Here is a 56,088-nt window from a genome sequence, read left to right as displayed (position 1 = left end):
CGCGCAGCACGTTGATGCCGGGCGTGTCACCGGGTACGACGAACATCGAGTAACGCTGATACGGCGGCGCGTCGGGGTCGGTCATCGCCATCACGATGATGAACGACGCCATCGACGCGAACGACGAGTACCACTTCTCGCCGTTGATCACCCAGTGGTCGCCGTCGCGGGTGGCGGTGGTGGTGAACACCTTCGGATCGGCGCCGCCGTGGGGTTCGGTCATCGAGAAGCACGACACGATCCGGTTGTCCAGCAGCGGTTCCAGATACCGCTGTTTGAGTTCGGGTGTGCCGTAGTGGGCGAGGATCTCGCTGTTACCGGAATCCGGTGCCTGCGAACCGAACACGATCGGTGCACATTCGGACCGGCCGAGGATCTCGTTGAGCAGTGCCAGCTTGACCTGGCCGTAGCCAGGGCCGCCGAGGTGCGCGCCCAGATGGGTGGCCCACAGCCCGCGTTCCTTGACGATCTGCTGCAGCGGCGGAATCAGCGCCTGTCGCACCGGATCGTTGAGATCGTGCGACTCCTTGACGATCAGATCGATGGGTTCGCATTCGCTGCGGACGAACTGCTCCACCCACGCCAGCTGTTCGGCCCACTCGGGGTCGGTCGAGAAATCCCAGGCCACTGTTCGTCCTTCCGTCCGCTTTTCAGCTATCCGACCACTTCCGCCGGCGTTGCGCGGCTTCCTCGGTGGCGTGGCTGAGCACCTGATTGCGGTTCTCCAGCTCCATCGCGGCCTCGAGACCGGAAGCGTCGGTGTTGGTCTGCAACGCCCGCTTCGTCAGTTGCACACCCAGCGGGGAGAGGTCGGCGATGGACGCCGCGATCTCCCGGGCGCGCTCGGTCAACCGCTCCGGTGCGACGACCTCGCTGACCAGCCCGCGGCGGTCGGCCTCCTCGGCGCTGACCGTGCGGCCGGTCAACATCCAGTCCGCTGCGACGCTGGTGCCCACGATCCTGGGCAGGTGATAGCTCATGCCCATCTCGGCGCCCGAGAGGCCCAGCAGGATTGCGGCGTTACCGAAAGTCGCTGCCGTCGAACAGATCCGGATGTCAGAAGCCAGGCACAGCGCGAGCCCGGCGCCGACGCACGGTCCGTTCACGGCGGCGACGACCGGCTGCGGCAGCGCCCGGATCGCCTGCGGCAGCGCCGCCATCGCCTCCTGGAACCGCATCCGTTCGATCGCCGGGGCCGACGCCTTCATGGGCGACCCGAAGTTGCGCACGTCGATCCCGGCGCAGAACCCACGCCCGGCACCGGTCAGCACGACGACGTTGACCGAGGTGTCGGCGCCGATCTCGGCGAAGGTGTGCGACAGTTCGTCGCGCATGACCTCGTTGATCGCGTTGAGCTGCTTGGGCCGGTTCAGTTGCAGGACAACGACGCCCGCGCGGTCCCGGTCGACGACCAACGTCTCGGTCATGTCAGACCCGCTCGATGATGGTGGCGGTGCCCATTCCTCCACCGGTACACATCGTGACCAGGCCGGTGGCCAGGTCGCGGCGTTCGAGCTCGTCGAGCACCGTGCCGATGAGCATGGCACCCGTCGCCCCGATCGGGTGGCCGAGCGCGATCGCCCCGCCGTTGACGTTGACCCGGTCCGGATCGAGCCCGAGGTCGCGGATGGTCTTCAAGGGCACGGCCGCGAACGCCTCGTTGATCTCCCACAGATCGATGTCGGCCACGGCCATCCCGGCCTTGTCCAGGCACCGCTGCGCGGCGGGTCCCGGCGCGGTGAGCATGATGACCGGCTCGCTGCCGATCGCCGCGGTGCACCGGATCTTCGCCCGCGCGGCAACGCCGTTGACGTCGAGCCATCGCCGCGACGCGACAACGGCCGCGGCGGCGCCGTCGACGACGCCCGACGAGTTGCCCGCATGGTGGACGTGGTCGACGGCGGTCAACTGCGGATACCGGGCGAGGCAGATCTCGTCGAATGTGGCGGATTCACCCTCGACGCGCGCCGAGCCCATCTTCTCGAACGCCGGCGGCAACTTGGCCAGCTTCTCGGAAGTCGTGCCGGGCCGGGGGTGTTCGTCATGATCGAGGGCGCCGTCACCGGCGCCATCGGTCACCGCGATGACCGAACGATCGAAGCGGCCCTCGGCGATCGCGTCGGCGGCGCGCCGTTGGCTCTCCACGGCGTACGCGTCGACGTCCTCGCGACCGAACTTCTCCAGCGAGGCGATCAGGTCCGCCGAAATACCCTGCGGCACCGTGGGATGCAGTTGACGGAACGCGGGGTTGTCGCCGTCTATCGTCGGCACCCCGACGCTGGCCTTCCACCGCGACATCGACTCGACACCGCCGGCGACCACCAGATCCTGCGCCCCGGCCGCCACGCCGGTCGCCGCGACCGTGATCGCCTGCTGCCCCGAACCGCAGAACCGGTTGAGCGTCATGCCCGGCACGGTCTCGGGCCAGCCGGCGAGCAGGACGGAAAGACGCGCGATGTCGTCGCCGTGCTCGCCGGCGAGGATCCCGTTGCCTGCGACCACGTCGTCGACATCGACTGGATCGAAACCCGTTCTGGCACATGATGCTTGCAGGCACTGGGCGAACAGCGCCTGCGGGTGGATCCCGTGCAGGGCGCCGTCTGCCCGGCCACGACCCCTCGGTGTGCGTACCGCGTCGACGATCCAGGCGTCCATGTCAGCGCCGCGGCAGCCCGAGGACCTGCGTGGCGATGATGTTGCGTTGGATCTCCGACGTGCCACCGGCGATGGTGCCGCCGAAGCTGCGCGCATAACGCTCGAACCAGCTCGCGAAGTAGTGATCGAGATTCATGTGCTCGTACGGTCCCGAGGTCGACGGGTGGATCAACCCGTCGGCGCCGGCGGCGGCCAACGCGTTCTCCATGGCCTGACGTTCGGCTTCGGATCCGAACAGTTTGAGCACCGACACCGAGGCGGTGTCCATCTCTCCGCGCGCGGCCCGCGCCAACGCCGCCGAGCCCATCGCCCGCAACGCCTGATAATCCATGATCGTCGTTGCGTATTGGTCACGTTCGAGTTCGGTACGGGGCCGGAAGTCGGCGATCATGTTGTCGATGCGGTCGGCGAAGCCCAGCCACATCATCGTGCGCTCATGGCCGAGCGAGCCGTTCGCGACGCCCCAGCCGCCGTTGAGCGGGCCGACGAGGTTCTCGGCGGGTACGCGCGCGTCGGTGAAGAACACCTCGTTGAAGTCGAGGTTGTCCTCACCGGTCATGTCGGCGAACGGACGACACACGACACCGGGTGTGTCGGTCGGAATGATCAGCGCGCTGATGCCCTTGTGCTTGGGCGCGTCGGGATCGGTGCGAACGAACGTCAACAGGAAGTCGGCGTCGTGCGCCCCCGACGTCCAGACCTTCTGACCGTTGACGACGAAATGGTCGCCGTCGGCGACCGCTCGGGTGCGCAGCGACGCCAAATCCGAACCAGCGCTGGGCTCACTCATGCCCAGCGACGCGGTCATCTCGGCCTTCAGCACCGGCACCGCCCAGCGGTGCTTCTGCTCATCGGAGCCGAACGTGATCAGCGATGCGGCAACGATGTTGACGCCCTGGGGATTGAAGCTGTGGTAGATCCGCCGCCGGCAGAGCTCGTCGAGGTGGACGAACTGCTGCACCACGGTCGCATTGCGGCCACCGAACTCGGGCGGTTGCGCAGGAAGAAGCCAGCCGTTGTCGAACAGCAGGCGCTGCCAGTCGCGGGCCCACTGCGGCATGTGCGACACCGACTTCGGCCGCTCCAGGGTCTGCGACTCGGGCGGCAGATGCTCGTCGAGAAACGCCGCGAACTCCGCGCGGAACTGCTCGACCTCGGAATCGAAAGTCAGCTGCATCAGTTGGTCCTGTACTCCGCCGCGATCACCGCGCGATGCTCGGCGGCGCCACCGAGCAGAAGCTCGCCGGCTTTCGCCCGCTTCAGCGCGAATTGAAGGTCGTTCTCCCACGTGAATCCCATGGCGCCGAACAGCTGCAGCCCGTGCCGGAACACCACCGCCTGCGCCTCCCCCGCCGACGCCTTGGCCATGGCGGCGGCCAGACGTCGTCGCGAATCGTCTTCGGCGATGGTCAGCGCGGCGAAATAGGCCAGGGCCCTGGCGCGTTCGATGGCAACGTGCATGTCGACGGCCTTGTGCTGCACCGCCTGGAAGGAACCGATCGCGACGCCGAACTGCTGGCGCTGTTTGACGTGCTCCAGCACCAGGTCCAGGATGCGTTGGCAGGCACCGACCGTGGTGATCGCCATACCGGTCAGCGCGACGTGGCGGGCCCGTTCGGCGTCCGCGGGCACCCGCGCCGTGTCCGGCACGCGTACGTCGGCGAACGACACCTCGGCGACATGCAGCACCGGGTCGAAGACGGGACTGCGCCTCGACGTGACCTGATCCGCGTCGACGACGAAGACACCTGCGTCGGTCACGACGGCGAAGCGTTCGGCGCGGTCACCGTCGAGCACGTGGTGAGCGGTGCCGTCGAGCACCCACCCCTCGGCCACCCGGTAGGCGGCCACACCGTCGTACACGGCCGTGCCGGCCCGCTGGGCGTCGAAACGGTCGCCGACCAACGGCGCGAATTGCGTCAGCGTCGCCAGAAACGGCGTGGGATCGGTGGCGCGACCCAACTCCTCGAGCACGATGGCGAGTTCCACCGCGTTCTCGGCGTCGGCCAGCTCGGTCCAGCCGGCGTCGACGTAGGTCTTCCACAGCGGCGACGGGTCAACCCCGTTCTCGGCGATACCGCGGATCAGCGAGGCCGGGCACTGCTTGGTCACCGCGTCGCGCACGGTCTCCTGCCAGAGCCGCTGATCGGCGTCGAACTCCAGTAGCACCAAGCCTCCCGAGGCCTCGAAGATGGGCAACGCGTCGCTGCGAGAATAACATTCTCCAATCGAGGCGTAACCGTTCTCCCGATGTGACTACCACGTTTCACATGCCGCGTGTCATGCAGTTGACCAGCAGACACCCTGACCTGCGCAAAAGTAAGCGTTTTGTAGAGAACTGGATTCTTGCGATTGAAGAACAACGCTTTACACTGGGAGGTGTTCGGCGCTCGCGCAGCGCTCTTCCGCGCCTGCCGACGGGCCGGATGACATCGGAGGAACAGCCTTGGTGATGCAGAACCCGGACGGGACGCGAACTCCCGTCATCGATGCCAGCGTGCACATCTTCAGCAAGTCGAACAAGGACTTCCGCGGCTTCCTTCGCGAGCCCTTCAAGAGCCGCGGGTTCCCCGACTACGAGATGGACTGGTACGGCGCGCCCGGCGGCGAATACGCGCCCGGCACCGAGGGCGAGCGCCGCTACCCGGGCTCAGACCCCGACTTCGTCGGCGCCCAGCTGTTCGACGAGCGCGGCGTCGACGTCGCGATCCTGCACCCGATGACCCGCGGCATCATGCCCGACCGGCATCTGGGCACCGCGATCGCGGCAGGGCACAACGAAATGCTGGTCAGCCGCTGGCTCGAGGACAACCCGTACGCCGAGAGGTTCCGCGGCACCATCCGGATCAACCCCGACGACGTCACCGGTTCACTGCGCGAGATCGCCAAATACGCCGACCATCCCCGCGTCGTGCAGATCGGCGTGCCCCTGCAGTCCCGCGAGCTGTACGGCAAGCCGCAGTACTGGCCGCTGTGGGAGGCCGCCAACGAGGCGAACCTGCCCGTCGCGGTGCACATCGAAGTGGGAGCGGGCGTCCAGTACGCGCCGACGCCGTCCGGTGTGCCCAGGACCTACGAGAACTACGTCAGCTTCATGGCGCTGAACTACCTGTACCACCTGATGAATCTCATCGTCGAAGGGGTATTCGAAAGGATGCCCACGCTGAAATTCGTCTGGGCCGATGGGGCGGCGGACCTCTTGACGCCGTTCATCTGGCGGATGGACTGTTTCGGGCGCCCGCATCTGGAGCAGACCCCGTGGGCGCCGCGGATGCCCAGCGATTACCTGCCCGGCCACACCTACTTCGTGCAGGGCGCGATGGACGGGCCCGGCGATGTGGAGTACGCCGGCGAATGGTTGAGCTTCACCGGCAAGGACGACATGGTGATGTACGGGTCGAGCTATCCGCACTGGCAGCTCAACGACCTGACGGTGCCCTCGGCGTACTCCGACGAGCAGCGCGACAAACTGTGCTGGCGCAATGCCGCCGAGCTCTACGGCATAGACGTCGGAGCCGCAGTGGGCGCACAGTGATAGGGCGTGGGACGCAGTTGAAAGGCAGGGAGCCACGATGACGGTGACAGTGACAGAGCGCAAGCCCGCCGCGGAGCGCGTCGCGGTGCGCTGCGTCGACTCCGACGTTCATCCAACCCCGAGAGCGGGTGAGCTGACGCCGTACATCCCGGAGCCGTGGCGCAGCAAGTACTTCCTGACGCGGCGGATCGGCGACCAGATCTACTACGACGCACCCGACTACGCCCACGCGTACGCGATGCGGGTCGACACCTTCCCGTCGGACGGCAACTTCGCGGGCAGTGACCCCGAGCTGGCGTTCAAGCAGCTGATCATGGAGGCGGGCGCCGACATCGCGATCCTGGAGCCCGCCGCCTATCCGGCGCGGTTCCCCGAGGTCAACCATGCGATGAGCGTCGCGCTCAACGACTGGCAGGCCAATCACTGGCTCGACAGCAAGAACAACTGGCACGAGCGGTGGCGCGGATCGATCTGCGTGGCGATCGAGGCGCCCGAGGATTCGGCTCGCGAGATCGAGCGCTGGGCCGGCCACCCCTACATGGGCCAGATCCTGATCAAGGCCGAACCCCGCCCGGCGTGGGGTGATCCGAAGTACAACCCGATCTGGGAGGCCGCGACCCGCAACGACATCACGGTGAGCTGCCACCTGTCGCGCAGCCATCACGAGGAGTTGCCGATCCCGCCGGTCGGATTCCCCAGCTACAACCACGATTTCATGGTCACCTATTCGCTGTTGGCCGCGAACCAGGTGATGAGCATGGTTTTCGACGGGCTCTTCGATCGGTTCCCGACGCTGCGAATCGTGTTGGTGGAACACGCTTTCACGTGGATTCTGCCGCTGATGTGGCGAATGGACGCCATCTACGAGGCCCGCAAGTCGTGGTTGGACATCAAGCGCAAACCGTCCGAATACGTCAAGGATCACATCAAGTTCACCACCCAGCCGTTGGACTACCCCGAGGACAAGACGGAGCTCTCGCGAGCGTTCGAGTGGATGGAGTGCGAGAAGATCCTGCTCTACTCGTCGGACTACCCGCACTGGACGTTCGACGATCCGCGCTGGCTGGTCAAGCACCTGCCCGAGCACGCCCGCGAAGCGGTGATGTTCCGCAACGGCATCGCGACGTATCACCTTCCCGACACGGTTCCGGCCCTCGAGGGCCAGGTGCGGGTGTTCTGAGTTGAGCGAACAGGAGAAGACGCCCCGGCTGGCCCAGGGGCGTGAGCACGTCGTCGCCACGGTCGACGAGATCCCGCCCGGCAAGCACAAATTGGTGCCGATCGGACGCCACGGCGTCGGTGTGTACAACGTCAACGGCACGTTCTACGCGATCGCGAACTACTGCCCGCATGAGGGCGGACCGCTGTGCTCCGGGCGCGCCCGCGGCCGCACGATCGTCGACGAGAGCGTCCCCGGTGACTCGGTGATGGTCCGCGATATGGAGTACATCTATTGCCCGTGGCACCAGTGGGGTTTCGAACTGGCCACCGGCACCACGGCGGTCAAGCCCGAGTGGAGTATCCGGACCTACCCCGTGCGGGTGGTCGGCAACGAGGTTTTGGTACAGGCATGATCACGAGTCCCTTCATTTCCGCGTGGGCCCCCGCGTCAGCTGGGGATGTGCGTGTCTGCACCCGACTCGCCGCGGAAAATCAGCACTTTGCGCACGTTCGCGGAGGCTCGCGATGACCACGACGGAGTCCGCCGGCCCCGATCTCAAGCCCGGCGAGAAGACGATGAAGATCAACGGCGGCGACGTCGTCTACGAGATCCTCGGCAAGGAAGGCGATTTCATCGCGCTGACGCCCGGCGGCCGGTTCAGCAAGGACATTCCCGGTCTACGGCCACTGGCGGAGGCGCTGGCCTCGGGCGGTTACCGCGTGCTGCTGTGGGATCGGCCGAACTGCGGCAAATCCGACGTGCAGTTCTACGGTAAGAGCGAATCTCACATGCGCGCCGAAACTCTGCACGCGCTGATCACCGGACTCGGCATCGAGCAGTGCATCATCGCCGGCGGATCGGGGGGCGCGCGCGACTCGATGCTGACCACCATGCTGTATCCGGAGATCGTGCGAAAGCTGGTGGTGTGGAACATCGTCGGTGGCGTCTACGGGTCCTTCGTGCTGGGCGGACACTACGTGGTGCCGAGCATCCTGGCCGCTCGCGGTGCGGGTATCGACGGCGTGCTGCACGTCGCCGAGTGGAAGGAGCGCATCGCCGAGAATCCTCGTAACGAGGCGCGGTTCAGAGCCCTCGACGTCGACGAGTTCCTGAAGGTGATGTTGCGCTGGCTCAACGCCTTCGTACCCAAGCCCGGTCAGACGATTCCCGGTGTCGAAGACGAGATGTTCGACAACATCACGGTGCCGACCTTGATCATCCGCGGCGGCGAGAACGACTGGGACCATCCAAAGCGCACGTCGCTGGAGGTCAGCTGCCTGATCAAGGGCTCGACGCTGATCGACCCGCCCTGGCCCGAGGATGCCTGGGAGCGGGCCGGTGAGAAGTTCGCGGCCAGTGGCGGAAAGGACTTCTGCCTGTTCGACACGTGGGTGCAGGCGGCACCCGCGATCCTGAAATTCCTGGACAGTTGATGGCCGAGTCCACCACAACCGCGTGGGCCCCCACATCGGTAGGGGACGCACATCCTTGTACGCCCGCTTCGGCGTGTCGCGTACACCAGCGCGCGCTCGTGGCGTCGGCTCACGTGGTGCGGATGTGGACCTCGCAGTTGAGCGAGGCCTCCAGCGCGGTGTGCACCCGGCTCTCGGGCACCCGGTCGAGGTCGGCTCTGCGCAACGTCACGTACACGACGTCCCATCCGTCGTCGCCGGGTACCCGTTCGATCTCCCCGGAGAGCCCGAGCCCAGCCAGCACACCGTGCGCATCGTCGTCGGTGCCGCGGCTGATGAACGTCACCACGCCGGGCACCGGAGTGGTGCCGAATGCGTTGCCGCACAGTTCGAGCGCGACCCGACGGAGCTGCTCGGGATCCTCGCCGATGATCAGCAACTCGACTTCACGGCGTTTCGGCGGCAACCCGGCCAGATTGTTGGCCACCACCTCGATGCCGTGCGCAGCCGCCGAATCCCTCAGGCGAACAAGGCCGTCGTCGAGTTGGGCCGGGCCGAGTTCGCCCGCCGAGTCGACACCGACGCGCACGACCGCAGTCCTCATGTCCGTCAGCCTATCCGCGGGCCGGAAGGACCAGCCATGACCTCTACTGCCACCGAACTCGCCGTTGCCGCCTGGCCGGATTGCGCGCCGCGCCTGTTGCGCCCCTCGGAGGCGGGAACGGAGAACTACGCCGAATACACCCGGGCGGGCGGATATCGGCCGCTGATCGACGCCGATGCGCTGCTGACGCAGGTCGATCTGTCGGGCCTGCTGGGCCGCGGCGGCGCCGCGTTCCCCATCGGCACCAAACTGCGCACCGTGCACAATGCCCACCAGCGCGGCTCGGAGACCGTCGTCGTGGCCAACGGCGAAGAAGGCGAACCCGCGTCGGTCAAAGACCGCTGGCTTCTGCGCAACCGTCCTCATCTCGTGCTCGACGGTCTGCGCTTGGCGACGGCCGTCGCAGGCGCCCGTCGGGCATACGTCTACGTCTCCGACGGGCCCGCCGCGGACGCGGTCACGGCCGCGCTGGGCGAAGTGCCGTCGGAGACATTCGGCGCGACCGAGATCAGCGTCGTCACAGTCGAACCCGGATATGTGGCCGGTGAAGAGACTGCCGCGGTCCGGCGTATCAACGGCGGACCCGCCAAGCCGACCGACAAGCCGCCGCGGCCCTTCGAGGAAGGTGTTGACGGGGTTCCGACCATGGTCAGCAACGTCGAGACGCTGGCCAACCTGCCCTACATCCACGAGCACGGCGCCGAGAAGTTCCGGTCGGTGGGCACACCGATGTCACCGGGAACCTTCCTCGCGACCATCACCGGCGGCGGTCGACCGGCCGCGCTGTACGAAATCCCCCACGGCGCACCGTTCGCCGATCTGCTGGCTCTGCACGGTCTGACCAACGATGCGGTCACCGGCGTCTTGATGGGCGGTTACTTCGCCGGCCTGGTCAACACCGACATCCTCGATGCGACGCTCGACCACGAATCGGTTCGCCGACTCGGCAGCGGTCTGGGATGCGGGGCGGTCTCGATCCTCACCGACGACTGTCCCGTCGCCGTCGCGGCCGCGGTGATGTCGTACTTCGACCGGGAGAACGCGGGCCAGTGCGGATCCTGCTTCAACGGCACCGCCGCCATGGCTGCGGTCACGTCGGCGCTACGCGACGGCGTAGCCACCCAGGAGGACGTCACCCGCTTGGAACGTTGGTCGGTCGTGCTTCGCGGCCGTGGCGCGTGCGGCACCCTCGACGGCGCCACCAACGTCGCGGCGAGCCTGCTGCGACAGTTCCCCCAGGTGGTGGCCCGCCACCTCGCCAACGACTGCACGGCCTGTCGGACCGACGCGTTCGCCGCCCTGCGGCCTTACGAAGTGGAGGCGGTGGCCCAATCATGAGCGACGGCTTGCGAATCCGGCTCGATCGGACGCTGTGCGACGGCTTCGGGATCTGCGCGAAGCACGCCCCGGGGTATTTCTCCCTGGACGACTGGGGTTACGCCTCCCTCATCGGTGACGGGACGGTACCGGAGAAGGACAGGGACGCGGTGATGCGCGCACTGTTGGACTGCCCCGTGCACGCGATCATCTACATGGGTGAACACCGGCCCTCCGACGACACCGCGGTGCATCAGGAGGCACACGAGGTGCCCGAGCCGGAGCCCAGAACCGATGGCAACGAGGCGATCTCGGGATTCGTGCGGTGACCAGACCACTACCCGAGCTGACGGTACTCAACGAGTTCTTCTGGACCGCCGGCGCCGACGGTGTCCTGCGCATCCAGGAGTGCCGTGACTGCACGGCGCTGATCCATCCGCCCCAACCGGTGTGCCGGTATTGCCGGAGCCGCAACATGGGCGTTCGCGACGTCTCGGGCAAGGCCACGCTGTCGGCGTTCACCGTCAACCACCGGTTCGGCTTCCCGGACCTGCCGCCGCCGTATGTCGTGGCCCAGGTGGCGATCGTCGAGGATCCCCGAGTTCGACTGACCACCAACATCGTTGACTGCGACCCCGACGACCTGAAACTCGGTCAACTCGTCGAGGTGCAGTTCCAACAGCTCGCCGATGTGTGGCTGCCCGTCTTCAAACCCGGCAGCGACGGACAGAGCGGCCCGGCCGCCGAGGACGAGATCGCGCCACAGGACTTCTCCCGTCACGTCAGGCAGCCGCTGAGTCGCCAACGGTTCGAAGAACATTCGGCGATCACCGGAATCGGCGCGTCGCGGCTGGGTCGGCGACTGATGGTCCCGCCGCTGTCGCTGACCATCGAAGCGTGCGAGGCCGCCGTCGCCGATGCGGGTCTGACGTTCGACGACATCGACGGTCTGTCGACGTATCCCGGGTTGGACATCGCGGGCATGGGCGAAGGTGGCGTCGCCGCGCTCGAGGGCGCTCTCGGTCTCCGCCCGGTGTGGATCAACGGCGGCATGGACACATTCGGGCCCGGCGGCTCGGTCATCGCGGCGATGATGGCGGTGGCCACGGGTATGGCGCGCCATGTGCTGTGCTTTCGCACATTGTGGGAGGCGACGTTCCAGCAGCTGATGAAGGAGGGCAAGGCGTCACCGCCGGGCGGCGCGCGAACCTCGAGCTGGCAGATGCCCTTCGGTGCGATGTCGGCCGCCCACACGCTGGCGCTCAACGCCCAGCGCCACTTCGAGCGCTACGGCACCACGCGCGAGACACTCGGCTGGATCGCGCTCAACCAGCGGGCGAACGCGACGCTGAACCCGACCGCCATCTACCGCGACCCCATGACGATGGACGACTATCTCAACGCGCGGATGATCACGACACCGTTCGGGCTGTACGACTGCGACGTCCCCTGCGACGGCGCCGTCGCGGTCATCGTGTCCGCCGTGGAAGCCGCCGAAGACATGCCGCACAAGCCGGTGCTGTTCGAGGCGGTCGGCACGCAGATCGTCGAACGCACCGACTGGGACCAGAGCACGCTGACACACGAGCCTCAGGTGCTCGGCCAGGCCGCCCATTTGTGGACCCGGACGTCGTTGCGGCCCAAGGATGTCGATGTGGCCGAGCTGTATGACGGCTTCTCGTTCAACTGCCTGTCGTGGCTGGAGGCGCTCGGCTTCTGCGGTATCGGCGAGGCCAAGGACTTCCTCGACGGCGGCAAGGCCATCGCCCGCGACGGGGTGATTCCGTTGAACACCCACGGCGGCCAGCTGTCGCACGGCCGTACCCACGGGATGGGTCTGATCCACGAAGCGGTCACCCAGCTTCGCGGCGACGCGGGCGAGCGGCAAGTGAAGGACGCCAAGGTCGCGGTGGTCAGCAGCGGCGGGCTCACACCCAGCGGGGCGATCCTGATGCGGACCGACGGGTGAGCGGGGCGGCTCCCGGCCCCAATGTCGCCGCCGGGGCGGCTCCCGGCCCCAATGTCGCCGCCGGGGCGGCTCCCCGCCCCCGCGTCGTCCTCGTCGACGGCGTACCCATGTCCGGCCTGGTCGCCGAGGCCGACAATCCGGCGGCCGTCGTCGTTGCCTTCCACGGGGGCGCAAGCACCGCAGCGTATTTCGACTGCCCCGGTCATCCCGAGCTGTCGCTGTTACGCGCCGGCCCGGCCCGCGGTATCACGGTCGTGGCGCTGGACCGTCCCGGCTACGGCAGTTCGGCACCTTATCCCGACGCTATGCACCAACCCGAGCAGCGGGTGGCACTCGCCTATGGCGCCGTCGACAAGGTCCTGGGCCAGAACCCGCGCGGCGCAGGGCTGTTCCTGCTCGGCCACTCGGCGGGCTGTGAACTGGCCGTGCGCATGGCCGCCGACGCCCGTGCCGCACAGGCGCGGGTGCTCGGACTCGGCCTGGCCGGCACCGGGTTACGGTACGCGGACGCCGCGGCCGAGATCTTGAAGACGACGACGCTCACCCGGCGACCGGTCGGACTGCGCGAACTTTTGTGGGAACCCGCGGATGCATATCCACCCGAGGTGCTCTCCGGCATCACGAACTCGTCAACGGGCGCGCCGTACGAGTCGGACGTGACGAAAAACTGGCCGCGGCAGGACTTTCCGGCACTGGCCGCCCGGGTCGAGGTGCCGGTGCAGTTCACCGTCGCCGAACACGAACGGGTGTGGCGTACCGACCCCGAGTCGCTGGCCGACATCGCCGCGGCGTTCGCCGCCGCGCCCCGCTTCGTACTCAACGAACAGGCCGGCGCCGGTCACAACCTGTCGCTGTCGTTCGCAGCCGCGGACTACCACGACAGGGTCTTGTCATTCGTCGAGCAATGCGTCGCGGCTCGACGCGGCGCCGAAGAGAAGGCTGAGCAGAAAGTGGAGGCGGATTGATGCGCGTCGGATTCATCGGACTGGGCAGCCAGGGCGGCCCCATGGCCCGCAGGATCGTCGAGGGCGGATTCGAGACCACGCTGTGGGCACGGCGGGCGGCCAGCCTCGAACCGTACGCGGGCACGGCTGCGAAAATCGCGAGTACGCCTGCGGAGTTGGCCGCGGCCAGTGATCTGGTGTGCCTGTGCGTGGTCGGCGACGATGACGTGCGAGAAGTCCTCAACGGTGAGACCGGTGTGCTCGCCGGCCTTGCTTCCGGAGCGGTCATCGCCATTCACAGCACCGTGCATCCCGACACCTGTAAGGAGATCGCCGAAGTCGCGGCCAAACAAGGGGTTTCGGTCATCGACGCACCGGTGAGCGGCGGTGGGCCCGCCGTTGAGGAGGGCAAGCTGCTGGTGATGGTCGGCGGCGAGGAGGACGTCGTCGAACGCTGCCGCCCCGTGTTCGCGACCTACGCCGACCCAATCGTGCATCTCGGCCCCCTGGGCAGCGGACAGGTCACGAAAATCCTGAACAACCTGCTGTTCACCGCCAATCTCGGCAGCGCGCTGAGCACACTCGATCTCGGTGAGTCCCTGGGCATTCCGCGTGTGCGCCTGGCCGAGGTGCTCAACGGCGGTTCGGCCACCAGCAAGGCATTGGGCAGCATTGCGATATTCGGCGGCACGGTCGAAGGGCTGGCCCCGATCGCGGGTGCATTGCTGCAGAAGGATGTTCGGCATGCGGCCAGCATCGCGGCCACCGCGTCGGTACCGGAGGGGTCCGTATTCACGGTGGCCGATACGGCGTTGCGCAACATGGACCATCCGCGGTGACGCGTGTCGGCTTCGTCGGTGCGGGCCGGATGGGCACGCCGATGGTGCGCCGTCTCGTCGATGCCGGTCACGAGGTGCGCGCGCTCGGCAGGACCGACGAGAAATGCGACGAGCTACGCGATATCGGCGCGCAGCCGGTAACCCGTGCGGCGGATGTCGCCGACGGGGCCGACGTCGTGGTCGTCTGCGTGTTCACCGACGAGCAGGTCCAGCAGGTGTGCATGGACGACGGCCTGGCGGCGCGCATGCGGCCGGGCAGTGTGCTGATCATCCACACGACAGGAAGCCCGGCCACTGCCCGAAAGCTGGCGGCCGAGTTCGCCGACATCGACGTCGTCGACGCTCCGGTCAGCGGCGGCCCGCACAACATCGCGGCCGGCGAGGTGACGCTGTTCCTCGGCGGCACCCACGCCGCGGTCGACAAGGCCCGACCGGTGTTGGCCGGCTACGGCGACCCGATCCTGCACGTCGGTGAACTCGGGGCGGGCCAGGCCGTCAAGCTCGTCAACAACAGCCTGTTCGCCTCCCAGATCGGCCTGCTGCGCGCCGCTGTCGACCTCGGCGCCCGGCTCGGCGTCGGCGAGGCAGAACTGCTCACGTCGCTCACCCACGGCAGCGGTGCCAGCCGGGTCGGCGAGTTCGTCGCCGCGCGGGGCTCGGTTCAGGGCTTCGTCGCCGACGTCGGAGAGTTCATCGGTAAAGACGTCGCGGTGGTTCGCCAGATTGCGGGCGAACTGGGCAGCGACCTGGGCCTGCTCGACGGGGTCATCGATGCCGGGATCCGGCCATAAACAGCGGCGATTCCCCTTACCAGGACGCATCCGGTGAGGCATACTAGATGCGTTACATTATTGCGCCCTCGCGTAACGGAAGCGGTCGACAGCCCGCCGCGAAAGAGGAGACCATGACCAAGCCCAAACTCGTGTTCGACCCGGTGTCGCAGGAGTTCTTCGACAACCCGTACGAGATCTACCGACGGATGCGGGACGAAGCGCCGATTTACTACGACGAGGACGGCGACTTCTATGCGCTGACGCGGCACGCCGACGTGGCCGCGGCGCTCAAGGACCACGAGGCGTTCTCCTCGTCGCGCGGCTGCGACCTGGCGATGGTGCGCTCCGAGGAGGGTCCGCACAAGTCGATCATCTTCATGGACCCGCCCGAGCACCGGCACATGCGCAGCCTGCTCAACAAGGCGTTCACACCGCGGGCCATCCAGTCGCAGCGCGAGACCATCATCGAGCTCGTCGAGCAGTACCTATCGAAGGTCGATCCCGACAACTTCGATGTCGTGCAGGACTTCTCGGGGCCGTTCCCGGTCGAGGTGATCACCCGGATGGCCGGGGTGCCCGAGGAGTTCCGCCAGCAGGTCCGGCGCTGGATCGACATCAGCCTCCAGCGCAAGCCGGGCCAGCTCGAGTTGTCCGAAGAGAACATGCAGGCCAACATCGACTCGGGCATGTACTACTACGGTCTCGTTCAGGAACGGCGGGGCAATCCGCAGGACGACATGATCGGTCGCCTCATCCGCGCCGAGATTCCCGGTGAGAACGGCGAGATGCGCCAACTCGATGACCTGGAGATCACCGGATTCCTCGCGCTGCTCGGCGGGGCAGGCGCCGAGACCGTCACCAAGCTCGTGGGCAGCGCGGTGGTGGAGTTCGCGCGCCACCCCGAACAGTGGCAGCTGCTGCTCGACGACCGCAGCCTCGTCCCCGCCGCCGTCGAAGAGTTGTTGCGCTACGTCGGCCCGGTGCAGTACAACGTGCGCTACACGCTGAAAGAGGCCGAGGTGCCCAGCGGCACCATCCCGGCGCACAAGCCTGTGTTCCTGATGAAGGCGGCGGCCAACCGCGATCCCCGCGCCTACGACAACGCCGAGACGTTCGACATCACCCGCGACCGCACCCAGGCGCCGCACCTCGGTCTCGGGTACGGCATCCACAGTTGCCTGGGCGCCGCGTTGGCGCGGCTGGAAAGCACTATCGCGCTGGAGCATCTACTCGATTTCATGCCGCGTTACGAGGTGAACTTCGACGGTCTCGAACGTGTGCACATGCAGAATGTGGCCGGCTACCACCACGTCCCGGTGAAGGTGTTGAAGTGACCCAGCGAGAAGCGGAGCGGGATCGCGCATGACTCAGAAGATCATTGTCGACTTTGGGCTCTGTGAGAGCAACGGGGTGTGCATGGGCATCATCCCCGAGGTGTTCGATCTGGATGAGCAGGACTACCTGCACGTCCTTCAGGAAGAAGTGACGCCGGAGAACGAGCAGCAGGTCCGAGAAGCCGTGCGGCAGTGCCCGCGCCAGGCGATCTCGATCGAAGACGCATGACGACGTCGAAAGTCGTCTTCGACCCGTTCTCGCAGGAGTACTTCGACGGACCGTGGGAGATCTACGCGCGGCTACGCGAGGAAGCACCGGTCTACTACAACGAGGAACTCGACTTCTACGCGTTGTCGCGGCACGAGGACGTATCCGCGGCCTACAAGGATTTCGCGACCTACTCCTCGGCGTACGGGCTGGATCTGGCGACCATCCGCTCCGACGAACCAATGCCGGCGAAGATGATCATCCTCATGGATCCGCCCGAACATCGCCATATGCGCAGCCTGGTGAACAAGGTGTTCACCCCGCGCGCGATCGAGGCGATGCGGCCGATGGTGACCGAGACCATCGACAGGTACATCGCCAAGGCCGACCCCGCCCACTTCGACGTCGTCAGCGACTTCTCCGCGTTCTTCCCGGTCGAAGTCATCACCCAGATGCTCGGTGTGCCAGAGGAACACCGGCAGCAGGTCCGAGAATGGGTGGACAAATCGCTGCATCGTGAGCCCGGCCAGGTCGACATGTCCGAAGAGGGTATGCAGGCCATCGGCGAAGCCATGGGTCTGTACTTCCAGCTGATCGGAGAGCGGCGCGCCAACCCGCAGGACGACATGTTCAGCCGCCTGGTCGCCGCCGAGATCACCCGCGAGGACGGTGAGAAGGAGTCGCTCGACGACTTCGAGATCGCAGGATTCGCAACGCTTCTCGGTGGTGCCGGCGCGGAGACAGTCACCAAGTTGGTCGGCAACGCCGCCGTGACGTTCGCCCGCCACCCCGACCAGTGGCAGAAGCTCCTCGACGACCGCGACAAGATCCCGGCCGCGGTCGAGGAACTGCTGCGCTACGAGCCGCCGGTGCACTACAACGTGCGACGCTCGATGCGTGACGTCGAGCTGCACGGCGTGACGATCCCCGAGGGCAAACCGGTGTTCCTCCTACAGGCCTCGGCGCACCGCGATCCCGAGGCCTTCACCGACGCCGACACCTTCGACATCGACCGCAACCGCACCGAGGCGCAGAACCTGGGATTCGGCTACGGCATCCACAGTTGCCTGGGCGCGGCGTTGGCGCGGATGGAGACGGCGATCGCGCTGGAGCGGCTGCTCGATCTGATCCCCCGTTACGAAGTGCTGTGGGACGACTGCCGGCGCGTGGCGATGCAGAATGTCGCGGGTTGGTCGCATGTTCCGGTGCGCGCCCTGAGTTGATGCGGTTCGTCTTCGTGCACGGCGGCTTTCACGCCGCCTGGTGCTGGGAGCGGGTGATCGACGAGCTGACGGCGATGGGCCATGACGCGGTCGCGGTGGATCTGCCGGGACACGGCGCACGGGTCGATGAGGATTCGACGCTGGCCAACCGCCGCGACGCGATCGTGGCGGCGCTGCGGGCAGCCGGTTCGGTCAAGAGCGTGCTGGTCGGCCATTCCGGCGGCGGCTTCGACGCGACGCTGGCGGCCGACGCCGCACCGCATCTGGTCAGTCACATCACCTACCTCGCGGCGGCGCTGCCCCGTGAGGGTCGCACCTATCCCGAAGCGATGGCGATGCGCGACGATGGCGACGAACTAGGCGAAGACTTCGACGCCGACGTCGGAGAGATGTTGGGCTACTTGAAGTTCGACGATGACGGCGCGATGTGGTTCGCAGACTTCGACGGCGCGTGGCGTTACTTCTACCATGATTGCGACGAGGCCACCGCGCGCTGGGCCTTCGAGCGCCTGGGCCCCGAGCGCTTCGGCGATACGACGGTGACGCCGGTGTCCGTGCCGCGGTTCTGGGAGGCGGATCTCCCCCGCAGTTTCATTCGTTGTCTCCAGGATCAGTCGATGCCGCGCTGGCTGGCCGACACGGTCACGCGTCGCCTCGGCGTCGAACAGTTGACCATCGACACGTCGCACTCGCCGTTTCTGTCGCGGCCGCGCGAACTCGCCGAACTGCTGGTGCACGCCACGACGACAAAGCCCACCGGCCCGCTGGTGTCCGCCTGAAAGCTTCGCCGAGACCGACGTTTTGGCGGCTTTTTCCGCTGTTTTCCCGCCAAAACGTCGGTCTGGGCGCGCGACTATCCCAGCCCGTGCAGGATGACGCCGTTGCAGTCAGCAGCGCTCTGACGCAGCTTCGCCGCGGCCTGGTACTCATCGGAGTAGTACCACGCCTTGGCCGCTTCCTCGGACTCGAACTCGAGCAGCACGGTCTGCGTACCGTGCCAGGTGCCCTCGATCACCTCGGCCTTCTGGTCGAACGCCAGCAGGTTCGCGCTCGCCATCGTCTGGCTGGCTACCTTGCCGTACTCCGCCATACCGTCCGGATCCTTCACGTCCTCGGTGATGAGGATGTACGCCTTCGCCATTCGAGCTCCTTCGTGTTGATCGCCGGCACCCGCCGGCGTGCTTGTCAGTCGATCTCGCGGATCGCGCGTTCGGGGCAATTGGCGATCGCGTCGCGCGCCGCGGACTCCAGCTCGGCAGGAACCTCCTCCGGGTTCGCCACCGCCCAACCGTCGTCGTTGAGCTCGAACACCTCGGGGCACAGCGTCAGGCACATGCCGTGGCCCGCGCAGCGATCCTCGTCGACGGTGACCTTCATCCGGCATCACCCGAGACCACGTCGAACTCCAGATGCAATTCGGTCAGCCCGCGCAGGATGTAGGTCGGGATGTAGTTGTAGCGACGCTCTCCCGCGGGGCCGTGATGCGCTTCGCTGATCCGAATGTCGGTGGTGCGGTCCAGCAGTCGCTCCAGCCCGACCCGGGTCTCGGCCCGGGCCAGCGGCGCGCCTGGGCAGCTGTGGATGCCGCGGCCGAACGCCAGGTGCTGACGGGCGTTCTTGCGCTCGGGATCGAAGTTGTCCGGATCCTCGAAGCGGCGCGGATCGCGGTTGGCGGCACCGTTGATCACCATCACGGTGCATCCGGCGCCGAGGGCCTGCTCGCCCACCGTCGTCGGCACCCGCGACAACCGGAAGTCGCCCTTGACGGGACTCTCGATGCGCAGGCACTCCTCGATGAAGTTCGGCAGCAGGCTGCGGTCGTCGCGCAGCTTGCGCTGAATATCGGGTCGGTCGCCGAGCACCTTCAGCGCGGTCGAGAGCAGCCGCACCGTCGTCTCCTGGCCGGCGGAGAACACGTTGGTGGCGACGCGGACCACGTCGGCGACTTCGGGCACCGTGCCGTCCGGGAACGTCGCGGTCGCCAACCCCGTCAGGACATCGTCACGCGGTTCGCGGCGACGGTCCTCGACGTACTCGGCGAACACCTCGTAGAGGTACTCCAGGGGCGTCTTCGTCAGAGTCTTCTCGGCGTTGCCCAGCCCGCCGCCGTGCGTGCCGCGGGCCAGCCGCTCGAGCAGTTCAGGCCGGTCCTCGTCGGGCACCCCGAGCAGATCGGCGATCACCCGCAGGGTGAACGGCCCGGCGAAACCGCTGATGAACTCGCCCTGCCCCGGCGCGAGGAACTCATCGAGGATGTCGTCGGCGAGCTGCCACATCGCGTCCTCGTTCTCCTTGAGGCGCTTGGGCGTGATCAGCCGCATCAGCAAGGCCCGGTGGTTGGTGTGCGTCGGCGGGTCGAGGGTCGGCAGCTGGTCGCTGAACGGGATCTCGTCGCGGTGTTCGACGATCAGGTCGGTGACGTCGTCCCCTTTGAGCGGAACGGGAAAGCCCGGGAACGGGCCGGTCACCGAGATGCACGACGAGAACGTCTCGGCGTCGTTGTAGACGTCGACGGCCTCCTGCCAGCCGGTCACCATCGTCACGCCGTAGTGGTCCTCACGGGCGACCGGACACTTGTTGCGCAGAGCCTCGTAGAACGGGTACGGGTCGTCGGTCAGACGCCCGTCCCGGAAGAAGTCGACCTTGGTCATGTCCTCGGTGAGGTCCTCGGTCATGCGCCCTCCGTTTCGACGATCTCAAGCAACGAGAACGTGATTCTCATATCTGGGTATCAGATTTCCATAGTGGCACGGCGTCGTCAACGAGACCCCGGGGCGACTCGGTGCTCTAGCAGTCGAGCAGCGATCGGTAGAGCACCGAAATCGCTCACTGGATGGGCTCGTCACCCAGCACCGTCGTGCGCAGCATTTCGCGTGGCGAGTCCGGGTCGTACGGTGCGGCGCGGTGCAGAACCCCGTTGTTGTCCCAGATCACCGTGTCGCCGACGGACCAGCGGTGGCTGTAGACCAGGTGCGGCTGCGTGGCACGGTCGAGGAGCTCGGCGAGAAGCGCCCGGCCCTCGTCGAGGTCCATACCGACGATGTAGTCCGCCGACGCGCCCAACACCAGCGACTTGCGCCCGCTGCGGTGAGTCCACACCAGCGGGTGCTCGTGGGTCGGGCGGGACCGCCACCTGGCCACCAGCTCGGGCGACGGGTTGGGAGTGACCCGGCGCTGCGAGGCCTCCAGCGAATGCACCACCCGCATCGCCCCGAAGCGCTGCTTCTCCTCGTCGGTGAACGCTTCGTAGGCCGCGTACGAGTTCGCGAACTCGGTCTCGCCGCCGGTCTCGGCCACCTGCTTGGCCGAGAGCACGGTCGCCTTCTGCGGGCACTCGTCGTTGGTGGGTGTGCATCCGTCGATGTGCCAGTCGAAGGTGGCCCGCAGGTAGTCCGCCGAGGCGTTCTTCGACTTGTCGAGTGTCACCGGATAGATGCCGGCAACCGGATGGTGGCCGTCCGACGAGTGGTCGATCTCGCCCAGCCGCGCACAGAACGCGACCTGCGCCTCCGGAGTCAGCCCGAGTCCGGGAAACACCAGTACGCCGTTGCCCTCCAACGCATCCAGAATGGCGGCGCCCAGCGCGTCGTCGTGGGCCAGAGCCTCGGAGTCGACGTCTGTCACCTCCGCGCCGACCGATGCGGTGAGCTTGTTGATGGTCAGCAGGCTCATGGTGTCGTCTCCTTGGTCATGGCACCGGCGCGCTGACGCGGTTCATCACCGCGTCGGCGGAGTCGGCGGGTTTTTGTGTACCGAACACCTCGACGGCCATTGACACCATGATCATCGAGTAGATGAGGTGCAGCAGGTTCAGCGCGTCCTCGGGCAGATCGTCGAGCGGGAACTTGTCGCAGTAGTCGATAGCTTCTTCGAATCGTGGCGTGAACGCGTCATAGAACTTCCGGATCTCCGGCATGGGGGTGGCCATCCGGGTCGCCCACCTCTCGGCTTCGGTTGGCAGGCACCACTTCTCGGCGAACGGCTCGAACTCCGCGAACGCACTGGGCAGACGCGTCATGGTCACACCCCCACCGGCGAGCGCTCGGCTTTGTACTCCTCGACCCACTTGACGGCCTCGTGGTGCAGGTGACGCACCAGGATCTCCTGGTCGCTGAGCGGGTATTCGTCGACTATCGGCTCGCCAAGGCCGTACTCCAGCGCCGCCTGCGTGCCGCCGAGCATTCCGGCGTCCTGCAGCGCGAACTCCTTGAGCACCACCGAGGCGACCTCGTGCTCGATGCGTTCGCGCACGGTCCGGGCGGGATGAAATGCGTTGTAGGCCTCGAACTTATGGGTGTTGTGCGACGTCGGCCAGTATCGGTACAGCAGATACCAGCCGTGGTAGATCAGGATCTCCAGGTTCGGGAAGATCTGGAAGTTGGTGATGCCCCAGGGTTCGATGCCGCCGGGGTTCAGCCCGGCCGACTGATGGGTCTCCGGGGTGCGCCACGGCCCGACGAGACCGCTGCGCGTGACCCGTTCGACCGGATACATGTACTCCGGCGCCAACAGCCAGCGACGGGTGCCCGCCGTCGACACCAGCCGGTGTGGCCCGTCGATTTGGAAGTGGCCGCACTCGAAAGTCGCGTTGGGTTGGCGCACCGCGCTGGGCACCTGCTGCGAGTGCAGCGAGGGCACGTGGTAGTACTCCTGAAACGCGTCGGCGAAGATCTTCCAGTTGCTGTTGTTGCGCGCCTCGAATTCGTAACGCTCGGTCATCAATTCGAACGGGTAGTCGTCGAGCGCGGTGATCATCGGGCCGAGGAACTCGCGCAGGGTCCACCGCGGTTCGGGATCGAAGTTGATGAAGATGAACCCGTTCCACACGTCGCACTGCACCGGCTTCAAGCCGCGCCGCTCGTGGTCCAGGCCGAAGAACTCGCTCTCCTGCTGGACGAAGGTCAGATCGCCCTTGAGGTCGTAACGCCACCCGTGGTACTTGCAGGTGAACTGTCGACAGGTGCCCTTGACCTCTTCGTGGGGGAAGTCGTTCCACACCAACTTGTTTCCCCGGTGACGGCAGATGTTGTAGAAGGCGCGGATCTGCTGATCCCTGCCCCGCACCACGATCACCGACGTCTTGGCGGCGTCGATCTCCTTGGTCAGGTAGCTTCCGACACGCGGCAGTTCCTCGACACGCGCGACGTTGAGCCAGGCGCGTTTGAACACCGCCTCGCGTTCGAGCTCGTAGAACTCCGGTGAGATCGAGTCACGGAACGAGATGGGCCCGGTTCCCAGCTCCGGATAATGCTCGGTCCAGCTGCCCTCGGCCGGCTTGGGCCACTTAGCCATCGAAACCTCCGTGTCGTGGTTGGTGTGCGGAAAGCGAGGCGGTCATCACAGCACCGACCCACCGTTGACGCCGAGGATCTGACCGGTGATGAAACCGGCCTCCTCAGAGCACAGGAAGCCCACGGCCGCGGCGATGTCGTCGCCGGTGCCGAGGTGCCCCAGGGGGACGGTCGCGGCCATCTGCTCGTTCGAGGGCAGGTGCCCGGACTGCTGACCGGCGTGCTGCATCGGCGTCTCGATGGCCGACGGCGGGATGTTGTTGACCGTGATGCCGGCCGGACCATACTCGCGCGCAAGTGATTTGGTCAGCGACAGCAACGCACCCTTGGAGGCGGCATAGTGCGCCATCCGTGGCGAGCCGCGCTGCGCGCTCGACGACGAGATCATCACGATGCGACCCCAGCCCGCGTCGAGCATGTCGGGTACGGCCACCTGACAGCAGTGGAAGGTTCCGGTGAGGTTGACGTCGATCAGCCGCTGCCACGCCTGCGGCGTGATGTCGGTGAACGCCGCCCAGTCCACGGCACCGGCGCTGGTGACCAGGATGTGCACCGGCCCCAGCTCGCTACGCACCTTCGCGAACGCCTCCTCGACCGCCGAGCGATCGCTGACATCGGCGGCCACCCCCAGGGCCGTCACGCCGTCGGCCCTCAGCATTTCGGCGACCCGTTGGGCCGCTTCACCGTTGACGTCGAGCACCGCCACCTTGTGCCCACGACGACCGAGCTCGTGGCACGTCGCCTCCCCCATGCCCGAAGCACCGCCGGTCACCACCGCGACACGGGTCATCACTTGACCTCGTCTTCTACTCATAGCTCACGTGGACAGTCCGGCTCGTCGGCAGCGACTGACACGTCAGTACCCAACCTTCGGCCACTTCGTCGTCGTCGAGAGCATCGTTGTTCAGCATGCGGGCGCTTCCGGACACGATGCGCGCCATACACGTTCCGCACGAACCGGTCTCGCATGACGAGGGGGCACGTAACCCCGCCATGCGCGCGGTCTGCAGCAGCGTGTTACCCGACCGGTAGGGCGCGGTGGTGGTCTTGCGATCCAGTTCGATGACCACCTCCTCGGTTCGCTCGGAGGTGGCGGCGACCTCGGCGGGAACCGGTGCCACCGTGAACCGTTCGAGGTGAAGCCGCTCGCGGGGCACACCCATGCCCAGCAGCGTGTTCTCCACCGTGTCCATGAACGGCCCTGGCCCGCAGATGTAGTAGTCGACCTCACCGCACGCCGATGCGAATGCCTCGACCGCCGCGGGTTGCACGACGCCGGCTTCGTCGTCGAAGTGATTGGTCACCGACAGGCGTTCGGCGTTGTCGGCGGCAAGCCTCGCGAGGGGCTCGCCGAAGATCACCGAATCGTGGCTTCTGTTGGCGTAGAACAGTCGAACCCGCCGGCGGGTGCTCACCAACGCGGCTCCGATCAGCGAGAAGATCGGGGTGATACCGCTACCGCCCGCGAACGCGACGATGTCACGGTCGGTGTCACCGAGCAGGAAGCGGCCGTCGGGGGGCGCGGCGTGGATCTCGCCGCCCACCTGCGCGGTGTCGTTGAGCCAGTTCGAGACCAGGCCACCCGGGTCGCGCTTGACGGTGATCTGCAGGTCGTTCCCGTTGTGCGGGTACGACGACATCGAGTAACACCGCCGATGATCGTCTCCGCCGACCCTGATCTGCAGCGTCAGGTACTGACCCGCCTTGTAGACGAAGCGATCCGAGCAGTCCGCCGGAACATCGAGAACCAGCGATACGGCGTCGCTGGTCTCGGGCACCACGCGTTTGATGCGCAGCGGGGCGAACTCGTCGTCGGACATCGCCACCCACAGTATCAAGTACTTGCGATTGATCTCAACCACTTGAAGCCCCCGGGTACGCCGGTGACGTAGCGTGACCGGATGCAACCGCATCGCGTCATCGCATGGGGCACCGGCGCCGTCGGCGTCGAGATGATCACCGCGGTACTCGACAACCGCTCGGCGTTCGATCTCGTCGGGGCGCGCGTGTATTCGGCGGACAAGGACGGTGTCGACATCGGGACGCTGGCCGGCCTCGACCCCATCGGCGTCGCCGCCACCACCGACGTGAATCGCATCCTCGCCGTCGACGCCGACTGCGTGCTGTACACGCCACGCAACACCGACGTCGACGAGGTGTGCGCGATCCTGGCCAGCGGTAAGAACGTGGCCACGACCGCATTCCTGTTCCACCCGCGGCGCACCCGGCCCGCCGACCGCGAACGGTTGCAGGACGCGTGCCAGACCGGCAACAGCACCGTGCACGGCAGCGGCCTGAATCCGGGCAACCTCTCCGGCGTGCTGCCGCTGGCGTTGTCGGGGATGAGCCGCACCATCGACAAGGTCACCCTGCAGGAGCGCGCCGACTGGTCGGTCTACGACAGCACCGCCATCACGTTCGACAACATGTGCTTCGGAGAACCCGTCGAGACCATCAGCCCCACGGGCAGCGACTTCCTGGCGTTCAACAGCGCGATCTTCAGCGAGCAGGTTTGGCTCATCGCCGACGCGCTCAACGCCGGCATCGACGAGGTGACCGCCGCTGTCGACGCCGTCCCGGCCATGTCGGACCATCAGATCTTCGACCGGATGCTGGCGGCGGGAACGACGGCGGGGCAACGGTGGACCTGGTCGGGCCGACGCGATGGTCAGACCTTGGTCGAGATCGAGACGCTGTGGACCGTCGGCAACGAATACCCCGGGCATTGGCCGAAGCCACAGCACGGCTGGACGCTGACCATCGAGGGTGATCCCTCGATGCGCGCTCACTTCTTCTCCCTCGCCAGCTTCAGTCGCGACGCGAGCATGGTCGAGCATGTGCGGTCGGCGAACGTGGCGACGGCGATGCAGGTACTCAATGCGGTGCCCGCGATCGTCGCCGCGCCCGCAGGATTCGCGACGATGGCCGATCTCCCTTTGATCCGCAGCCACATCGGTTTCGGCAACGGATGAGTTGATCAGTCGCCGATGTGGTCGTCGGCCATCGTGTGCCCGGTGCCCTTCACGACCACCCGGGCCAGCAGGTCACGCAGCGTCTGCTGCTCTTCTGGCGTGAGGACGCCGAAAACGGCTTCGTGCGCGGCGATAGCATCGCTGACGACCGCGCCGGCGACCTTACGTCCTTCAGAAGTGAGGTAAGCCTTGAGGATTCGCGCGTGCTGAGGATCGGGTTTGCGTTCGACCAGTCCCCGCTGCTCCAGAGACTTGACCGCCAGCTGCACCCCCTGCGGGGTGATCAGCAAGCGGCGCGCGAGTTCGGCGCCGGACAGCCCCGGCTCATTGGAGAGTTGGCGCAGCACACCGATCTGGGCGGTGCTGACGCCGTGCTGGCTGACCGCGTCGTTGACCGCCGTGAGCGCGAAGTACCACGCCTGCTTCAGATGCCACAGGATGTTGTCGCCCAGTTCCATGCCCAGTTCTGGGTTTGTTTGCCTAGCCACCGTCCAAGTTCCCTTCGTGCTTGTGGACGTGACCGTCCTTCATCACGAAACACACGTCGAGGGTGGCGGTGATGTCTTGGGCCAGATCCCCGGGCACCGCGATGATGTCGGCGAGGTATCCCGGCGCCAGGCGCCCCAATTCGTCGTCGGCCTTGATCAGCTCGGCACTGGTCACCGTGGCGGCGCGGATCGCCTGCATCGGCGTCATCCCCCTTTCGACGAGCGCACACAGTTCCTTGGCGTTCTGTCCGTGCGGGATCGCCGGCGCGTCGGTGCCGCAGGCGATCCGCACACCGGCCGCGATGGCCTTGGGCAGCATCGCCTGTGCGCGGGGAAACACCTCCTCGGCCTTCTTACGCAACTCGGGAGCGATGCGGTCGATCGCCATCGCCTGGGTCAGGTAGGTGGTCGAGACCAGAAAGGTGTCGGTGTCGGCCATCAGTTGGATGGTGTCGTCGCTGGCGAGGAAGCCGTGCTCGATGCAATCGATGCCTGCTTTGATGCATGCACGGATCGCGCTGTCGCCCACCGCATGGGCGGCGACGCGGACACCCGCTCGGTGGGCCTCGTCGGCGATCGCGGCGAACTCCTCGTCGCTGTACTGCTGGGCACCGGGGGCGGTGCTGTGCGACATCACCCCGCCCGAGGCCGACACCTTGATCAGTTTGGCGCCGTGGCGGACCTGGTAGCGCACGCAGGCGCGCACGTCGTCGACGCCGTTGGCGATGCCCTCGGCCACCGACAGCGGCATGATGCCCGGAGCCAGCCGCTGGAACACCGTCGGGTCGAGGTGGCCGCCGTACGGGGTGACCGCGTGCCCGGCGGGGTAGATCCGCGGGCCGACGTGCCACCCCTGATCGATCGCCCGCTGCAGCGCGACGTCGAGTAGGTAGCCGCCCGTCTTGACCATCAGACCGAGGTTGCGCACGGTGGTGAACCCGGCCTCCAGCGTGGTGCGGGCATTGACCGCCCCGCGCAGCGTGCGATAGACCGGATCGTCCTGCACACCGTGCATCGGGCTGGGCAAGCCCTCCGGCCCACCGGGCCCGCCGATGAGGAGGTTGAGCTCCATGTCCATCAGGCCCGGCAACAGCGTGACATCGCCGAGGTCGATTTCCGTGGCCGAATCATCTTGTGGTTCGGGTGGATTGACGGCCGTGATGCGGTTGCCTTCGACGACCACCACGGCCGGCGAGCGCACCTCTCCGGCCTCGACGTCGGCCCAGCGCGCGGCGCGCAGGACGGTGCGCGTCGTCACGGAACCGGTTCGGAAACGCAGTCGAGCGTCGTGGCCCCCGAATCGGGCACCTTCGGCTGCTTCCAGCACTCGACCGGGAAGGACACCTGGATCATCGAGTACAGCAGATGCATCAGGTTGAGCACGTCCTCGGGCAACTCGTCCAGCGAGAACTTGTCGCAGTAGGCGATGGCCTCCTCCGCGCGCGCGGTGATCGCGTCGTAGAAGGCCTGCATCTCGGTCATCGTCGAGGACAGCCGCTTGGCATAGCGTTCGGCCTCCGACCCCAGACACCAGTCCGAAAACTGTTCGAGGTCGGCGAATTCCGGCGGCAACTTGGCGGTCGTCATCTCACACACCCGCCGTCTTGCGTTCGTAGTCCTCCACCCACGCCGCGGTCTCCTTGTGCAGGTGGCGGATCAGCACCTCCTGGTCACAGAGCAGGAAGTCATCGAGCACCCGCGACTCGATCATCGACTGGGTGGCCTCCAGCGTGTTGGCGTCCTGCAACCCGTATTCCTTGAAGGACACCGCGGCCAGTTCCTGCGCGATGCGTTCCCGGGGAGTGCGCGGTTGCGGGAAGTACACGGTGCCCTCGAACAGGTGCGTGTTGTACGACGTGGGCCAGTAGTGATAGGTCAGGTACCAGCCCTGCCCCCAGAACAAGATCACGAAGTTCGGGAACAACTGGAACGAATCAAGGCCCCACGGATCGCATTTCGCGGGGTTCAGGCCGGGGGGCATCTCCCCCAGATCCGGTTTGTCCCAGGGGCCGAACAATCCGCTCTGACAGATGTCCTCGATCGGCTTGCGCATCTCGTCGGCCATCTCCCAGGCGCGCACACCCGACGTGCTGACCAGCCGGTGCGGCCCCTCGATGCGATAGTGCGGGGCCTCGAAGCCTGCCTCGGCGGCGGCCTTCGAGTAGGCGGTGGGCGACTGGTTCGCGTGCAGTACCGGTGCGTGGTAGAACTCCTGGAAGGCGTCCATGTAGAGCTTCCAGTTCGCCTTCACCTCGGACCGGTAGTAGAACCGCGACGTCATCTTGTCGAAGGGGTAGCCCTCCAGGGCGGTGATCATCGGACCGAGGAACTCGCGCAGCGACTGCTCGGGCTCCTTGGCGAAGTTGACGAAGATGAACCCTTCCCAGACCTCACAGTGCACCGGCACCAGCCCGTAGCGGCTCTTGTCGAGGTTGAAGAACTCCCCCTCCTGCTGCACGAAGGTGAGGTTGCCGTCGAGGTCGTAGCGCCAGGCGTGGTACTTGCAGGTGAACTGCCTGCACACCCCGCTGGTCTCCTCGAGCGGCATGTCGTTCCACACCAGCTTGTTGCCGCGGTGTCGGCAGATGTTGTGATACGCCTTGACCTCACCCGAGGTCGTCCGCACCACGATGATCGACGTGCTGGCGACCTTCAACTCTTTGGTGAAGTAGCTCCCCTTGCGCGGAACCTGTTCGGTCCGACCGACATTGAGCCAGGCGCGCTTGAAGATCGCGCGGCGCTCCTTCTCGTAGAACTCCGGGCTGATGGAGTCCTCGTAGGAGACCGGATCGGTGCCCAGTTCGGGATAGTGCTCCGTCCAACTTCCTTCCGGCGGTTTGGGAAAGCGAGCCATTGCCTACTCCTGTCCGCCCGGCCTGGACCGTGCCGGGAGCTGCAGCGCCGACGGTATATGCTCCATGTCACAATCGCAAGTAGTTGATATAGACCGGCGCGGGCGAACGCCGTCACCGAGTTCCGCACGGCGGTCGCGGCCGCTCGTCATGCCGCAAGCAGCGCGAAAGGGTGTGCACACAAATGCGATCGGACGAGTTGTTCATCGGCGGCCGATGGTCCAAGGCGAGCGCCGGAGACCACATCGAGGTCGTCTCCCCGCACACCGAGGAACCCGTCGCGCGCGTCGCCGCCGCCGGACCCGCGGACATCGACGCGGCCGTCGCCGCTGCGCGCTCCGCGTTCGACTCCGGCCCGTGGCCGCGCCTTGCCCCCACCGAACGCATCGCGTCCGTGCGCGGGCTGGCCGAGCGGTACGGCGAACGGCGCGGCGAGATGGCCGAGACGATCACCGCCGAAATCGGGGCGCCGATCAGCTTCGCGCAGCGCGCGCAAGTCGGGCTGCCCGCGATGATGATGTCGGCGTTCTGCGATCTGGCCGAGGGGTATCCGTGGGAGGAATCCCGCCCGGGAATGTACGGGACCGATATCCGCATCCGCCGCGAGCCGGTCGGCGTCGTCGCCGCGATCGTGCCGTGGAACATGCCGCAGTTCCTCATCGTCACCAAGCTGATCCCGGCGCTGCTCGCCGGCTGCACGGTCGTGGTCAAACCGGCACCCGAATCGCCGCTGGACGCACTGCTGCTCGCCGACATGATCGCCGAGGCCGGGCTGCCCGAAGGTGTGGTCAGCGTGCTGCCCGGCGACCGGTCCGCGGGTGAGTACCTCGTGAAACATCGCGGGGTGGACAAGGTCTCGTTCACCGGGTCGACCGCGGCGGGCAAGGCGGTGGCCGCCGCGTGCGCCGTCGACCTGCGGCGCGTCAGCCTCGAACTCGGCGGCAAGTCGGCGGCCATCGTGCTCGCCGATGCCGACCCCGCTGCCGTCGCCGCCGGCGTTCGCTCGGCGAGCCTGTCCAACAGCGGTCAGATCTGCAACGCGCTCACCAGGATTCTGGTGCCTGCGCAACGCTCGGGGGATTTCACCGAGGCCCTGGCCGCCGAGATGACGTCGCTTGTGGTCGGGGATCCGACGGATCCGGCCACACAGGTCGGACCACTCGTCGCACAACGTCAGCAGCAGCGCGTGCGGGGCTACATCGAGAAGGGCCAGTCCGAAGGTGCCCGCCTCGTCGTCGGAGGCGCCGACATGCCCGACGGGCTCGACCGGGGCTGGTATGTGAAGCCGACGTTGTTCGCCGACGCCGACAACGACATGACCATCGCGCGCGAGGAGATCTTCGGCCCCGTTCTGACCGTCATCGCGTATGCCGACGAGGACGAAGCGGTGGCCATCGCCAACGACTCCGACTACGGCCTGGCCGGATCGGTGTGGACCGCTGACACCGAGCGCGGGGTAGCTGTCGCCGCGCGCATCCGCACCGGCACATTCGGCGTCAACCAGGGCTACACGATGGATCCGTTCGCACCGTTCGGCGGCGTCAAGGACAGCGGCTACGGCCGCGAACTCGGGCGCGAGGGAATCGACGGGTACACCGACACGAAATCCATCTCGATTGCCACAGCGTAGTTTTCGCCCGCTACTCGCGTGGGCTCACGTCAGGGGAACTTGATCGCCGAGACGTACATGTCGATGATCGGCCGGTACAGGTCGACGTCGTCGAGCTCACTGCCGAGCACGATGGCGTCGCTGGTGGCGATCAGCACCTGGGCGAACGTCAACGGCGGGATCACCAGTGTTGCACCGAGCCGGTCGAGGCCGTCGACGATGAACTTCGCCAAGGCCTCGACCACCTCGGTCCGCTTGCCGACCACGCGCTCTCGCGCATCCGGATTGCGCAGCAAGTACAGCGTGAACTCGTGACCGAGGGCGGCGTGTTCGGCGCCGCGGTCCCGGCTGAGCTGACGCCACCGCTTTGCGATGTCGTCGCGCTCGCGGGCCCCCACCTGTTTCGACGACGACATTACCTCGGCGAAGTTGTCGAAATAGCGGCGCCAGTAGCGGTCGCTGACGGCCAAAAACAGCTCCTCCTTGGTGGCGAAGTGTTTGTATATGGCGCCCTTCGTGTAACCGGCTTCATAGGCGATGTCGTCGACAGTGGCTGCCGTGAAGCCCTTTTCGGCGAACACGTCCTCGGCCGCGTCCAGCAGCAGGGACCGAGTGTGTTCGAGTCGCCGCTCCCGGGTCCACCGCTCCGCCATGCCGGAATTCTGCCATAAGAATCTGAGATCCCATTGAGTTCTCCAGATACCGACGGGTATATTTCTCGGGATCGCGATGACGAGGCGCGGTCGAGGAGGCGTGGTGAGCGAACTGTCGAACAAGCCATCCACTGAGTCGCTGAGCTCCGTGGGTCGACTCGAAGAGGCGTCGCCGCAGGCTTCGCGCCGAGTCAAGATCTGGGCGACGGCGGGCGGCCTGATCCTGGCACTTCAGGTCTACGTCTGGATCCGGTGGATCACCGGCCCGTACTTCACGCCGGTCGATCCCGGTCCGACGGAACCGCCGACCTTCATGAAGGTCGCGTTGATGATGTGGCAGATCGGCTCGCCGGTGCTCTTCCCGGTCGCCATCTGGTGGTTCATCATCCGGCCGTGGCGACGCGAACGCCGCATCACGTTGGACGGCATGATCATGGTGTCCACCGGCCTGTTCTTCTTTCAGGACCCGCTGCTGAACTACATCAACACTTGGTGCACCTATAACGCGTGGGCGTTCAACATGGGTTCGTGGGCCCCGCACGTTCCGGGCTGGCTCTCGCCCGAGAGGCCCGGCGCCCAGGTGGCAGAACCGTTGGGCATCAACGTTTCCGGATACGCGTACGGCGTGCTGCTGTGCACGATCCTGGGCTGCTGGGTCATGCGAAAGGCCCAGCAGCGCTGGCCGAACCTCGGCACCAAGGGTCTGATCGGCGTCGCTTTCGCGTGGGGTTTCGTGTTCGATTTCGTGATGGAGGGCCTGGTCCTGATGCCGCTGGGGATGTACACCTTCCCCGGTGCCATCCAGGCGCTGTCGATCAACGCGGGCACCTACTACCAGTGGCCGATCTACGAGGGCCTGATGTGGGGCGGCGTACAGGCCGCGCTGTGCTGCCTGCGGTTCTTCACCGACGACCGCGGCCGCACCGTCGTCGAGAAGGGACTCGACAACGTCCGGGGCGGATTCGCCAAACAGCAATTCGTGCGTTTCCTCGCGATCTTCGCCGCCATCAGCGCATCGTTCTTCGTCTTCTACATCATTCCCGCGCAGTTCATGGCGACCCATGCCGACCCGTGGCCCGAGGATGTGCAGAAGCGCTCCTACTTCACGTCGGGCCTGTGCGGCGACGGCACCGACCGGCCGTGCCCCGACCCGTCGCTGCCCATTCCGACCAGGCACTCGGGTTACATCAACACCGACGGTGAACTCGTGCTGCCCGAGGGCGCGGAGATGCCCGCGGTGGTGCCGCATGAGCGGAGCGAATGAGGTGTCGGCCAACAACCGCACGCCGACGCTCGAAAATCCCTCGCGAGCACCGTTTTACCGGTCGGTCGGCGATGAGGCCGAGGTGTTCCGCGCCGCGGCGCGGCGGGGTTCGCCGGTGCTGCTCAAGGGTCCCACCGGATGCGGTAAGACCCGATTCGTCGAGGCGATGGCGCACGAACTGGGCCGCGAGTTGATCACCGTCGCCGGTCACGAGGACATGACCTCGGCCGACCTGGTGGGTCGGTTCCTGCTCAAGGGCGGCGAGACGGTCTGGGTGGACGGCCCATTGACCAGAGCCGTTCGGACGGGAGCGATCTGCTACCTCGACGAAATCGTCGAAGCACGCCAGGACACCACCGTCGTGATCCACCCGCTGGCCGACCACCGCCGTGAGCTCCCGGTCGACCGGCTGGGCACCACCCTGCCCGCGGCACCGGGGTTCCAACTGGTGATCTCCTACAACCCCGGCTACCAGAGCGTGCTGAAGAACATCAAGGAGTCGACGCGCCAACGCTTCGTCGCGATCGAACTCGATTTCCCCCCGCCCGAGGTGGAGACCGAAATCGTCGCGCACGAGGCGGGAATCGACGCCGACACGGCACGCACCCTGGTGGCGATCGGCAACGCGATCCGCAGCATCGACGGCTCACCGCTGCGCGAGGTGTCCTCGACGCGGATGCTCATCCTCGCCGGCGGCCTCGCCGCCGAGGGGCTCGCTCTGCGGCGCGCCGTGCAGGCCGCGATCGTGGAGGCGCTGTCCGACGACAAAGACGTGGTGCGCGCGCTCGGCGAACTCGTCGACGCACTGCTACCCAGCCCGTGAACGCCTCGGGCGCAGCCGAACTCGACCGGTTCCGGTTTCTGGCGACGTTCATCGCCGGTCGGCCGGTCGACCTCGCGGCCGCGCCGCAGGGCCAACCCGCCCACACCAACGGCACGGTCATCTTCGTCACCGACAATGGTCCGGCAGAGCAGAATCGGCGCGAAGTGATGTTGCACAGCGCGCTCATCGGGGCGGGCAGCCTGCGGGAGCCACTGATCCGTCCGTTGCGTGCACGTCCGACTCTCGCGCGTCGCTACCTGGCAATCGAGGGTCGCCGGGTGCTCGCCGAACTGGCCCGCCGGATGCCGCTGGCGGCGGCGCTCCAGCCCGAGAACCCGCACGGCTCCGCATCGGCCGCCGAGTCCCTCGAAATCGCCCGCAGCCGAACACGAGTCAGCGATCCGCCCACCTGGTTCGGCATCCTCAAACCCTCGGCGCTGCTGAGCACGACCGAGTCGGGCGCCCGGGCCTCCGATGACGACCTGCGGTTCACACTCGATCCGGCCGTCGGACCGATGACCGACGACGACGATGACGAGGGGCCGTCGGAGGAAAGCAAGATCCTCAAAATGTTCGACAACCCGCTGTTCAACTCGAAGACGGTGGGGGACTTCCTGCGCAAGCTGCTCGGCACATCGGGGTCGTCCGGGAACAGCGCCGGCGGGGATCCACAGGCCGAAGCCGTACGGCGGGTCCGCGCGGCCGGGTCGCACGCCAGGCCGCTGCCCACCAAAATCCACTTCACCGACGACGAACGCCCGGGCGCCGCGGTCGGGGTGGGCGGAGCGCTGCATCCCGAGTGGGACGTCTTCGGGCGCCGGTACCGGACGGACTGGTGCCGGGTGATCGACTATCCGCTGACCACGCCCGCCGACGTCGCCGCTGCCGCCGTCACCCCCGACGACGTCCTTCGTCGCCGTCTCTCCCGGATCGGGTTGGGCCCCAGGGTGTTACGACGCCGGCCCGATGGCGACGAACTCGACATCGAAGCCCTTGTCGACCTGTCCGTCGACCTACGTTCCGGCTTCTCCCCACCCGAGCACATTTTCTCCGAACACCGCAAGGTCGCCAGGAACCTCGGGGTGCTGATCCTGCTCGACGCGTCCGGTTCGGTGACCGACGCCGACCCGGACGGCCTTGCCGTGCACGAGCACCAGCGGCGGGCGGCCGCCACGCTGGCGGCGACGCTCGAGGAGCTCGGCGATCGGGTCGCGGTGTACGCGTTCCGGTCCCGCGGCCGTCACGCGGTTCACCTTCCGGCTGTCAAGAAATTCGATCAGCGCTTCGGGGCCGTGTGCCGTGCTCGCCTCAATCAACTGCAACCGTCGAACTACACCCGACTCGGCGCGGCGATCCGCGGCGCGGCCGAGATCCTCGAGCAGGAGGCGGGCGCCCCCAACAAGCTGTTGCTCGTCCTGTCCGACGGCCACCCGTATGACGACGGTTACGAAGGCCGCTATGCGGAGGCCGATGCGCACAAGGCACTCGAGGAATTGCGCGCCGACGGCATTGCCTGCCTGTGCCTTTCGATCGGTTCCTCCGCTGATGCCGATGCGCTTGACCGCGTCTTCGGTTCCGTCGGCCATGCCGGTGCCGCCTCGTTGGCCGAGTTGAGCCCACGGATGGACGAATTGTTCATGGCGTCTTTGAGGGAACTCGCCGCGCCCGCACCCCGCCGACACGCCTAGCGCGGCGGAAGGCCGAGCACCCGCTGCGCGATGATGTTGCGCTGAATCTCCGACGCGCCGCCCGAGATGGTCCCGGCATACGAGCTGATGTAGCGAGTGAACCAGTCGGCGGTGAAAAGGTCTGGGCTGTAGGGGTTGTACGGCGCGGTGAGCCCCGGGCTGCGCAGGCCATCTGCGCTGGTGGCATCGAGTGCATACCCGAGCGCCCTCTGTTCGGCTTCCGACCCGAACAGCTTCAACACCGAGACGCCGGGGATGTCGCGTTCACCTCGCGCCGCCTGACCGAGTGCGACGGAACCGAGCAGACGCAGCGCCTGATAGTCCATGGCGACCGTCGCATAGCGGTCCTGGTCCACCGCTCCCACCGGGCGAAAATCCTGCAGTAGCTGGTCCAGCCGGTTGGCGAACGCCATCCACATCATGGTCCGCTCGTGGCCCAGCGATCCGTTGGCCACGCGCCAACCTTCGTGCAGCGGACCGACGAGATTCTCTACGGGCACCCGAACGCCGGAGAAGAACACCTCGTTGAAATCCAGGTCGTCACGGCTGTACACCGAGGCGAACGGCCTGCGCTCGACCCCGGAAAGGTCGGTGGGGATCAACAATGCGCTGATTCCCTTGTGTTTGGGCGCATCCGGGTCGGTGCGCACGAACGCCAGGATGACGTCGGCGTCGTGGGCGCCCGACGTCCACACCTTCTGCCCGTCGACGACGAAATCCTCACCGTCGCGCACCGCTCGCGTGGCCAGTCCCGCCAGGTCCGAACCGGCCCCGGGTTCGCTCATACCCAGCGATGCCGTCATCTCGGCACGCAGAATCGGCACCGCCCACCGCTGCTTCTGCTCGTCGGTGCCGAAAGTCAGCAGCGACGCGGCGATGATTCCGACGCCCTGCGGATTGAAGGCGTGGTAGATCCGGCGGCGCGCCAGCTCCTCGCGGTGGACGAACTGTTCGAGCACGCCGGCGTTGCGGCCGCCGAATTCCGGCGGGTTTCCGGGTAACAGCCATCCGTGGTCGAACAGCAGCCGCTGCCAACGGCGTGCCCACTGCGGCACATGGGCCGTCGACCGGGAACGCTCCCCCGCGGCTTCGGCCTCCGACGGCAGGTGCTCGTCGAGGAAGGCGACGAACTCCGCACGGAACGCCTCCACCTCGGCATCGAAGGTGAGCTGCACCCACCCAACATATCAAGTACTTAACATTTAGGGTGTCGTGCGCTAAGACTTAAGGGATGCTCGACGGCGAGAAGATCCTGATCACCGGCGCCACCGGCAAGATCGCGTTTCCCCTGGCGCGGGAGTTGGCACGCAACAACGAGGTGTGGGGCGCGGCCCGGCTGCGCGAGCCGGCTGGCCGCGACCGGCTGAGCGCCGCCGGCGTCGTCCCGGTCGCCCTCGACATCAGCGACGGCGACTTCTCGGCGCTCCCCGACGATTTCACCTATGTGTTCCACGCCGCGGTCGACCCCGGCGCCGGAGAGTGGGCCCGCTGCGTGGAGACGAACGCGCAACGTTCGGGCGACCTGCTGCACCGGTACCGGGGCGCCAAGGGCTTCGTGTTCTGTTCGACCGGTTCGATCTACGCCTACCAGGGTCGGCGGCCACTGACCGAATCCGATCCACCCGGGGTGCCGCTGCGGGCGAACTACAGCTTCTCCAAGGTCGCCGCCGAGGCTGTCTGCACGTGGGTCGCCAGACAGTACGAGATTCCGTTGACGATCATCAGGATCTGTTCCACCTACGGGCCTGAAGGCGGCGCGCCCGCCGACCGTCTCGACGCGATGCTGGCCGGTAAACCGATTCGGCTGCACCCGGACCGGCCCAACAACTACAACCCCATCTACGAGGACGACTACGTCGCGTTGGGGATCAGGGCGATGGAGGCAGCCGACACGCCGCCGGTCGTGGTGAACTGGGCGGGCAGTGAGACGGTCAGCGTCGAGGAATACTGCGCCTACATGGGCGAACTGGTCGGCGTCGAACCGACTTTCGAGTACACACCCGACGCCCATACCCCGTTGTGGCCCGACGTCACCCACATGCACGACGTGCTGGGGCGCACGACGATCGGCTGGCGCGCCGGTCTCCGCAGGATGATCGCGGCCCGCCACCCCGAAATCCCGCTGCCACAGCCGGATTCGGTGTAGAGGAGGCGTCGATGCAATTGCCGGGCAGACCGTCGGACGAGGTTCCCGAGGTGCTCGCGAACGGTGACGGAAACATCACCACCATGTTCGTCTCGATGGCGCGGCGCCACCCCCACGGGGCGGACGCGGAATACCTGCGCTGGCACACCCTGGACCATCGCCCCGAACAGCACCGGATGTCGGCGGTGCGCGCATCCCTGCGCCTGGTGTCCACGCCGCAGTGCCGCGCCGCGCGAGGAAGGGGTGAAAGTCCCTACGATGCGATCGATCACGTGATGACATACTTCTTCACCGGGGTCGAGGGCATGGAACCGTTCCTCGCGCTGTCCAGGGCGCTCGGTGATGCGGGCCGTAAGCTGCCGCTGCTGCCGCCCGTCGAACGCGGTGTCTACGATGTGCGGCAGCGCGCCGCGGCCGCTCGGATCAAGGCCGGCGCCGACGTGCTGCCGTGGTGGCCGAACCGGGGTGTGTATCTACTGTTGGAACGAGGCGCTGGCGCTCTTGACGAACTTGTGGATGTCGAGGGGGTGGCAGGAGCGTGGGCGGCGATGTCGCTGCCGGTCGAAGGCCGTCTGGCCAGCGCCCCTGCGGGACAGACGATCACGTACTGCTTCCTCGACGACGACCCCGTCGCGGTCGGGCAGCGGCTCCGGCCGGTCCTGCAGGCCCGGTGGAGCCGGGACGGCGTCGAACCGCTTTTCGCCGCACCGTTTCACAGCGTCGTCCCCTACGAATGGGACCGCTATGTGCCGTGACCGGAGGTATGGATGCGCATCGGGTTGATGGTCGGCTCCGACAAGGAGCGTTCCCGTGGCGAGCGGCTCGATGGGCTGATCGACGATGCAAGAGCCGCCGAGAAGCAGGGTTTCGCGACCTTCTGGATGCCGCAGGTGCCCGGTTATCTCGATGCGATGACCGCCGTGGCGTTGATCGGAAACGCCACCGACCGCATCGAAATCGGAACGGCCGTGGTGCCGATCCAGACCCGCCATCCGCTCATCATGGCCCAGCAGGCACTGACCACACAGATCGCCTGCGGCGGCCGATTCACGCTGGGGATCGGCCCGTCGCACCACTGGATCATCACCGACCAGCTCGGCCTGCCATACGACAAGCCCGCCCGGTTGGTGCGCGACTATCTCGAGGTGCTCGACGCGGCCTTCGGCGGACCGGGCACCACGGCCGTCGACAACGACACCTACCGCGTACGCAGCCCGGTCGACGTCACCGACGCCTTCACCGTGCCGGTGTTGGTGGCCGCGCTCGGGCCGATGATGCTCCGGATCGCCGGTGAGCGCACCGGCGGGACCATCCTGTGGATGGCCGACGAACGCGCGATCGGCGACTACGTGGTGCCCCGCATCACGGCGGCGGCGAAAGGTGCGGGCCGCCAGGATGTTCGGGTCGTTGCCGGTGTCCCTGTCGCGCTCTGCGCCGACGGTGATGTCGACGATGCTCGGGCGTACGCCAGCGAGGTGCTCGGCCACGCCGACTTCTCCCCCAACTACGTACGCCTGCTCGAACACGGCGACGCCGAGGACGTCGGCGACACCATGGCGGTCGGCGACGAAGCGACGGTCGCGGCGCGACTGCGCCGCTACCGCGACGCCGGCGTCACCGATCTGGCGGCGCGGGTGGTTCCGCTCGGAGACGATGCCGCTCAACGCCAGGCGTCACGTCGGCGCACTCAGGAGTTCGTCGCCTCGCTGGCTTTGGAATTCGCCTCGGGCACATAGCTTCCCATGAACTCGATGGGAACCCCTCCCATCGTGCAGAAGAACAGGTCGACACCCGGCACACCGGTGTCCAGCATCGTGACGTCGTCGGCGAAGGCGCTGGCCCTCGCGCGTGTTTCGGCGAAGTCTGGGGCCATGAACGACAATGCGGCCAGCCCCTCGGGCACCACATCGCGAAGGTGCTCGGGAACGTCGAGCACCTCGATGAGCCCGGTGTCGCCGGTGCCCAGCATGGTGACCTCCGCCCCGTCCGACGCCGGCCATCCGAGCGTTCTCTCCAACACCTCACCGGGGACATGCATCTGAAACTGCACCGCCATCCCCATCACCTCGGTCAGAAACGCCGTGAAGGTGTGCGCGGAATGGCTGCGCACGACCACGTGGTGGAGGTTGGGCATGTCTTGCCTTTCGTAGGCCTACGACCCGAGCATGATGAGGCCGCCGTCGACGGCGACGAGTTGTCCTGTCATGAAATGTGACCCCTCGCTGCAGAAGAACACCAGCGCGGGGCCGAGGTCGCCGACGGGGTCACCGAGTGCTCCTCCGAGCGGAATCGATGTCTTGAGCTGTTCGTCCATGAACTCCGCAGCGGGACCGAGGAATTCGCGCAGCCGGTCGGCACCCGGCGTCTGTACCGCGGGCGCCAGCGCGATCACCGACACCTTCTCGGCGGCCCAGGCCCTGGCCGCCGAGCGGGTCCACGCGGCCACCGCTCCCTTCGTCGCCGCGTAAACCGCCGAGAGCGGGCTGCCCATCACCGCCTCGGCGGAGCCGAAGTTGATGATGCGGCCGCCACCGTCCGCGCGCATCACCGCGTATGCCGATTGATTGGTCAGGATCGTGGCCTTGACGTTGGTGTCGAACAGGGTGTCGATGTCGTCGGTGGTGATCTGACCGGGGATGCCCGGCTGCCACAGCCCGGCCGCATTCAGCAGTACGTCGAGCTCACCCATCTCCTCGGCAGCGGCTCGCACCGTCTCCTCGACTGCGTCGGCGTCACGCACGTCGCACTGCAGCCAGGACACGCCCGGCACGTCGGGAGGCGCCGTCGTGTGGCGGGTGGCCACTACGCGTGCACCCGCCTCGGTGAGCACGTGCACCGCCGCCGCGCCGATGCCTGTAGCCCCACCGGTCACCAAGATGCGCCTGCCGTTCAATGTCGCGACCACCCATAGATAGTTAGACAAACGTCAACTATTTGCAACCCTCAATCGCCCTGTTACAGTGCCGGAGTGTCGAAGGTCAGCAGCGAGGTTATGGCTGACGGTGGTCAACGGCGCGCATCTTTCCAGCGGGCTCGATCGCATGAGACGAAGCGGGCGCTCGTGCAGGCGGCCATGGCGTTGTGGCGCACGAACGGCTATGCCAAGACGACCGTCGCCGACATCTGCCGGGCCGCGGGCGTGTCGAGAGGCCTGTTCTACTTCTACTTTCCCGCCAAGGAGGACATCCTCTTCGAGGTCGGCCTGCTGTCGACCCGGGCGGCGCAGCAGAAGGTGCGCACGCTGTTGCGCGCCGACTACGACATCGAGACCATCATCGCCGAGGCGCTGCGCAGCCTCGAACGGTCGATGGGGCGCAACCCGCGCGAACTGATCATCCAGACGATCTTGGAGGGCTACCGGCATGAGCACCGGATCCTCGCGGGTGAGTCAGTCGACGAGACCGCCGACGCCGACATGTTCGGCGAGCTCTTCACCCGGGCACAGCAAGACGGGAAAATCGGCGCGCATGTCGACATCGAACACCTCTCCCGCTTGGCGGGCATGCACGTCAGCGAAGGCGTCCGGCACTGGGCGAGCGGCAGTTTCGGTGACCGATCGTTCGCCGAGGTCGTGACCGACGACGTCGCGGCACTGATCGCCGGATTCAACTCGAGAAAGGCGAAGCGGTGAGAATCTCGGTGGAGTGCGCGTAGGGCGTCGCAGTCGGCGCAGACCTGAACAAAGAGGAAGGAGACCACGATGTCGTGGGATTTCGAGACCGACCCCGAGTACCAGAAGGTGCTCGACTGGGCCGACGAATTCGTCAGGGAGGAGGTCGAACCGCTCGACTTGGCGTTTCCCGATCAGCAGTTCGTTCCTTTGGACGCCAACCGCCGCAAGGTGATCGACCCGCTCAAGGACGAAGTGCGCCGACGGGGTCTGTGGGCCACCCACCTCGGTCCCGAACTCGGCGGACAGGGTTACGGACAGCTCAAGCTCGCGCTGCTCAACGAGATCCTCGGCCGCTCCCAGTGGGCACCGATCGTATTCGGTTGTCAGGCGCCCGATACCGGCAACGCCGAGATCATCGCGCACTACGGGACCGAGGCGCAAAAGGAGCGCTACCTGCGCCCACTACTCGACGGCGAGATCTTCTCGTGTTACTCGATGACCGAACCGCACGCCGGCGCCGACCCGACACTGTTCAACACCACCGCGGTCCGTGACGGCGACGACTGGGTGATCAACGGCTGGAAGTTCTTCTCCTCCAACGCCAGAACCGCGTCGTTTCTGATCGTCATGGTCGTCACCAACCCCGACGTGAGCGCCTATCAGGGTATGTCGATGTTCCTGGTGCCGACCGACACGCCGGGCGTCAACATCGTCCGCAACGTCGGACTGCACGGCGAGCGTGACGACGAAGGCTCGCATGCGCTCATTCACTACGACAACGTGCGGGTGCCCGCCGATGCGCTGCTGGGCGGCGAAGGCCAGGCATTCGTCATCGCCCAGACCCGCCTCGGCGGCGGCCGTATCCACCACGCGATGCGCACGATCGGACTCTCGCGCAAAGCGCTCGACATGATGTGTGAACGCGCGCTGAGCCGGGAAACCCAGGGCAGCAGGCTGTCCGAGAAGCAGTTCGTCCAGGGCTACATCGCCGACTCTTACGCACAGCTGTTGCAGTTCCGGCTGATGGTGCTCTACACCGCGTGGGAGATCGACAAGTACAACGACTACAAGAAGGTCCGTAAGGACATCGCCGCGGTCAAGGTCGTGATGCCGACGGTGCTGCATGATATTGCTTGGCGCGCAATGCAAGTCCACGGTGCGCTGGGCGTCACCAACGAGATGCCGTTCCTGGGCATGGTGACCGGCGCCGCGGTGATGGGCCTGGCCGACGGTCCGACCGAGGTGCACAAGGCGACGGTGGCCAAGCAGGTGCTGCGCGACTATGCGCCCAGCACCGACACGTGGCCGAGCGAGTGGATCCCGGCCAAGCGGGAGAAGGCCAGGGCCAAGTTCGCTGAGTATCTGGACCATGAAGTGGGGAATCTGTGAGCGAGAACGCGATAGAGGTTGCGCGCCTGACCGACTGGATGGACGCGGCCGAACTACCCGGCAAGGGTGAGCCGCTGCAGACCCGGTTCCTGTCGGGCGGCACCCAGAACGTCATCTACGAATTGCGCCGCGGCGAACACAGCTGTGTGCTTCGGATGCCGCCGCCCGGCGCCCCTGCTGACCGCGACAAGGGAATCCTGCGGGAGTGGCGCATCATCGAGGCGCTCGACGGCACCGACGTGCCACACACCGAGGCCGTCGCGGTATGTGAGGACGCCGCGGTGCTTGGTCGGCCCTTCTACCTGATGGGGTTCGTCGACGGATGGTCGCCGATGGACCTCGACGACCGCAAGTGGCCCGAACCGTTTGACTCCGACCTCTCCGCCCGCGGGGAGCTGGCCTATCAACTCGCCGAGGGCATCGCGCTGCTGTCCCAAGTGGACTGGAAGGCCAAGGGGCTGCATGATCTGGGGCGGCCCGACGGCTTCCACGAACGCCAGGTCGATCGCTGGACCGCGTTCTTCGAGCGCATCAAGGGCCGCGAGATCGACGGCCTCGACGTCGCCACCGACTGGCTGCGCACACATCGGCCGCTGGACTACGTCCCCGGATTGATGCACGGCGACTATCAGTTCGCCAACGTGATGTATCGGCACGGCGCGCCCGCTCGGCTCGCGGCGATCGTGGACTGGGAGATGGGCACCGTCGGAGACCCGAAGCTGGACTTGGGCTGGATGGTGCAGAGCTGGCCCGAGGACACCGCGGCGCCGACGGATTCGGAGATGGGTTACGTCGACATGCGGGGAATGCCCTCGCGCGCAGACGTCGTCGCACACTATGCGAAGGTCTCCGGGCGCCAGGTCGACGATCTCGACTACTACCTGGTGCTGGCGAAGTGGAAGCTGGCGATCGTGCTCGAGCAGGGTTTCCAGCGCGCGGGCGACAACGAGAAGCTGCTCGCCTACGGCCCGGTCATCGTCGAACTGATGCGCTCGGCCGCCGAGCTGGCCGAATCCAGCGACTACCGGTGACGCGGCAGGTGCCCGCCCAAATCAGCTGGCGGGCACCAGATCCGCGGCCACCGACACCATCATCCCGCAGCGGAACATCTCACAGTCGCCGACCTCGGCGACTGCGGGATCACCGGCTGCGGCCAGCGCCTTGGCCTTGAACGCCCTGGCCGCCGCGCTCAGGCGGTGCTCGACCGAATCGACACTGCTGTCAAGTTCTGCGGGCACCCGCTCGCCCCACAGCGTCACCTCGGTCGCGCCCTGATCGAGTGCGTTGCGCACGTGCTGGAGGACACGCGCGTCGCGGTCGATCAGGTTCGCCGCGACAGCGACGGTCTGGGGATGCGGCCGTTCCTCCCAGGCCGCGAGGACCGTTTCCAGGTCGAGGGTCTCGGCTCCGAGAATCGTCAGCGGGCGAACGTCTTCGCCGCCACCGACGAGCACGGTGACGTCCCACCCGGCCATCACCCGGTCGTAGATCCAGCCGCCGGCAGACTTCACCGCGTCCGACACCGTCGGGGCGACGATGTCGAGCCGGTACCTCATGTCGAGCTCCGCGGCGCCAACTCGCGCCCCAGCGACTCGGCGTACCCCTTGAACACCTCGGCCAATTGAATCGATGGGTCGAGTAACCATAGGGTCTCCATTCCATAGGTGAACGCGAGGATTTCCACGGCCTTGGTGGCCGGGTCGAGGTCTTGGCGATACTTTCCGCTCCGCTGACCGCGCTCGATGATCGCGGTGATGATGTCGACCGCGTCGCGGTAACGCTTGACCAGGCGGTCGTGCAGAGGCGCGTCGGGCGCGATGTTCTCCACCAGCAGCACGGTGAAGGTCCCGACGAGCTCGGGCGCGCGCTCGAAGCGTTCGGGGACCCGGCCGAGTTCGGTGACCAGATCACCCGAGCGGTAGTCGGCGTGGATCGCGTCGTCGGCGTCACGGGCGTCGAGCACCGCGTTGAGCAGCTGCTCTTTGGACTCGAAGTGGTGCAGCAGACCGGCGGGCGTGACCCCGGCTTCCTTGGCGATCAGGGCCAGCGAGGTGTTGCGCCACCCGTTGCGCGCGAGCAGGCGTTCGGCCACCGCCAGGATGCGCTGACGACGATCCTCGCCCTTGGCGAGGAGCGTGGCATACGGCCGCGCGGGCTCCGTGGCGGACACCGAACTCCTTCGTTCAACTAACCTAGTGAACACACAGTAGGTAGGTTTGGGCGCTGTGACAAGCGTCTCAGCCAAATTGGGTTTAGACCGCCGTCACATCGCCAGGTCAGCGCGTGTTTCGGGCGCAATCCGCCGTCCCGCGCCGGGTTTCCTATCGTCGCGTGAACTCGATGTGCAGCTCGGTCAGCCCGCGCAGCAAAAACGTCGGCTCGTAGGAGTAGCGGCGCTCACCGGATGGACCGTGGACCGCCTCGCTGATCCGGATGTCGCGCATCCGCTCGAGCAACCTCTGCACGGTGATGCGGCCCTCCACCCGGGCCAGGGGCGCGCCCGCGCAGGAGTGGATTCCACGACCGAACGCGATGTGCTCGCGCACGTTCTTGCGGTCCGGGCGGAACTCGTGGGGATCGTCGAATTTGCGCGGGTCCCGATTGGCCGCGCCGAGGCACAACATCACGATCGTGCCCGCCTTGAGCGGCACCCCGCCCAGCGTCGTGCTCTTGCGGACGAGCCGGAAGTCGACCTTGGTCGGCGAGTGCATGCGCAGCGCCTCTTCGATGAACGCCGGAATCCGCTCGGGGTGTTCGCGCAGCATCTGCTGGAAGTCCGGCCGGTCTCCGAGGGTTTGCACCGCCGCGCTGAGCAGCTTGGTGACGGTCTCCTGCCCCGCGGCGAACAGGAACGTGGCCGGCTTGACGACCTCGATCAGCTCCGGTGTCGAACCGTCGGGGTACACCGCGGTCGCCATCCCCGACAGCACGTCGCCGCGCGGTTGGCGGCGGCGCTCGGCGAGATAGCCGGCGAACTTGTCGTCGAGATACTGCAGCGGGTCCCGCCCCACCGGGGCGCCGTCGAGCGCGCCGACGCGGGTGCCGTAGCGCTCCTCGACCCCGAGCGCGGCCAGGAACTCGGGCCGGTCCTCGTCGGGCACGCCGAGCAGGTCGATGATCGCCGACGTGGCGAAGGGTTTGGCGTACTCCGAGAGGAACTCGCACCGCCCCTCAGAGGATTCCGGGCCCATGATCTGGTCGATCTGGCTGTCGACCAGCTGCCACATGTAGTCCTCGTTCTCCTTGAGCCGGCGCGGCGTCAGGAGCTTGGTCAACAGCGACCGGGCCCGTTCGTGGGCCGGCGGGTCCATCACGACCATGTGCTCGTAGATGGGAAACAGGTGGCGGTGCGCCTCGATCTGCTCGGTGATGTCGTCACCTTCGGGGACGAACGGCAGCGGCGGGAACGGCCCGCCGATCGCGTTCACCGCCGAGAAGGAATCGTGATCCTTGAAAGCCGCCACCACTTCGGCGTAACCGGTGACGGCGACGACGCCGTAGTTCGGTTCCCGAAACACCGGGCCCTGCTCGCGCAGGTGGTCCCAGTAGTCATAGGGATCCTGACTGATCGCGTGGTCGGAGAAGTAGTCCACCGAGGCGAGATCGGTCATCGACGGCCGTCCTTTCGGTCCTGGCGCCCGTAGCCACTCTGATCGATCGATCAAACTGTTAGGATGCGCCATGCCTATCACGGGTCGTGACAGAGGGTCAAGCATTCGGACGGAGGGGCGCGCCGGGAACGCCAAGCGAGCCGAGGTCGGGGCGCGCCAGCGACTCATCGAGGCCACCGCGAAGATCATGCGCGACGAGGGCTATGCCGCCGCGACGTCACGACGCGTGGCGGCCGAGGCCGGGGTCAAACAAGCGCTGGTCTACTACTACTTCCCCACGATGGATGACCTGTTCGTCGAGGTGTTGCGGGCCGGTGCCGAGGCGTCCCTGGAGAACATGCGCGCCGCGCTCACCGATGACGACCCGTTGCACACGCTGTGGCTGATCAACAGCGATTTGCGAAGGACGATCCTGAACACCGAGTTCATGGCACTGGCCAACCACCGCAAGGTGATTCGTACGGAGCTGAAGGCCTACGCGGAGCGCGTGCGCGACATCGAGACCGCCGCGGTCACCGTGGCCCTGCGGGCCAACGGTGTCGATCTCGACGACTACCCGCCAGTCGCCATTTCGATGTTGATCGTGCAGATCGCGCGCAGCCTGTGCAACGAGGACGCGGTCGGCCTCACGCTCGGACACGACGAGATGCGCGACTTCATGCAGCGCTGGATGCAATCGCTGAAGGAGTCCTTGACCGCGGGCGGGTCGCTACCTCCCCCCGGCTGAGCTCGCACATCGACCGGCGGTGCCGCGACACCGCGATCCCTCCGCCTCGCGGGCCCGACTGTTGACACGTGAGCCGATCGGTGCCACGATCCTGATCGATCGACCAAACTATTCGAGCAGCCAGAAGGTGGACACATGGGTGGACGAGTCGAGGGCAAAGTCGCGTTCGTAACCGGCGCGGCGCGGGGCCAGGGCCGCAGCCACGCGGTGCGCCTGGCCGCGGAGGGTGCCGACATCATCGCCGTGGACGTCTGCAAGCAGATCTCCAGCAACGACGACATCCCATGGGCCACACCGGACGACCTCGCCGAAACGGCCGACCTCGTCAAGAACCTGAACCGCCGCATCGTCACCGCCGAGGTCGACGTGCGTGACTACGACGCTCTCAAGGCGGTCGTCGACGGGGGCGTCGAACAGTTGGGCCGGCTGGACATCGTGGTCGCCAATGCCGGCATCGGCAACGGCGGGGCAACGCTGGACAAGACCAGCGAAGACGATTGGCGCGACATGATCGACGTCAATCTCTCTGGTGTGTGGAAGACCGTCAAAGCCGCTGTCCCCCATCTGCTCTCCGCAGGGCACGGCGGTTCGATCATCCTCACCAGCTCGGTCGGTGGCCTCAAGCCCTACCCCCATACCGGCCATTACATCGCCGCCAAGCACGGCGTGATCGGCCTGATGCGCACATTCGCCGTAGAACTCGGTCAGCACTCGATCCGGGTCAACGCCGTCTGCCCCACGAATGTGAACACACCGCTGTTCATGAACGAGGGAACCATGAAGCTGTTCCGGCCCGACCTCGAGAATCCCGGACCCGACGATCTCGCCGTCGCCGCACAGTTCATGCATGTGCTCCCCGTCGGCTGGGTGGAGCCCGAGGATGTCAGTAACGCCGTGCTGTTCCTCGCCTCGGACGAATCCCGCTACATCACAGGTCTTCCGGTCACGATCGACGCGGGCAGCATGCTGAAGTAGCCGGGCAATTCGGGTGGAGTCGCTAGCGTGTAGTGCATCGATCACACCCAATTCACGTGAGTGGAGTCCTGAGTGAAACTCGTCTTCAACCTTCCGCACATGCTGCGGCTCAAGGCCATGATGCAGCCGTGGGAAGCATCGGTGACCGGTGCCGACCAGACGCGGATGGCCAAGTGCGCCGACGAGTGGGGTTACGACATGATCGCCGTGCCCGAGCATTTCGCGATTCCCAACGATCACGTCGAACTGTCCGGACCGCATTATCTGCAGTCCACCGTGGCTCAGGCGTATCTCGCCGGGGCAACACAGCGGATCATGCTCAATTCGTGCATCACGGTACTGCCGCTGCAACATCCGATCGTGTTGGCGAAGTCGCTGGCCACCGCCGACTGGATGAGCAGCGGCCGCATGATGGTGACGTTCGGCGTGGGCTGGCTGGAACGCGAATTCGAACTCCTGGGTGTGCCCTTCCATGAACGTGGCCGCATCGCCGACGAGTATCTGGCTGCGATTGTCGAACTGTGGACCAGTGAATCGCCGAGCTTCGACGGCAAGTATGTGTCCTTCGATGAGATCGCCTTCGAGCCCAAGCCGATCCAGAAGCCGCATCTGCCGATCTGGATCGGCGGTGATGCGGACGCGGCACTGCGCCGGGCGGCGAAGTACGCCTCGGGATGGTGGTCATTCCTCACGCCGCCCGACAAGATCGCCGAGCGCCTCGACTTCATCAAGTCCCAACCTGGCTACGACGGTCGGCCATTCGACGTGGTGCACGGGCTGGGCACGAATCGGGTCGGCGAGGGCCATACCGTGCAAGACGACCCCGAGGGCCGACCGGGCATGAGTGCGGCCGAGATCGTCGACCGGCTCGGTTGGCTCGCGCAGCAGGGCGTCACCGTGAGCGCTGTGTCCCTGCCGCCGGTGTCAGGGGTCGACGAGTATCTCGACTACGCGCAATGGGTGATCGAGGAGATCAAACCGCAGCTGCCCTAGTGGTTTACAGGCCCAGCGACTTGGCGATGATCACCTTCATCACCTCGCTGGTGCCCGCGTAGATGCGGGCCACCCGGGCGTCGGTGTACAGCCGAGCGATCGGATACTCCATCATGTAGCCGTAGCCGCCGAACAACTGCAGGCAGCGGTCCACCACCCGCTGCTGCATCTCGGTGCAGAACAGTTTCACGCGGGCCGCATCCGCGCCGGACAACTCGCCGTCGACATGCAGGGCCACAGCGCGATCCAGCATCGCCTGTGCGGCCTCCACCTCCGCCGAGCAGGCCGCCAACTCGAACTTCGTGTTCTGGAACGACGCCACCGGTGTGCCGAACGCCTTGCGGCTCTTGGTGTAATCGATGGCGGCGGCGATCGCCGAGCGTGCCTGCGCGACCGATCCGACGGCGACGGTGAGCCGCTCCTGAGGCAGATTGTGGCCCAGGTAGCTGAACGCCTCGCCTTCTTCGCCCAGCATGTTGGTCGCGGGTACGCGGACGTCGACGAACGAGAGTTCGGCGGTGTCCTGCACCTTGCAGCCCATCTTCTCCAACTCACGGCCCCGGGTGAACCCGGCCATCCCGTCCTCGACGACGAACAACGTGAGCCCCTTGCGCCGGTTGTCCGGGTCGGTCGAGGTCCGCGCGACGACGATTACGAGGTCGGCCTGCATACCGCCGGTGATGAACGTCTTGGCGCCGTTGAGGATCCAGTGGGGGCCTTCCGAATCAACATCGCGGACCGCGGTGGTGCGCACACCGGCGAGGTCGGATCCGGTGCCCGGTTCGGTCATCGCGACGGCGGTCAGCAGCTCCCCGGCGGCAAGGCCGGGAAACCACCGCTTGCGTTGCTCTTCGTTCGCGTAGTGCAGGAAGTACGGGAGGATCACCTCGAGCTGGGTGCGCACGGTCGACAGCGTGACCAGTGCGCGTGCCGCCTCCTCCTGCAGCACGACGTTGTAGCGATAGTCGGGGGTCCCACCTCCGCCGTACTCCTCGGGAATGGCCATCCCGAGCATGCCCAGCGACCCCATCTGCTTGAACACCTCGCGAGGCATGCGGCCGCCCTTCTCCCACTCGGGATAGTGCGGGACCACTTCCTTTTCGACGAAGTCACGGGCGAGTTCGCGGAACGCCTCATGGTCTTCGGTGAACAGGGTTCTCTGCACGCGGGTCCTCCCGTGGAATCAGTGCTTACTGCGTCAGCAGCGCTAGGCGATGAGTTCTGCCGCCATCGCTAGGCGATGAGTTCTACCAACGTCGCTAGGCGATGAGTTCTGCCCCCATCGCTAGGCGATGAGTTCTACCAAAGTCGCGTTGGCGGTTCCGCCGCCCTCACACATGGTCTGCAAACCGAACCGAATCCCGTTGTCGCGCATGTGGTTGAGCATGCGCGTCATGAGCACCGCACCCGACGCCCCGAGTGGATGCCCCAGGGCGATCGCCCCGCCGAGCGGGTTGAGCTTGGCTTCGTCGGCGCCGGTCTCGGCCAGCCATGCCAGCGGCACCGGCGCGAACGCCTCGTTCACCTCGAACACACCGACCTCGTCGAGGGTCACTCCGGCCTTGTGCAGGACCTTCTCGGTCGCCGGGATCGGACCGGTCAGCATCAGAACCGGGTCGGCACCGGTGACCGCGCCCGCACGGTAGCGGGCAATTGGGCTCAGTCCCAACGCCACAGCGTTGTCGGCCGCCATCACCAGCAGCGCCGCGGCACCATCGGAGATCTGTGACGAATTCCCCGCATGGATGACGCCGTCGTCCTTGAAGGCCGGCTTGAGCCCCGCGAGCTTCTCCACCGTGCTCCCCCGTCGCACCCCTTCGTCAGCCACGACTGGTTCACCGTCGGTGAAGACCGGCATGATCTGCGATTCGAACGCGCCGTTGTCCTGCGCGGCAGCGGCCAGCTCGTGTGAGCGCACCGAGTACTCGTCGAGCCGGGTTCGGGAGAAGCCCCACTTCTGGGCGATCAACTCCGCCGAGATGCCCTGGTTGAACGAGAAATCGCCGTAGCGTTCGAGGACCTTGGGCCCGTAGGGCATTCCGGTGGCCCGCGCCGAACCGAGCGGCACCCGGCTCATCACCTCGACCCCGCCGGCGACGACGACGTCCTGCTGACCCGACATCACCGCGTGGACCGCGAAATCCAGCGCCTGCTGGCTCGACCCGCAGGCGCGGTTGACCGTGGTGCCGGGGATCGTCTCCGGCCAGCCCGCGGCAAGAGCCGCGTAGCGGCCGATGTTGCTCGACTGGTCGCCGACCTGAGACACACAACCCCACACCACGTCGTCGACGATCTCGGGATCGATACCCGCACGCTCGACGAGTGCGGTGAGCACGATCGCCGACAGGTCGGCGGCATGCATCTCCGACAGCCCGCCGTTGCGCTTGCCGACCGGCGTGCGCACCGCCTCCACGATCACGGTTTCACGCATTGTTCTTCTCCGATCCGGGCCCGATCGCCCATCGACCAGTAAATACGGCCTCGCGTTTAGCGGCGAACGCGGCATAGGCCTCCGCCGAATCCGCGGTGGCGAAGTTGCCCGGCTGTGCGCGGGCCTCATTGGCCAGCGCCTCACGCAGCGTCGCGTTGGCCCCGTCGTTGAGCAGCGCCTTGCTCTGCGCCAAGGCGACCGGTGGGCCCGCTGCGAGCCGGGCCGCCAGATCGGCGACGAAGCCGTCGATCTCGTCGGCGGGCCTCACCCAGGTGACCAGGCCCAGCGAGTGGGCCTCCGCGGCGTCGATCATGTCGGCCAGCAACACCAGCCGCTTGGCCTGTTGCAGACCCACCAGTTTGGGCAGCAGCCACGAACCGCCGAGGTCGACCGACAGGCCGCGCTTCGAAAAGATTTGGCAGAACCGGGCATCCGGCGTCGCCACCACGAAGTCACAACCGAGCGCCAGGTTCCAGCCGGCCCCGACCGCAACCCCGGTCACCTTGGCGATGGTGGGTACGGACAGTTCGTGCAGTGCGAGCGCGACGTCGGTGAGCCGCCGTAACTTGTGTCGCGGGTGGATGTCCTCGGGTGTGCCGATGTCGGCGCCCGAGCAGAACGCCCCACCCGCGCCGGTGATCACCAATGCGCGAAGCTCGGTGTCGCGGGCGGCTGCCCGCAGGGCATCGGCCAGGTCCCCCCACAACTGCGCGTTGATCGCGTTCTTGCGGTCCGGCCGGTTCAGCGTCAGGGTCCGCACCCCATCGCTGTCGGAACTCAGCAGCACGTCATCGCTCACTGGTACGCGGGCCCGATCACTCCGTCGGCACGTAGCCGCGCGAGATCCCCTGCTGTAAGCCCCAATTCACCCAGTACGGCATCGGTGTGCTGGCCCAAACCGGGTACCGCTCCCATCGGTTGCTCGAAGCCGGTGATCACCGGCGGGGGGCGCAGCGCGCGGATGTCACCCTTGGGGGTGGCGACAGTGCGCCACCGGTCCCGAGCGGTGAGGTGGGGGTGTGCGACGACCTCGCTAGGCAGGTTGTACCGCGAGTTGCCGATCCCGGCGTCGTCGGCGATCTTCTGGATCTCGGCGAGATCACGCTGGGCACACCACGATCCGATGGCTTCCTCCAGGATCTCGCGGTGGGCGCAGCGGTCGGGGTTGGTGGCGAAGCGGGGATCCTCGGCGAGGTCGGGGCGGTCGATGATCTCGCGGGCCACCCGCTGCCACTCCCGGTCGTTGGTCGTGCCGAGCACCACCGTCTGACCGTCGCGCGTCGGAAACGCCCCGTACGGCGCGACGGCGGGTGAGCCGACGCCGAGCGGTTCCTGGTCGATGCCCGAATGCTGGGTGTATGTCAACTGATAACCCATCACGTCGGTCATCACGTCGAACAGGCTCAGCGCAACCGACTGGCTCGCGGCCCCGGCATTGCCCCTGCCTCGTCCGACCAGGAGCGCCAGGATGGAGATCGCCGCGTACAGGCCCGTCGAGAAATCGGCCATCGCGGGTCCCGGTTTGGCCGGCATCCCCGGGTAGCCCGTGACCGCGCACGATCCCGACTCCGCCTGTACGAGAAGGTCGTAGGCACGCTTGTGGGAGATCGGACCGCCGGGGCCGTAACCGTCGATCTCGACCGGAATCACGTTGGGATGACGCGTCGCGAGGTCGCTGGGGGCCAGGCCCATCCGCGCGGTGGCACCCGGCGCGAGGTTCGACACGAACGCATCCGCCCGGTCCAACAGGCGGTGCAGAAGGTCGATACCCTCGGGTGCTTTGGTGTTCAGCGTCACCGACTCCTTGCCGCGGTTGGCCCAGACGAAATGCGCGGCCAAGCCGCCGGGCCCGTTCACCACGTCGTCGTAGTCGCGGGCGAAATCGCCGCCGTTGGGGTTTTCCACCTTGATCACGCGGGCACCGAAGTCGGCGAGCACCCGGGTGCACATCGGGGCGGCCACGGCCTGTTCCATCGCGACGACCGTGACGCCGCTCAGTGGCGCTGGGGCGCTCACATGACCATTCCGCCGTCGACCGGCAGCACCTGTCCGGTGATGTAGGACGCGGCATCGGACGCCATGAACACGAACGCGCCCGCGACCTCCTCCGGGTCCGCCCATCGCTTCATGGGGATCCGGTTCATCATGTTCGCCGAGAACTTCTCATTGGTGCGGATCGTCTCGGTCATCGGCGTCGCGGCCAGCGGCGCCAACGCGTTGACCATGATCTTCTTGGTCGCCAGTTCGCGCGCAAGGGATTTGGTGAACCCGATGATGCCCGCCTTGGCCGCCGAGTAGTTGACCTGGCCCAGCGTGCCGGTCAAGCCGGCCGCCGACGTGACGTTGACGATACGGCCGGTGCCGTCGGTCGGGATGTGCGGCAGCGCGGCCTGGGTGACGTTGAACGCGCCCATCACGTGGATGTCGAACAGCAGCCGGAACGACTCCTGCGTCGTCTTCTCGAACATCGCGGGCTTGGTGACGCCCGCGTTGTTGATCAGGATGTGTAGGGCGCCGTCGGTCAGCGCGGCCGCCTGCGCGGCCGCCGCGTCGGCGGAGTCCCGGTCGGAGACGTCCAGCGCGGCGGACTCCGCACGGCCGCCGCCGGCTGAAATCCGTTCGGCGACAGCGGCTGCGGCGTCCTTGTCCAGGTCGGTGACGAGGACCGCGGCGCCCGCGTCGGCGAGCGCCTGTGCGACGGCCGAGCCGATGCCGCCCGCGGCGCCGGTCACCAACGCAGAACGGCCGGACAGGTCGAAATAGTTCACCATCGGTAGTCGTGCTCCTCCGTCAGTAGCTGCGCGGCAGTCCGAGGACATGCTCGCCGAGGAAGTTGAGGATCATCTCCTGGCTCACGGGCGCGATCTTCATCAGCCGCGACTCGCGGAAGTAGCGGGAGACGTGATACTCCTCGGAATAGCCCATGCCTCCGTGCAATTGCAGGGCCCGGTCGGCGGCGCCGAAGCCGGCATCGGCGCACAGGTATTTGGCCGTATTGGCTTCGCGCCCACACGGTTTGCCGTTGTCGTACAGCCAGGTGGCCTTGCGCAACACCAACTCGGCCGCGTCGAGGCGGGCCAGCGAGTCGGCCAGCGGGAACTGCAGGCCCTGGTTCATGCCGATCGGCCGGTTGAACACATGCCGCTCGTTGCCGTACTTCACGGCCTTCTCCAACGCCACCCGGCCGATGCCCAGCGCCTCGGCCGCGATCAGCATCCGCTCGGGGTTGAGGCCGTCCAGGATGTACTTGAAGCCCTTGCCTTCTTCTCCGACGCGGTGCTCGACGGGCACCATCAGGTCGTCGATGAACACCTCGTTGGAGCTGACCGCGTTGCGTCCCATCTTCTTGATCGGCCGGATGTCGACGTGGTCGGGATCGAGGTCGGTCAGGAACAGCGTCATCCCGTCGGTCTTCTTGGTGACCTCGTCAAAAGGCACAGTCCTGGTCAGCAGCAGGATCTTCTCGGACTCCAGCGCTTTGGAGATCCAGACCTTGCGGCCGTTGATCCGGTACTTGTCGCCTTCCCGCTTGGCGAAGGTGGTGATGCGCGAGGTGTCCAGCCCCGCACCGGGTTCGGTGACGCCGAAGCAGACGTGCAGATCACCGTTGACGATGCGCGGCAGCGTCTCGGCCTTGAGCTCGTCGGAGCCGTGCTTGACGACGGGCTGCATCCCGAAGATCGACAGGTGAATGGCGCTGGCACCGTTCATCGCGGCCCCGGAGCGCGACACCTCTTCGAGCAACAGCGTGGCCTCGGTGATGCCCAGACCGTGCCCGCCGTACTCCTCGGGGATGGTCATGCCGAGCCAGCCGCCCTTGGCGATCGCGTCGTAGAACTCCCGCGGGAACTCGTGTGCGAGATCCTTTTCCATCCAGTAGTGGTCGTCGAACTTGCTCGCCAACTCACGAACGGACTTGCGGATCAGCTCCTGGTCCTCGGTCAGCTCGAAACTCATCCCGCCAGGCACGGTGGTTCTCCTCTTGTCATCGTTCCGCAGAACAGTGCGCCGGCGCGTGAACGCAGCTTCCGCACCGGCGCACTCGAAGACGCTGCTTCCGACCCCGTGGCCGGACCTCCCGATACTTGCAGACCTCTCAGTCCGTGTTGCCGGACACCTGCTTGGCGCTGGCCGCGAAGTCCGCGAACGACGCGCCGGTCTTTTCCTTCTTCGACAGGGCTTGGATGGAGACGTCGTGGCCTTCGGCGGCCTTGCGCAGGGCACCCACGGTGGCCTGTTCGCGGGTGATGTGGGTGAACGGGTCCCAGTGATACCAGCGCATCGCGTTCTCGAAGGTCATCTTGTTGATCTCGTCGTCGGGCACATTGTTGGCGGTGAGGACCTCGTCGAGCTGCTCGGGAGCCCCGGGCCACATCGAGTCGCTGTGCGGGTAATCGGCCTCCCAGCAGATGTTGTCGATACCGATCGCATTGCGGGTGGCCACCCCCACCGGATCGGCGATGAAACAGGTCAAAAAGTGCTCACGGAACACCTCACTGGGCAGCTTGCCGCCGAAGTCCTGACCCGTCCACGTCGAATGCATCTCAAAGGTGCGATCCACCCGCTCCAAAAAGTACGGAATCCAGCC

General features: G+C 66.6%; 60 protein-coding genes (1 of these 60 only partly in view). 28 read left to right on the top strand and 32 right to left on the bottom strand.

All coding sequences use genetic code 11. The features are described 5' to 3' along the window. The 5 genes in view from AU072_RS15730 to AU072_RS15710 are tightly spaced (at most 22 nt apart) and all read right to left on the bottom strand, a layout consistent with a single transcriptional unit that may run on beyond the window. Window positions 1-628, bottom strand: partial view of an acyl-CoA dehydrogenase family protein gene (locus AU072_RS15730; RefSeq protein ID WP_064414641.1) — the beginning only. It extends 671 nt beyond the left edge of the window; only the first 628 of its 1,299 coding nucleotides appear in the window; its start codon is at window positions 626-628; the stop codon falls past the left edge of the window. Window positions 629-650: 22 nt separating this feature from the next. After that, on the bottom strand, window positions 651-1,427 hold the full coding sequence (locus AU072_RS15725; protein WP_064414640.1) for an enoyl-CoA hydratase/isomerase family protein: 777 nt from the start codon (window positions 1,425-1,427) through the stop codon (window positions 651-653). A 1-nt stretch (window position 1,428) separates the two neighbouring features. Further along, window positions 1,429-2,655, bottom strand: a complete 1,227-nt coding sequence (locus tag AU072_RS15720; protein ID WP_082680967.1) for an acetyl-CoA C-acetyltransferase — start codon at window positions 2,653-2,655, stop codon at window positions 1,429-1,431. Between the two features lies 1 nt (window position 2,656). Next, complete coding sequence (locus AU072_RS15715; protein WP_064414639.1) at window positions 2,657-3,832, bottom strand: acyl-CoA dehydrogenase family protein; 1,176 nt, start codon at window positions 3,830-3,832, stop codon at window positions 2,657-2,659. After that, on the bottom strand, window positions 3,832-4,824 hold the full coding sequence (locus AU072_RS15710; RefSeq protein ID WP_064414657.1) for an acyl-CoA dehydrogenase family protein: 993 nt from the start codon (window positions 4,822-4,824) through the stop codon (window positions 3,832-3,834). The genes AU072_RS15715 and AU072_RS15710 overlap by 1 nt, the downstream gene beginning before the upstream one ends. A gap of 283 nt (window positions 4,825-5,107) precedes the next feature. Here AU072_RS15710 and AU072_RS15705 point away from each other — a divergent pair, with 283 nt between their 5' ends. The 4 genes from AU072_RS15705 (at window position 5,108) to AU072_RS15690 (ending at window position 8,785) form a co-directional block, all read left to right on the top strand. Beyond that, complete coding sequence (locus AU072_RS15705; protein WP_174523799.1) at window positions 5,108-6,190, top strand: amidohydrolase family protein; 1,083 nt, start codon at window positions 5,108-5,110, stop codon at window positions 6,188-6,190. A 37-nt stretch (window positions 6,191-6,227) separates the two neighbouring features. Beyond that, window positions 6,228-7,370 carry an amidohydrolase family protein gene (locus AU072_RS15700; RefSeq protein WP_064414637.1) on the top strand — a complete coding sequence of 381 codons (1,143 nt, stop codon included), beginning with the start codon at window positions 6,228-6,230 and terminating at the stop codon, window positions 7,368-7,370. Window position 7,371: 1 nt separating this feature from the next. Further along, complete coding sequence (locus AU072_RS15695) at window positions 7,372-7,764, top strand: Rieske (2Fe-2S) protein (RefSeq protein ID WP_064350287.1); 393 nt, start codon at window positions 7,372-7,374, stop codon at window positions 7,762-7,764. Window positions 7,765-7,876: 112 nt separating this feature from the next. Then, window positions 7,877-8,785: an alpha/beta fold hydrolase gene (locus AU072_RS15690; protein WP_064414636.1), complete on the top strand. Its 909-nt coding sequence runs from the start codon at window positions 7,877-7,879 to the stop codon at window positions 8,783-8,785. A 109-nt stretch (window positions 8,786-8,894) separates the two neighbouring features. Here the strand turns inward: AU072_RS15690 and AU072_RS15685 are convergent, their stop codons facing one another. Further along, entirely contained in the window at window positions 8,895-9,368 is a 474-nt protein-coding gene (locus tag AU072_RS15685; protein ID WP_064414635.1) for a hypothetical protein, read from the bottom strand. 36 nt (window positions 9,369-9,404) lie between these two features. On the opposite strand from AU072_RS15685, the gene AU072_RS15680 reads away from it, so the two are divergent. The 10 genes from AU072_RS15680 (at window position 9,405) to AU072_RS15635 (ending at window position 18,754) form a co-directional block, all read left to right on the top strand. After that, a complete protein-coding gene (locus tag AU072_RS15680; RefSeq protein ID WP_064414634.1) occupies window positions 9,405-10,706 on the top strand; it encodes an NADH-ubiquinone oxidoreductase-F iron-sulfur binding region domain-containing protein in 1,302 nt (433 codons plus the stop codon). Window positions 10,707-10,714: 8 nt separating this feature from the next. Beyond that, a complete protein-coding gene (locus AU072_RS15675) occupies window positions 10,715-11,014 on the top strand; it encodes a ferredoxin (RefSeq protein WP_235629939.1) in 300 nt (99 codons plus the stop codon). After that, window positions 11,011-12,654: a thiolase C-terminal domain-containing protein gene (locus tag AU072_RS15670; protein WP_064414632.1), complete on the top strand. Its 1,644-nt coding sequence runs from the start codon at window positions 11,011-11,013 to the stop codon at window positions 12,652-12,654. Before AU072_RS15675 ends, AU072_RS15670 begins: the two co-directional genes overlap by 4 nt. 107 nt (window positions 12,655-12,761) lie before the next feature. Beyond that, on the top strand, window positions 12,762-13,619 hold the full coding sequence (locus AU072_RS15665) for an alpha/beta hydrolase (protein ID WP_064414631.1): 858 nt from the start codon (window positions 12,762-12,764) through the stop codon (window positions 13,617-13,619). Further along, entirely contained in the window at window positions 13,619-14,437 is an 819-nt protein-coding gene (locus tag AU072_RS15660; RefSeq protein ID WP_064414630.1) for an NAD(P)-dependent oxidoreductase, read from the top strand. Before AU072_RS15665 ends, AU072_RS15660 begins: the two co-directional genes overlap by 1 nt. Next, complete coding sequence (locus AU072_RS15655) at window positions 14,434-15,228, top strand: NAD(P)-dependent oxidoreductase (protein ID WP_064414629.1); 795 nt, start codon at window positions 14,434-14,436, stop codon at window positions 15,226-15,228. The genes AU072_RS15660 and AU072_RS15655 overlap by 4 nt, the downstream gene beginning before the upstream one ends. Window positions 15,229-15,341: 113 nt before the next feature. Continuing rightward, complete coding sequence (locus AU072_RS15650; protein WP_064414628.1) at window positions 15,342-16,544, top strand: cytochrome P450; 1,203 nt, start codon at window positions 15,342-15,344, stop codon at window positions 16,542-16,544. Between the two features lie 28 nt (window positions 16,545-16,572). Next, entirely contained in the window at window positions 16,573-16,773 is a 201-nt protein-coding gene (locus AU072_RS15645) for a ferredoxin (protein WP_064350278.1), read from the top strand. Beyond that, window positions 16,770-17,975 carry a cytochrome P450 gene (locus tag AU072_RS15640; protein ID WP_064414627.1) on the top strand — a complete coding sequence of 402 codons (1,206 nt, stop codon included), beginning with the start codon at window positions 16,770-16,772 and terminating at the stop codon, window positions 17,973-17,975. The genes AU072_RS15645 and AU072_RS15640 overlap by 4 nt, the downstream gene beginning before the upstream one ends. Beyond that, window positions 17,975-18,754: an alpha/beta fold hydrolase gene (locus AU072_RS15635; protein ID WP_064414626.1), complete on the top strand. Its 780-nt coding sequence runs from the start codon at window positions 17,975-17,977 to the stop codon at window positions 18,752-18,754. The genes AU072_RS15640 and AU072_RS15635 overlap by 1 nt, the downstream gene beginning before the upstream one ends. Window positions 18,755-18,828: 74 nt before the next feature. Here AU072_RS15635 and AU072_RS15630 read toward each other — a convergent pair whose 3' ends face one another. The 8 genes from AU072_RS15630 to AU072_RS15595 all read right to left on the bottom strand — a co-directional run bounded on the left by AU072_RS15630 (window position 18,829) and on the right by AU072_RS15595 (window position 25,086). Next, the gene (locus AU072_RS15630; protein WP_064350275.1) at window positions 18,829-19,116 is read right to left on the bottom strand and encodes a DUF1330 domain-containing protein; all 288 of its coding nucleotides are present in this window, start codon (window positions 19,114-19,116) and stop codon (window positions 18,829-18,831) included. 44 nt (window positions 19,117-19,160) lie between these two features. Continuing rightward, complete coding sequence (locus AU072_RS15625; protein ID WP_064350274.1) at window positions 19,161-19,352, bottom strand: ferredoxin; 192 nt, start codon at window positions 19,350-19,352, stop codon at window positions 19,161-19,163. After that, window positions 19,349-20,650, bottom strand: coding sequence for a cytochrome P450 (locus AU072_RS15620; RefSeq protein WP_064414625.1), 1,302 nt, complete (start codon window positions 20,648-20,650; stop codon window positions 19,349-19,351). The genes AU072_RS15625 and AU072_RS15620 overlap by 4 nt, the downstream gene beginning before the upstream one ends. Window positions 20,651-20,801: 151 nt before the next feature. Then, window positions 20,802-21,647, bottom strand: coding sequence for a TauD/TfdA dioxygenase family protein (locus AU072_RS15615; protein WP_064414624.1), 846 nt, complete (start codon window positions 21,645-21,647; stop codon window positions 20,802-20,804). A gap of 16 nt (window positions 21,648-21,663) precedes the next feature. Then, a complete protein-coding gene (locus tag AU072_RS15610) occupies window positions 21,664-21,993 on the bottom strand; it encodes a hypothetical protein (RefSeq protein WP_064350467.1) in 330 nt (109 codons plus the stop codon). A 2-nt stretch (window positions 21,994-21,995) separates the two neighbouring features. Next, the gene (locus tag AU072_RS15605; RefSeq protein WP_064414623.1) at window positions 21,996-23,267 is read right to left on the bottom strand and encodes an aromatic ring-hydroxylating oxygenase subunit alpha; all 1,272 of its coding nucleotides are present in this window, start codon (window positions 23,265-23,267) and stop codon (window positions 21,996-21,998) included. A gap of 45 nt (window positions 23,268-23,312) precedes the next feature. Beyond that, window positions 23,313-24,056, bottom strand: coding sequence for an SDR family NAD(P)-dependent oxidoreductase (locus AU072_RS15600; protein ID WP_064414622.1), 744 nt, complete (start codon window positions 24,054-24,056; stop codon window positions 23,313-23,315). Window positions 24,057-24,072: 16 nt separating this feature from the next. Continuing rightward, a complete protein-coding gene (locus tag AU072_RS15595; RefSeq protein ID WP_064414656.1) occupies window positions 24,073-25,086 on the bottom strand; it encodes a ferredoxin--NADP reductase in 1,014 nt (337 codons plus the stop codon). An 81-nt stretch (window positions 25,087-25,167) separates the two neighbouring features. Between AU072_RS15595 and AU072_RS15590 the strand changes: the two genes are divergently transcribed. Further along, entirely contained in the window at window positions 25,168-26,238 is a 1,071-nt protein-coding gene (locus tag AU072_RS15590; RefSeq protein WP_064414621.1) for an NAD(P)H-dependent amine dehydrogenase family protein, read from the top strand. Window positions 26,239-26,243: 5 nt separating this feature from the next. Here the strand turns inward: AU072_RS15590 and AU072_RS15585 are convergent, their stop codons facing one another. From AU072_RS15585 to AU072_RS15570, 4 genes are read right to left on the bottom strand one after another with little or no spacing between them, the layout of a single operon-like run. Then, a complete protein-coding gene (locus AU072_RS15585) occupies window positions 26,244-26,696 on the bottom strand; it encodes a MarR family winged helix-turn-helix transcriptional regulator (protein ID WP_064350268.1) in 453 nt (150 codons plus the stop codon). 22 nt (window positions 26,697-26,718) lie between these two features. Further along, a complete protein-coding gene (locus tag AU072_RS15580; RefSeq protein WP_064414620.1) occupies window positions 26,719-27,984 on the bottom strand; it encodes a metal-dependent hydrolase family protein in 1,266 nt (421 codons plus the stop codon). Then, window positions 27,981-28,313: a hypothetical protein gene (locus AU072_RS15575; RefSeq protein ID WP_064350266.1), complete on the bottom strand. Its 333-nt coding sequence runs from the start codon at window positions 28,311-28,313 to the stop codon at window positions 27,981-27,983. Before AU072_RS15575 ends, AU072_RS15580 begins: the two co-directional genes overlap by 4 nt. 1 nt (window position 28,314) lies before the next feature. After that, window positions 28,315-29,580 carry an aromatic ring-hydroxylating oxygenase subunit alpha gene (locus AU072_RS15570; protein ID WP_064414619.1) on the bottom strand — a complete coding sequence of 422 codons (1,266 nt, stop codon included), beginning with the start codon at window positions 29,578-29,580 and terminating at the stop codon, window positions 28,315-28,317. A gap of 182 nt (window positions 29,581-29,762) precedes the next feature. Here AU072_RS15570 and AU072_RS15565 point away from each other — a divergent pair, with 182 nt between their 5' ends. Beyond that, window positions 29,763-31,208, top strand: a complete 1,446-nt coding sequence (locus tag AU072_RS15565; protein WP_064414618.1) for an aldehyde dehydrogenase — start codon at window positions 29,763-29,765, stop codon at window positions 31,206-31,208. 29 nt (window positions 31,209-31,237) lie between these two features. Here the strand turns inward: AU072_RS15565 and AU072_RS15560 are convergent, their stop codons facing one another. Further along, window positions 31,238-31,840: a TetR/AcrR family transcriptional regulator gene (locus AU072_RS15560; RefSeq protein ID WP_064414617.1), complete on the bottom strand. Its 603-nt coding sequence runs from the start codon at window positions 31,838-31,840 to the stop codon at window positions 31,238-31,240. A 103-nt stretch (window positions 31,841-31,943) separates the two neighbouring features. Between AU072_RS15560 and AU072_RS15555 the strand changes: the two genes are divergently transcribed. The 3 genes from AU072_RS15555 to AU072_RS15545 are packed head-to-tail and all read left to right on the top strand — an operon-like array spanning window position 31,944 to window position 35,615. Next, entirely contained in the window at window positions 31,944-33,104 is a 1,161-nt protein-coding gene (locus AU072_RS15555; protein ID WP_064414655.1) for a spirocyclase AveC family protein, read from the top strand. After that, window positions 33,088-33,927, top strand: a complete 840-nt coding sequence (locus tag AU072_RS15550) for a CbbQ/NirQ/NorQ/GpvN family protein (protein ID WP_064414616.1) — start codon at window positions 33,088-33,090, stop codon at window positions 33,925-33,927. Before AU072_RS15555 ends, AU072_RS15550 begins: the two co-directional genes overlap by 17 nt. Then, entirely contained in the window at window positions 33,924-35,615 is a 1,692-nt protein-coding gene (locus AU072_RS15545) for a nitric oxide reductase activation protein NorD (protein WP_064414615.1), read from the top strand. Before AU072_RS15550 ends, AU072_RS15545 begins: the two co-directional genes overlap by 4 nt. Here the strand turns inward: AU072_RS15545 and AU072_RS15540 are convergent. Then, window positions 35,612-36,790, bottom strand: coding sequence for an acyl-CoA dehydrogenase family protein (locus AU072_RS15540; protein WP_064414614.1), 1,179 nt, complete (start codon window positions 36,788-36,790; stop codon window positions 35,612-35,614). The two genes, AU072_RS15545 and AU072_RS15540, sit on opposite strands and share 4 nt — an antisense overlap. Before the next feature lie 56 nt (window positions 36,791-36,846). Here AU072_RS15540 and AU072_RS15535 point away from each other — a divergent pair, with 56 nt between their 5' ends. From AU072_RS15535 to AU072_RS15525, 3 genes are read left to right on the top strand one after another with little or no spacing between them, the layout of a single operon-like run. Then, window positions 36,847-37,761: an NAD-dependent epimerase/dehydratase family protein gene (locus tag AU072_RS15535; RefSeq protein WP_064414613.1), complete on the top strand. Its 915-nt coding sequence runs from the start codon at window positions 36,847-36,849 to the stop codon at window positions 37,759-37,761. Window positions 37,762-37,772: 11 nt separating this feature from the next. Continuing rightward, a complete protein-coding gene (locus AU072_RS15530) occupies window positions 37,773-38,516 on the top strand; it encodes a hypothetical protein (protein ID WP_064414612.1) in 744 nt (247 codons plus the stop codon). 12 nt (window positions 38,517-38,528) lie between these two features. Then, the gene (locus AU072_RS15525) at window positions 38,529-39,497 is read left to right on the top strand and encodes an LLM class F420-dependent oxidoreductase (RefSeq protein WP_064414611.1); all 969 of its coding nucleotides are present in this window, start codon (window positions 38,529-38,531) and stop codon (window positions 39,495-39,497) included. Here AU072_RS15525 and AU072_RS15520 read toward each other — a convergent pair. Together AU072_RS15520 and AU072_RS15515 are read right to left on the bottom strand one after the other, a co-directional pair. After that, window positions 39,449-39,895 carry a VOC family protein gene (locus AU072_RS15520; RefSeq protein WP_064414610.1) on the bottom strand — a complete coding sequence of 149 codons (447 nt, stop codon included), beginning with the start codon at window positions 39,893-39,895 and terminating at the stop codon, window positions 39,449-39,451. The two genes, AU072_RS15525 and AU072_RS15520, sit on opposite strands and share 49 nt — an antisense overlap. A gap of 18 nt (window positions 39,896-39,913) precedes the next feature. After that, window positions 39,914-40,666 carry an SDR family NAD(P)-dependent oxidoreductase gene (locus AU072_RS15515; protein ID WP_064414609.1) on the bottom strand — a complete coding sequence of 251 codons (753 nt, stop codon included), beginning with the start codon at window positions 40,664-40,666 and terminating at the stop codon, window positions 39,914-39,916. A gap of 87 nt (window positions 40,667-40,753) precedes the next feature. Between AU072_RS15515 and AU072_RS15510 the strand changes: the two genes are divergently transcribed. The 3 genes from AU072_RS15510 to AU072_RS15500 all read left to right on the top strand — a co-directional run bounded on the left by AU072_RS15510 (window position 40,754) and on the right by AU072_RS15500 (window position 43,794). Then, entirely contained in the window at window positions 40,754-41,392 is a 639-nt protein-coding gene (locus tag AU072_RS15510; protein ID WP_165595588.1) for a TetR/AcrR family transcriptional regulator, read from the top strand. Between the two features lie 69 nt (window positions 41,393-41,461). After that, on the top strand, window positions 41,462-42,763 hold the full coding sequence (locus tag AU072_RS15505; RefSeq protein WP_064414607.1) for an acyl-CoA dehydrogenase family protein: 1,302 nt from the start codon (window positions 41,462-41,464) through the stop codon (window positions 42,761-42,763). Between the two features lie 38 nt (window positions 42,764-42,801). Beyond that, entirely contained in the window at window positions 42,802-43,794 is a 993-nt protein-coding gene (locus tag AU072_RS15500) for a phosphotransferase family protein (protein WP_174523797.1), read from the top strand. 21 nt (window positions 43,795-43,815) lie between these two features. Here the strand turns inward: AU072_RS15500 and AU072_RS15495 are convergent, their stop codons facing one another. From AU072_RS15495 to AU072_RS15485, 3 genes are all read right to left on the bottom strand, one after another. After that, entirely contained in the window at window positions 43,816-44,319 is a 504-nt protein-coding gene (locus AU072_RS15495; protein ID WP_064414605.1) for a hypothetical protein, read from the bottom strand. Then, on the bottom strand, window positions 44,316-44,933 hold the full coding sequence (locus AU072_RS15490; RefSeq protein WP_064414604.1) for a TetR/AcrR family transcriptional regulator: 618 nt from the start codon (window positions 44,931-44,933) through the stop codon (window positions 44,316-44,318). The genes AU072_RS15495 and AU072_RS15490 overlap by 4 nt, the downstream gene beginning before the upstream one ends. 151 nt (window positions 44,934-45,084) lie before the next feature. Next, complete coding sequence (locus AU072_RS15485; protein WP_064414603.1) at window positions 45,085-46,374, bottom strand: cytochrome P450; 1,290 nt, start codon at window positions 46,372-46,374, stop codon at window positions 45,085-45,087. 70 nt (window positions 46,375-46,444) lie between these two features. On the opposite strand from AU072_RS15485, the gene AU072_RS15480 reads away from it, so the two are divergent. The 3 genes from AU072_RS15480 to AU072_RS15470 all read left to right on the top strand — a co-directional run bounded on the left by AU072_RS15480 (window position 46,445) and on the right by AU072_RS15470 (window position 49,069). Next, window positions 46,445-47,101 (top strand): TetR/AcrR family transcriptional regulator, encoded by a 657-nt coding sequence (locus AU072_RS15480; RefSeq protein ID WP_082680966.1) that lies wholly within the window; start codon window positions 46,445-46,447, stop codon window positions 47,099-47,101. Window positions 47,102-47,236: 135 nt separating this feature from the next. Further along, entirely contained in the window at window positions 47,237-48,076 is an 840-nt protein-coding gene (locus AU072_RS15475; RefSeq protein ID WP_064350249.1) for a mycofactocin-coupled SDR family oxidoreductase, read from the top strand. 72 nt (window positions 48,077-48,148) lie between these two features. Then, entirely contained in the window at window positions 48,149-49,069 is a 921-nt protein-coding gene (locus tag AU072_RS15470; protein WP_064414602.1) for a TIGR03619 family F420-dependent LLM class oxidoreductase, read from the top strand. A 4-nt stretch (window positions 49,070-49,073) separates the two neighbouring features. On the opposite strand, the gene AU072_RS15465 is transcribed toward AU072_RS15470, so the two are convergent. The 7 genes from AU072_RS15465 to AU072_RS15435 form a co-directional block, all read right to left on the bottom strand. Then, complete coding sequence (locus AU072_RS15465; protein ID WP_064414601.1) at window positions 49,074-50,234, bottom strand: acyl-CoA dehydrogenase family protein; 1,161 nt, start codon at window positions 50,232-50,234, stop codon at window positions 49,074-49,076. A gap of 120 nt (window positions 50,235-50,354) precedes the next feature. Further along, window positions 50,355-51,500 (bottom strand): thiolase family protein, encoded by a 1,146-nt coding sequence (locus AU072_RS15460; protein WP_064414600.1) that lies wholly within the window; start codon window positions 51,498-51,500, stop codon window positions 50,355-50,357. Further along, a complete protein-coding gene (locus AU072_RS15455) occupies window positions 51,493-52,287 on the bottom strand; it encodes an enoyl-CoA hydratase/isomerase family protein (RefSeq protein ID WP_082680970.1) in 795 nt (264 codons plus the stop codon). The genes AU072_RS15460 and AU072_RS15455 overlap by 8 nt, the downstream gene beginning before the upstream one ends. 8 nt (window positions 52,288-52,295) lie before the next feature. Further along, window positions 52,296-53,516, bottom strand: a complete 1,221-nt coding sequence (locus AU072_RS15450) for a CaiB/BaiF CoA transferase family protein (protein ID WP_268874530.1) — start codon at window positions 53,514-53,516, stop codon at window positions 52,296-52,298. Further along, entirely contained in the window at window positions 53,513-54,271 is a 759-nt protein-coding gene (locus AU072_RS15445; protein ID WP_064414599.1) for an SDR family NAD(P)-dependent oxidoreductase, read from the bottom strand. The genes AU072_RS15450 and AU072_RS15445 overlap by 4 nt, the downstream gene beginning before the upstream one ends. Before the next feature lie 19 nt (window positions 54,272-54,290). After that, entirely contained in the window at window positions 54,291-55,457 is a 1,167-nt protein-coding gene (locus tag AU072_RS15440) for an acyl-CoA dehydrogenase family protein (RefSeq protein ID WP_064350243.1), read from the bottom strand. A gap of 139 nt (window positions 55,458-55,596) precedes the next feature. Then, window positions 55,597-56,088: amidohydrolase family protein (locus tag AU072_RS15435; protein ID WP_165596690.1), on the bottom strand; the 492-nt coding region annotated here is incomplete at its 5' end.

Source organism: Mycolicibacterium novocastrense (assembly GCF_001499835.1).
In the GTDB taxonomy this organism is placed as follows: Bacteria; Actinomycetota; Actinomycetes; order Mycobacteriales; family Mycobacteriaceae; genus Mycobacterium; species Mycobacterium novocastrense.
The sequence above is the reverse complement of the archived record's forward strand: the minus strand, read 5'-3'. Positions and strand labels throughout refer to the sequence as shown.

Coding starts and splice junctions, on each gene's coding strand:
- AU072_RS15680 (WP_064414634.1), top strand. CDS start 9,405: ATGACCTCTACTGCCACCGAACTCGCCGTTGCCGCCTGGCCGGATTGC.
- AU072_RS15520 (WP_064414610.1), bottom strand. CDS start 39,895: ATGCCCAACCTCCACCACGTGGTCGTGCGCAGCCATTCCGCGCACACC.
- AU072_RS15640 (WP_064414627.1), top strand. CDS start 16,770: ATGACGACGTCGAAAGTCGTCTTCGACCCGTTCTCGCAGGAGTACTTC.
- AU072_RS15460 (WP_064414600.1), bottom strand. CDS start 51,500: ATGCGTGAAACCGTGATCGTGGAGGCGGTGCGCACGCCGGTCGGCAAG.
- AU072_RS15500 (WP_174523797.1), top strand. CDS start 42,802: ATGGACGCGGCCGAACTACCCGGCAAGGGTGAGCCGCTGCAGACCCGG.
- AU072_RS15585 (WP_064350268.1), bottom strand. CDS start 26,696: ATGGAACTGGGCGACAACATCCTGTGGCATCTGAAGCAGGCGTGGTAC.
- AU072_RS15475 (WP_064350249.1), top strand. CDS start 47,237: ATGGGTGGACGAGTCGAGGGCAAAGTCGCGTTCGTAACCGGCGCGGCG.
- AU072_RS15605 (WP_064414623.1), bottom strand. CDS start 23,267: ATGGCTAAGTGGCCCAAGCCGGCCGAGGGCAGCTGGACCGAGCATTAT.
- AU072_RS15560 (WP_064414617.1), bottom strand. CDS start 31,840: ATGGCGGAGCGGTGGACCCGGGAGCGGCGACTCGAACACACTCGGTCC.
- AU072_RS15725 (WP_064414640.1), bottom strand. CDS start 1,427: ATGACCGAGACGTTGGTCGTCGACCGGGACCGCGCGGGCGTCGTTGTC.
- AU072_RS15565 (WP_064414618.1), top strand. CDS start 29,763: ATGCGATCGGACGAGTTGTTCATCGGCGGCCGATGGTCCAAGGCGAGC.
- AU072_RS15665 (WP_064414631.1), top strand. CDS start 12,762: ATGTCCGGCCTGGTCGCCGAGGCCGACAATCCGGCGGCCGTCGTCGTT.
- AU072_RS15530 (WP_064414612.1), top strand. CDS start 37,773: ATGCAATTGCCGGGCAGACCGTCGGACGAGGTTCCCGAGGTGCTCGCG.
- AU072_RS15505 (WP_064414607.1), top strand. CDS start 41,462: ATGTCGTGGGATTTCGAGACCGACCCCGAGTACCAGAAGGTGCTCGAC.
- AU072_RS15535 (WP_064414613.1), top strand. CDS start 36,847: ATGCTCGACGGCGAGAAGATCCTGATCACCGGCGCCACCGGCAAGATC.
- AU072_RS15625 (WP_064350274.1), bottom strand. CDS start 19,352: ATGAAGGTCACCGTCGACGAGGATCGCTGCGCGGGCCACGGCATGTGC.
- AU072_RS15630 (WP_064350275.1), bottom strand. CDS start 19,116: ATGGCGAAGGCGTACATCCTCATCACCGAGGACGTGAAGGATCCGGAC.
- AU072_RS15610 (WP_064350467.1), bottom strand. CDS start 21,993: ATGACGCGTCTGCCCAGTGCGTTCGCGGAGTTCGAGCCGTTCGCCGAG.
- AU072_RS15705 (WP_174523799.1), top strand. CDS start 5,108: ATGCAGAACCCGGACGGGACGCGAACTCCCGTCATCGATGCCAGCGTG.
- AU072_RS15720 (WP_082680967.1), bottom strand. CDS start 2,655: ATGGACGCCTGGATCGTCGACGCGGTACGCACACCGAGGGGTCGTGGC.
- AU072_RS15445 (WP_064414599.1), bottom strand. CDS start 54,271: ATGGTGAACTATTTCGACCTGTCCGGCCGTTCTGCGTTGGTGACCGGC.
- AU072_RS15510 (WP_165595588.1), top strand. CDS start 40,754: ATGGCTGACGGTGGTCAACGGCGCGCATCTTTCCAGCGGGCTCGATCG.
- AU072_RS15570 (WP_064414619.1), bottom strand. CDS start 29,580: ATGGCTCGCTTTCCCAAACCGCCGGAAGGAAGTTGGACGGAGCACTAT.
- AU072_RS15635 (WP_064414626.1), top strand. CDS start 17,975: ATGCGGTTCGTCTTCGTGCACGGCGGCTTTCACGCCGCCTGGTGCTGG.
- AU072_RS15480 (WP_082680966.1), top strand. CDS start 46,445: ATGCCTATCACGGGTCGTGACAGAGGGTCAAGCATTCGGACGGAGGGG.
- AU072_RS15615 (WP_064414624.1), bottom strand. CDS start 21,647: ATGAGCCTGCTGACCATCAACAAGCTCACCGCATCGGTCGGCGCGGAG.
- AU072_RS15650 (WP_064414628.1), top strand. CDS start 15,342: ATGACCAAGCCCAAACTCGTGTTCGACCCGGTGTCGCAGGAGTTCTTC.
- AU072_RS15685 (WP_064414635.1), bottom strand. CDS start 9,368: ATGAGGACTGCGGTCGTGCGCGTCGGTGTCGACTCGGCGGGCGAACTC.
- AU072_RS15620 (WP_064414625.1), bottom strand. CDS start 20,650: ATGACCGAGGACCTCACCGAGGACATGACCAAGGTCGACTTCTTCCGG.
- AU072_RS15690 (WP_064414636.1), top strand. CDS start 7,877: ATGACCACGACGGAGTCCGCCGGCCCCGATCTCAAGCCCGGCGAGAAG.
- AU072_RS15660 (WP_064414630.1), top strand. CDS start 13,619: ATGCGCGTCGGATTCATCGGACTGGGCAGCCAGGGCGGCCCCATGGCC.
- AU072_RS15575 (WP_064350266.1), bottom strand. CDS start 28,313: ATGACGACCGCCAAGTTGCCGCCGGAATTCGCCGACCTCGAACAGTTT.
- AU072_RS15715 (WP_064414639.1), bottom strand. CDS start 3,832: ATGCAGCTGACTTTCGATTCCGAGGTCGAGCAGTTCCGCGCGGAGTTC.
- AU072_RS15590 (WP_064414621.1), top strand. CDS start 25,168: ATGCAACCGCATCGCGTCATCGCATGGGGCACCGGCGCCGTCGGCGTC.
- AU072_RS15525 (WP_064414611.1), top strand. CDS start 38,529: ATGCGCATCGGGTTGATGGTCGGCTCCGACAAGGAGCGTTCCCGTGGC.
- AU072_RS15485 (WP_064414603.1), bottom strand. CDS start 46,374: ATGACCGATCTCGCCTCGGTGGACTACTTCTCCGACCACGCGATCAGT.
- AU072_RS15495 (WP_064414605.1), bottom strand. CDS start 44,319: ATGAGGTACCGGCTCGACATCGTCGCCCCGACGGTGTCGGACGCGGTG.
- AU072_RS15550 (WP_064414616.1), top strand. CDS start 33,088: ATGAGCGGAGCGAATGAGGTGTCGGCCAACAACCGCACGCCGACGCTC.
- AU072_RS15645 (WP_064350278.1), top strand. CDS start 16,573: ATGACTCAGAAGATCATTGTCGACTTTGGGCTCTGTGAGAGCAACGGG.
- AU072_RS15595 (WP_064414656.1), bottom strand. CDS start 25,086: ATGTCCGACGACGAGTTCGCCCCGCTGCGCATCAAACGCGTGGTGCCC.
- AU072_RS15440 (WP_064350243.1), bottom strand. CDS start 55,457: ATGAGTTTCGAGCTGACCGAGGACCAGGAGCTGATCCGCAAGTCCGTT.
- AU072_RS15600 (WP_064414622.1), bottom strand. CDS start 24,056: ATGACCCGTGTCGCGGTGGTGACCGGCGGTGCTTCGGGCATGGGGGAG.
- AU072_RS15700 (WP_064414637.1), top strand. CDS start 6,228: ATGACGGTGACAGTGACAGAGCGCAAGCCCGCCGCGGAGCGCGTCGCG.